The 57,671-nt window shown below is 45.5% G+C and carries 49 protein-coding genes, 7 tRNA genes, 1 other RNA gene and 2 pseudogenes (1 of these 59 running past the window's edge); 25 read left to right on the top strand and 34 right to left on the bottom strand.

The window, feature by feature from the left end; genetic code table 11:
• Positions 1–11 carry the 3' portion of a DUF3297 family protein gene (locus AC6R05_RS11100; protein WP_032549560.1) on the top strand. Its footprint begins 238 nt before the window's first position, so only the last 11 of its 249 coding nucleotides appear in the window; its start codon lies beyond the left edge, outside the window; its stop codon occupies positions 9–11.
• A 44-nt stretch (positions 12–55) separates the two neighbouring features.
• On the opposite strand, the gene AC6R05_RS11095 is transcribed toward AC6R05_RS11100, so the two are convergent.
• The 3 genes from AC6R05_RS11095 to AC6R05_RS11085 all read right to left on the bottom strand — a co-directional run bounded on the left by AC6R05_RS11095 (position 56) and on the right by AC6R05_RS11085 (position 2,023).
• Positions 56–385, bottom strand: coding sequence for an AzlD domain-containing protein (locus AC6R05_RS11095; RefSeq protein WP_032549561.1), 330 nt, complete (start codon positions 383–385; stop codon positions 56–58).
• A complete protein-coding gene (locus AC6R05_RS11090; RefSeq protein WP_032549562.1) occupies positions 382–1,101 on the bottom strand; it encodes an AzlC family ABC transporter permease in 720 nt (239 codons plus the stop codon). Before AC6R05_RS11090 ends, AC6R05_RS11095 begins: the two co-directional genes overlap by 4 nt.
• Before the next feature lie 94 nt (positions 1,102–1,195).
• Positions 1,196–2,023, bottom strand: coding sequence for an AraC family transcriptional regulator (locus tag AC6R05_RS11085; protein WP_032549563.1), 828 nt, complete (start codon positions 2,021–2,023; stop codon positions 1,196–1,198).
• Between the two features lie 302 nt (positions 2,024–2,325).
• Here AC6R05_RS11085 and AC6R05_RS11080 point away from each other — a divergent pair, with 302 nt between their 5' ends.
• Positions 2,326–5,721: an EAL domain-containing protein gene (locus tag AC6R05_RS11080; RefSeq protein WP_500647380.1), complete on the top strand. Its 3,396-nt coding sequence runs from the start codon at positions 2,326–2,328 to the stop codon at positions 5,719–5,721.
• Between the two features lie 77 nt (positions 5,722–5,798).
• Here the strand turns inward: AC6R05_RS11080 and adhP are convergent, their stop codons facing one another.
• On the bottom strand, positions 5,799–6,815 hold the full coding sequence (gene adhP / locus AC6R05_RS11075; RefSeq protein WP_500647379.1) for an alcohol dehydrogenase AdhP: 1,017 nt from the start codon (positions 6,813–6,815) through the stop codon (positions 5,799–5,801).
• A 291-nt stretch (positions 6,816–7,106) separates the two neighbouring features.
• On the opposite strand from adhP, the gene AC6R05_RS11070 reads away from it, so the two are divergent.
• The gene (locus AC6R05_RS11070; RefSeq protein ID WP_500647378.1) at positions 7,107–7,448 is read left to right on the top strand and encodes a hypothetical protein; all 342 of its coding nucleotides are present in this window, start codon (positions 7,107–7,109) and stop codon (positions 7,446–7,448) included.
• 158 nt (positions 7,449–7,606) lie between these two features.
• Positions 7,607–8,368 carry a transporter substrate-binding domain-containing protein gene (locus tag AC6R05_RS11065; RefSeq protein ID WP_500647377.1) on the top strand — a complete coding sequence of 254 codons (762 nt, stop codon included), beginning with the start codon at positions 7,607–7,609 and terminating at the stop codon, positions 8,366–8,368.
• Positions 8,369–8,457: 89 nt separating this feature from the next.
• Here AC6R05_RS11065 and cscK read toward each other — a convergent pair whose 3' ends face one another.
• The 7 genes from cscK to AC6R05_RS11030 all read right to left on the bottom strand — a co-directional run bounded on the left by cscK (position 8,458) and on the right by AC6R05_RS11030 (position 15,635).
• Positions 8,458–9,381, bottom strand: a complete 924-nt coding sequence (cscK, locus tag AC6R05_RS11060; protein WP_500647376.1) for a fructokinase — start codon at positions 9,379–9,381, stop codon at positions 8,458–8,460.
• 30 nt (positions 9,382–9,411) lie between these two features.
• Positions 9,412–10,530, bottom strand: coding sequence for a carbohydrate porin (locus AC6R05_RS11055; protein ID WP_285464027.1), 1,119 nt, complete (start codon positions 10,528–10,530; stop codon positions 9,412–9,414).
• A gap of 80 nt (positions 10,531–10,610) precedes the next feature.
• The gene (locus tag AC6R05_RS11050; protein WP_500647375.1) at positions 10,611–12,047 is read right to left on the bottom strand and encodes a sucrose-6-phosphate hydrolase; all 1,437 of its coding nucleotides are present in this window, start codon (positions 12,045–12,047) and stop codon (positions 10,611–10,613) included.
• Between the two features lie 45 nt (positions 12,048–12,092).
• The gene (locus AC6R05_RS11045) at positions 12,093–13,457 is read right to left on the bottom strand and encodes a PTS transporter subunit EIIC (RefSeq protein WP_500647374.1); all 1,365 of its coding nucleotides are present in this window, start codon (positions 13,455–13,457) and stop codon (positions 12,093–12,095) included.
• A gap of 207 nt (positions 13,458–13,664) precedes the next feature.
• Positions 13,665–14,393: a GntR family transcriptional regulator gene (locus AC6R05_RS11040; protein WP_500647373.1), complete on the bottom strand. Its 729-nt coding sequence runs from the start codon at positions 14,391–14,393 to the stop codon at positions 13,665–13,667.
• A 177-nt stretch (positions 14,394–14,570) separates the two neighbouring features.
• An RNA gene (ffs, locus tag AC6R05_RS11035) (signal recognition particle sRNA small type) lies at positions 14,571–14,667 on the bottom strand.
• Positions 14,668–14,891: 224 nt separating this feature from the next.
• Positions 14,892–15,635 carry a VP0952 family biofilm-associated protein gene (locus tag AC6R05_RS11030; RefSeq protein WP_239842464.1) on the bottom strand — a complete coding sequence of 248 codons (744 nt, stop codon included), beginning with the start codon at positions 15,633–15,635 and terminating at the stop codon, positions 14,892–14,894.
• A gap of 51 nt (positions 15,636–15,686) precedes the next feature.
• Here AC6R05_RS11030 and AC6R05_RS11025 point away from each other — a divergent pair, with 51 nt between their 5' ends.
• Positions 15,687–15,989, top strand: coding sequence for a DNA base-flipping protein (locus tag AC6R05_RS11025; protein WP_032549573.1), 303 nt, complete (start codon positions 15,687–15,689; stop codon positions 15,987–15,989).
• Between the two features lie 46 nt (positions 15,990–16,035).
• Here AC6R05_RS11025 and AC6R05_RS11020 read toward each other — a convergent pair whose 3' ends face one another.
• Complete coding sequence (locus AC6R05_RS11020; protein ID WP_500647372.1) at positions 16,036–16,476, bottom strand: YbaY family lipoprotein; 441 nt, start codon at positions 16,474–16,476, stop codon at positions 16,036–16,038.
• A gap of 167 nt (positions 16,477–16,643) precedes the next feature.
• On the opposite strand from AC6R05_RS11020, the gene tesB reads away from it, so the two are divergent.
• Complete coding sequence (gene tesB / locus AC6R05_RS11015; RefSeq protein WP_500647371.1) at positions 16,644–17,504, top strand: acyl-CoA thioesterase II; 861 nt, start codon at positions 16,644–16,646, stop codon at positions 17,502–17,504.
• Between the two features lie 93 nt (positions 17,505–17,597).
• On the opposite strand, the gene AC6R05_RS11010 is transcribed toward tesB, so the two are convergent.
• Positions 17,598–18,296: a hypothetical protein gene (locus tag AC6R05_RS11010; protein ID WP_500647370.1), complete on the bottom strand. Its 699-nt coding sequence runs from the start codon at positions 18,294–18,296 to the stop codon at positions 17,598–17,600.
• Positions 18,297–18,377: 81 nt separating this feature from the next.
• Positions 18,378–18,833, bottom strand: coding sequence for an Lrp/AsnC family transcriptional regulator (locus tag AC6R05_RS11005; RefSeq protein WP_032549577.1), 456 nt, complete (start codon positions 18,831–18,833; stop codon positions 18,378–18,380).
• 149 nt (positions 18,834–18,982) lie between these two features.
• On the opposite strand from AC6R05_RS11005, the gene AC6R05_RS11000 reads away from it, so the two are divergent.
• A complete protein-coding gene (locus tag AC6R05_RS11000; protein WP_500647369.1) occupies positions 18,983–20,047 on the top strand; it encodes a PLP-dependent cysteine synthase family protein in 1,065 nt (354 codons plus the stop codon).
• 91 nt (positions 20,048–20,138) lie between these two features.
• Here AC6R05_RS11000 and AC6R05_RS10995 read toward each other — a convergent pair whose 3' ends face one another.
• The gene (locus tag AC6R05_RS10995; RefSeq protein ID WP_261903803.1) at positions 20,139–20,459 is read right to left on the bottom strand and encodes a DUF1244 domain-containing protein; all 321 of its coding nucleotides are present in this window, start codon (positions 20,457–20,459) and stop codon (positions 20,139–20,141) included.
• A gap of 401 nt (positions 20,460–20,860) precedes the next feature.
• On the opposite strand from AC6R05_RS10995, the gene elbB reads away from it, so the two are divergent.
• On the top strand, positions 20,861–21,511 hold the full coding sequence (elbB, locus tag AC6R05_RS10990; protein WP_500647368.1) for an isoprenoid biosynthesis glyoxalase ElbB: 651 nt from the start codon (positions 20,861–20,863) through the stop codon (positions 21,509–21,511).
• Between the two features lie 95 nt (positions 21,512–21,606).
• On the opposite strand, the gene vexH is transcribed toward elbB, so the two are convergent.
• Complete coding sequence (gene vexH, locus AC6R05_RS10985; protein ID WP_390519418.1) at positions 21,607–24,720, bottom strand: vibriobactin export RND transporter permease subunit VexH; 3,114 nt, start codon at positions 24,718–24,720, stop codon at positions 21,607–21,609.
• Positions 24,720–25,787: an efflux RND transporter periplasmic adaptor subunit gene (locus AC6R05_RS10980; RefSeq protein ID WP_032549582.1), complete on the bottom strand. Its 1,068-nt coding sequence runs from the start codon at positions 25,785–25,787 to the stop codon at positions 24,720–24,722. The genes vexH and AC6R05_RS10980 overlap by 1 nt, the downstream gene beginning before the upstream one ends.
• Positions 25,788–26,209: 422 nt before the next feature.
• On the opposite strand from AC6R05_RS10980, the gene AC6R05_RS10975 reads away from it, so the two are divergent.
• The 8 genes from AC6R05_RS10975 to AC6R05_RS10940 all read left to right on the top strand — a co-directional run bounded on the left by AC6R05_RS10975 (position 26,210) and on the right by AC6R05_RS10940 (position 28,931).
• A tRNA-Tyr gene (locus AC6R05_RS10975) sits at positions 26,210–26,294 on the top strand.
• Positions 26,295–26,383: 89 nt separating this feature from the next.
• Positions 26,384–26,468 (top strand) — tRNA-Tyr (locus AC6R05_RS10970).
• 89 nt (positions 26,469–26,557) lie between these two features.
• Positions 26,558–26,644, top strand: a tRNA-Tyr gene (locus AC6R05_RS10965).
• A gap of 91 nt (positions 26,645–26,735) precedes the next feature.
• Positions 26,736–26,820, top strand: a tRNA-Tyr gene (locus AC6R05_RS10960).
• Between the two features lie 113 nt (positions 26,821–26,933).
• Positions 26,934–27,018 (top strand) — tRNA-Tyr (locus AC6R05_RS10955).
• A 114-nt stretch (positions 27,019–27,132) separates the two neighbouring features.
• Positions 27,133–27,217: transfer RNA gene (locus AC6R05_RS10950), tRNA-Tyr, on the top strand.
• 113 nt (positions 27,218–27,330) lie between these two features.
• Positions 27,331–27,415, top strand: a tRNA-Tyr gene (locus AC6R05_RS10945).
• A gap of 268 nt (positions 27,416–27,683) precedes the next feature.
• Positions 27,684–28,931 carry a hypothetical protein gene (locus AC6R05_RS10940; protein WP_500647367.1) on the top strand — a complete coding sequence of 416 codons (1,248 nt, stop codon included), beginning with the start codon at positions 27,684–27,686 and terminating at the stop codon, positions 28,929–28,931.
• A gap of 83 nt (positions 28,932–29,014) precedes the next feature.
• Here the strand turns inward: AC6R05_RS10940 and AC6R05_RS10935 are convergent, their stop codons facing one another.
• On the bottom strand, positions 29,015–29,923 hold the full coding sequence (locus tag AC6R05_RS10935; RefSeq protein ID WP_032549584.1) for a Tim44 domain-containing protein: 909 nt from the start codon (positions 29,921–29,923) through the stop codon (positions 29,015–29,017).
• A gap of 196 nt (positions 29,924–30,119) precedes the next feature.
• Between AC6R05_RS10935 and AC6R05_RS10930 the strand changes: the two genes are divergently transcribed.
• The 3 genes from AC6R05_RS10930 to AC6R05_RS10920 all read left to right on the top strand — a co-directional run bounded on the left by AC6R05_RS10930 (position 30,120) and on the right by AC6R05_RS10920 (position 33,704).
• On the top strand, positions 30,120–30,710 hold the full coding sequence (locus AC6R05_RS10930; RefSeq protein WP_500647366.1) for a TetR/AcrR family transcriptional regulator: 591 nt from the start codon (positions 30,120–30,122) through the stop codon (positions 30,708–30,710).
• A gap of 49 nt (positions 30,711–30,759) precedes the next feature.
• A complete protein-coding gene (locus AC6R05_RS10925; RefSeq protein ID WP_500647431.1) occupies positions 30,760–32,634 on the top strand; it encodes an MFS transporter in 1,875 nt (624 codons plus the stop codon).
• 149 nt (positions 32,635–32,783) lie between these two features.
• Entirely contained in the window at positions 32,784–33,704 is a 921-nt protein-coding gene (locus tag AC6R05_RS10920) for a YeiH family protein (RefSeq protein WP_500647365.1), read from the top strand.
• Positions 33,705–33,793: 89 nt separating this feature from the next.
• Here AC6R05_RS10920 and AC6R05_RS10915 read toward each other — a convergent pair whose 3' ends face one another.
• Entirely contained in the window at positions 33,794–33,961 is a 168-nt protein-coding gene (locus AC6R05_RS10915) for a hypothetical protein (RefSeq protein ID WP_191907604.1), read from the bottom strand.
• A 107-nt stretch (positions 33,962–34,068) separates the two neighbouring features.
• Positions 34,069–34,458: pseudogene (locus tag AC6R05_RS10910) on the bottom strand (LysR substrate-binding domain-containing protein); the annotation flags it as partial.
• Here AC6R05_RS10910 and AC6R05_RS10905 point away from each other — a divergent pair.
• Positions 34,454–35,103, top strand: a pseudogene (locus AC6R05_RS10905) (glucose PTS transporter subunit EIIB); the annotation flags it as partial. The pseudogenes AC6R05_RS10910 and AC6R05_RS10905 overlap by 5 nt on opposite strands.
• A 109-nt stretch (positions 35,104–35,212) precedes the next feature.
• On the opposite strand, the gene menE reads toward AC6R05_RS10905, so the two are convergent.
• From menE to AC6R05_RS10875, 6 genes are all read right to left on the bottom strand, one after another.
• The gene (gene menE, locus AC6R05_RS10900) at positions 35,213–36,613 is read right to left on the bottom strand and encodes an o-succinylbenzoate--CoA ligase (RefSeq protein WP_500647364.1); all 1,401 of its coding nucleotides are present in this window, start codon (positions 36,611–36,613) and stop codon (positions 35,213–35,215) included.
• Between the two features lie 74 nt (positions 36,614–36,687).
• The gene (gene menC / locus AC6R05_RS10895; RefSeq protein ID WP_500647363.1) at positions 36,688–37,695 is read right to left on the bottom strand and encodes an o-succinylbenzoate synthase; all 1,008 of its coding nucleotides are present in this window, start codon (positions 37,693–37,695) and stop codon (positions 36,688–36,690) included.
• A gap of 74 nt (positions 37,696–37,769) precedes the next feature.
• On the bottom strand, positions 37,770–38,636 hold the full coding sequence (gene menB, locus AC6R05_RS10890) for a 1,4-dihydroxy-2-naphthoyl-CoA synthase (RefSeq protein ID WP_032549592.1): 867 nt from the start codon (positions 38,634–38,636) through the stop codon (positions 37,770–37,772).
• A gap of 132 nt (positions 38,637–38,768) precedes the next feature.
• A complete protein-coding gene (menH, locus tag AC6R05_RS10885) occupies positions 38,769–39,569 on the bottom strand; it encodes a 2-succinyl-6-hydroxy-2,4-cyclohexadiene-1-carboxylate synthase (RefSeq protein ID WP_500647362.1) in 801 nt (266 codons plus the stop codon).
• A gap of 9 nt (positions 39,570–39,578) precedes the next feature.
• Complete coding sequence (menD, locus tag AC6R05_RS10880) at positions 39,579–41,303, bottom strand: 2-succinyl-5-enolpyruvyl-6-hydroxy-3-cyclohexene-1-carboxylic-acid synthase (RefSeq protein WP_500647430.1); 1,725 nt, start codon at positions 41,301–41,303, stop codon at positions 39,579–39,581.
• 11 nt (positions 41,304–41,314) lie between these two features.
• Positions 41,315–42,622 carry an isochorismate synthase gene (locus tag AC6R05_RS10875; RefSeq protein ID WP_500647361.1) on the bottom strand — a complete coding sequence of 436 codons (1,308 nt, stop codon included), beginning with the start codon at positions 42,620–42,622 and terminating at the stop codon, positions 41,315–41,317.
• Between the two features lie 291 nt (positions 42,623–42,913).
• On the opposite strand from AC6R05_RS10875, the gene AC6R05_RS10870 reads away from it, so the two are divergent.
• The 3 genes from AC6R05_RS10870 (at position 42,914) to AC6R05_RS10860 (ending at position 46,197) form a co-directional block, all read left to right on the top strand.
• Positions 42,914–44,131, top strand: coding sequence for a pyridoxal phosphate-dependent aminotransferase (locus AC6R05_RS10870; RefSeq protein WP_150871535.1), 1,218 nt, complete (start codon positions 42,914–42,916; stop codon positions 44,129–44,131).
• A gap of 92 nt (positions 44,132–44,223) precedes the next feature.
• A complete protein-coding gene (yfbR, locus tag AC6R05_RS10865; protein WP_500647360.1) occupies positions 44,224–44,808 on the top strand; it encodes a 5'-deoxynucleotidase in 585 nt (194 codons plus the stop codon).
• Between the two features lie 45 nt (positions 44,809–44,853).
• Positions 44,854–46,197, top strand: a complete 1,344-nt coding sequence (locus AC6R05_RS10860; RefSeq protein WP_500647359.1) for an anti-phage deoxyguanosine triphosphatase — start codon at positions 44,854–44,856, stop codon at positions 46,195–46,197.
• Positions 46,198–46,222: 25 nt separating this feature from the next.
• Here AC6R05_RS10860 and AC6R05_RS10855 read toward each other — a convergent pair whose 3' ends face one another.
• Entirely contained in the window at positions 46,223–46,840 is a 618-nt protein-coding gene (locus AC6R05_RS10855; protein ID WP_500647358.1) for a tRNA-uridine aminocarboxypropyltransferase, read from the bottom strand.
• 9 nt (positions 46,841–46,849) lie between these two features.
• Between AC6R05_RS10855 and rrtA the strand changes: the two genes are divergently transcribed.
• A complete protein-coding gene (gene rrtA, locus AC6R05_RS10850; protein WP_331440701.1) occupies positions 46,850–47,383 on the top strand; it encodes a rhombosortase in 534 nt (177 codons plus the stop codon).
• A 29-nt stretch (positions 47,384–47,412) separates the two neighbouring features.
• On the opposite strand, the gene AC6R05_RS10845 is transcribed toward rrtA, so the two are convergent.
• The 7 genes from AC6R05_RS10845 to tig all read right to left on the bottom strand — a co-directional run bounded on the left by AC6R05_RS10845 (position 47,413) and on the right by tig (position 56,318).
• On the bottom strand, positions 47,413–47,709 hold the full coding sequence (locus AC6R05_RS10845; protein WP_500647357.1) for a ComEA family DNA-binding protein: 297 nt from the start codon (positions 47,707–47,709) through the stop codon (positions 47,413–47,415).
• Between the two features lie 183 nt (positions 47,710–47,892).
• Positions 47,893–49,758: a peptidylprolyl isomerase gene (gene ppiD / locus AC6R05_RS10840; protein WP_500647356.1), complete on the bottom strand. Its 1,866-nt coding sequence runs from the start codon at positions 49,756–49,758 to the stop codon at positions 47,893–47,895.
• A 216-nt stretch (positions 49,759–49,974) separates the two neighbouring features.
• Positions 49,975–50,247 (bottom strand): HU family DNA-binding protein, encoded by a 273-nt coding sequence (locus AC6R05_RS10835; protein ID WP_004736083.1) that lies wholly within the window; start codon positions 50,245–50,247, stop codon positions 49,975–49,977.
• 192 nt (positions 50,248–50,439) lie between these two features.
• Complete coding sequence (gene lon / locus AC6R05_RS10830) at positions 50,440–52,791, bottom strand: endopeptidase La (RefSeq protein ID WP_032549602.1); 2,352 nt, start codon at positions 52,789–52,791, stop codon at positions 50,440–50,442.
• Between the two features lie 132 nt (positions 52,792–52,923).
• The gene (clpX, locus tag AC6R05_RS10825; RefSeq protein ID WP_032549603.1) at positions 52,924–54,204 is read right to left on the bottom strand and encodes an ATP-dependent protease ATP-binding subunit ClpX; all 1,281 of its coding nucleotides are present in this window, start codon (positions 54,202–54,204) and stop codon (positions 52,924–52,926) included.
• An 83-nt stretch (positions 54,205–54,287) separates the two neighbouring features.
• On the bottom strand, positions 54,288–54,914 hold the full coding sequence (gene clpP, locus AC6R05_RS10820) for an ATP-dependent Clp endopeptidase proteolytic subunit ClpP (RefSeq protein WP_032549604.1): 627 nt from the start codon (positions 54,912–54,914) through the stop codon (positions 54,288–54,290).
• A 105-nt stretch (positions 54,915–55,019) separates the two neighbouring features.
• Positions 55,020–56,318, bottom strand: coding sequence for a trigger factor (tig, locus tag AC6R05_RS10815; protein ID WP_032549605.1), 1,299 nt, complete (start codon positions 56,316–56,318; stop codon positions 55,020–55,022).
• A gap of 628 nt (positions 56,319–56,946) precedes the next feature.
• Between tig and AC6R05_RS10810 the strand changes: the two genes are divergently transcribed.
• Positions 56,947–57,671, top strand: a 725-nt coding sequence (locus AC6R05_RS10810; RefSeq protein WP_500647355.1) for a cache domain-containing protein, incomplete at its 3' end; no start/stop codon positions are given.

The following is a 57,671-nucleotide window of genomic DNA, read 5'->3' as shown; positions in this document are numbered from 1 at the left end:
TCTACAAGTAAGCTGAGAACACAAAAAAACAGGGCTCAAATGAGCCCTGTTTTTATTAGTGGAAAAGATAATCGACTAGCACCAAGTTATACAAAAGAAACACTCCCATGCTGAGCAGGATGGTGACTAACACATTGCCTGTTTTCCAGATCAACAAAAAAGTCACTAGCGCCGCGATTAAGTAAGGGTTTTCTGCACTCACCCATAACTCTTTTTCTGGAGCAAATACGATGGGTCCCCAAATCGCCGTTAATACCGCTGGGCCAGAGTAGCGAAGTAACCTACGAGCTGAGGCGTTCAAACGAAGTGGCACTGCTGGCTCCAGAAACAAATAACGACTCACAAACACAATCGCTGTCATCAACAGTATGGTTAACCAGATCATGATGACTCTCCTTCTGTGATCGAATGACTTGAAACGTTGCCATCTTTGTAACTTTCGCAAAGGAAGCCAGAGAGCATGCCCGCAATTGAAGCCACCATTAACGCCCCTTCGACTTGGTTAACCGTCAACACCACAGACACCAGCAATGACACCAACACGCACACAATCACTGGCATGGTATTAATCAGCGGGAATACTAGCGCAATGAAGGTCGCTGCAACGGCGAAATCCAAACCAATTTCATTCAGAGATGGAATTTGGCTACCTGCGACAATGCCCACAAAGCTAGCCAGATTCCAGAAGAGATAGAACACACCTCCAACGCCTGCCGCGTACCAGCGATTGAACTCTTGCTTGGATTGACCACTACAGATAGCAAACAATTCATCCGTCAGCCAGAAGCCTAACAGTAAACGCCATCGTGTCGGTAAATCACTGATTTTATCGCGCATAGAGACGCTGTATAAAAAGTGACGTGACGTAATGAACAGCGTGGTTAGTAACATGGTGCCTAAGCCAATTCCAGCCTTAAACATACCAGCTGCAACCAACTGCGCTGAACCTGCAAACAAAATTGCTGACATCGCCTGCGCTTGAAGAGGGTCAAGCCCGGCATCTATGGCATACGAGCCCGCCAATATTCCCCATGGAATCACCGCAATACTCAGTGGCATCCCGGCTAACGCCCCTTTCCAAAGCTGAGATTTTCTCGTCATATTGATACTTCCATTTTAAATCTGTTAAACCTTAGGGAACAAATTAGTCAGCCTATGTTATTCGCGATTGTACAAACTTGCTCAATATTAAGCGTTATAACATCTTGATGTACTGGCCTGGTGTGTAGCCATTGGCCTTTTTAAAGTGTCGATGAAAATGGCTCTGGTCGTGAAAACCGCACTCTTGCGCCGTATCCGATATAGAGTGACCACGTTTGAGCAAAGTTCTCGCGAGGCGCAATCGAGACTGGATTTGATAAGCATGAGGCGGTAAGCCAAACTCTTTTTGGAATGAACGAACCAAATGATACGGACTCAGAGCCGCCAGCTTTGAAAGCTCTTCCAAAGAGACATCGGCCTGTGGAAAATCATCGAGAAACTCTTTAACCAACACCAGTTGTCGCTGCGTTTTGCTGTCGAGTTGAGGTTTGAGCGGGCTTTTACCATGACGACTGATAAGCTTAACTAACATGCCGTACATCAAAGTCTCACGCAGTAAGCGATTGTCCGACTCATCAATGGTATTGAAGACCAAACGCAATTGGTTAGCGAGTTCAGGGTCTTCAACCACCGCACGTGGAAAGTATGGCGCGCCGTAGTTTGGCAAATTAAGCTCTTGAGTTATTTTCGCAAGTTGCTCTGGCAGTGGGTACATCGCGCGATATGCCCAGCCCCCCTCTGTAGCCGAGTGCCCGCTATGCACTTCATCGGCATTGACCAAGATAATGGCATCTTGAGGTGCAACGTGATGACCACCCGTGCGATAAAAACGTTGTGCGCCCTGTTCAATCACTCCGAGCGTATACCCTTCATGACTATGGCGAGAGAAATTCTGCTTTTCATATTCTGCGTTCAGGATCTCAAGGCCACCAAGTTCTTCTGTGATCTTGTAATCCGCCTTTTCCTTTTTCGCTTTCTTCATCTCGCCATTCCTCAGGTATCGACATCCTCTCAATCCATCACTCTACTCTATAAGTTAAAGAAGCTTTTGTACAAAATTGCGGTTTTACGTTTCAAATATTCATCGTTTTACTCTTCATGCGACTTAAAAAGAAATCAAAACACCGTCAAAAGCTGCCATAAGCAAAACATGACTCACTTCATAACTATCTATTCGAACTGTGTATGGATAGCTAACGAGATCACGCTCCCAGAGTTGAGAATTTGCCTTTTCCTCACGCAGATAAATAATACAAATAAAAAGATAACAAGGCAGTTAGTATTATGAGTGACTCTCTACAAAAATCGATGGTGGGCTTACAAAATGGACGTCCTACGATAGCGGTTTTAGTGGGCTCTATGACCTCCCACTATCACGAAGGCATCATGCGAGGTGCCGCCCACGTAGCAGAGCAGCATAATTACAACATCATCGGCTTTTGTGGCGGAGTCATTAAGTCGACAGACCATTTAACGCTGGCGCGGGATAAGGTATTTGATCTCGTCAATATGGGGCTAATTTCCGGCGTCATCAGCCCATTCAGCTCTCATATGCGCTTTGTTAATGAAAGAGAAAGTGCTGATTTCATCGGGCAATTCTCTAATGTGCCTATCGTCAATATCGGCAGTAAAATCAGCCCCTACACCAGTATCTCAACCGATTACGAAACCGGCTTTTCAGATCTTTTTGATCATTTTGTCAACGTTCATCATTACCGTAACATTCTCTTGATCCGCGGCCCTGAGCATCACGCTTCTTCTGAGCAGAGAATGCACATATATAGAGCCCAACTAGAAAAATACGACATCCCCTTCGATCCTGATCTTGTGCTCTATTCTGACTTAAAAAAGCGATCTGCCAAGCAGGAGCTTGAATGCTTCTTGTCTGACAAAAATAAACCTATCGATGCCGTAATTACTATCAACGATAACCAAGCATTAGGAGTGGTTGAAGCTTGCCAAGAGTTAGGAATTAGGGTGCCTCAAGACTTAGCGGTTGTTGGTTCAATGGATACTTTAGAGGGCGCATTTTCTGAGCCACCGTTAACCAGCATCAGAGAGCCTTTGTTTGAGTTAGGCCGAGCCGCAGCCATAGAAGTGATTGCACAGATCGAAGGACAGCCTCCCGTTGATGAAGTTAAGATCCCAACATCGTTGGTTATTCGTGAGTCATGCGGCTGTAACACGCAAGAATTTAACCACAACCAAACACACAATAAAGGACTTCTGAATACCGACAAACAAGCTGTCTTCGATGATACCCATGAACACATTGTTCACGTGATCGCACAACATAAGGGCGCAATCAGCAGCGAGCGGGTTCAGTGCGTTCTGGATACTTTTCATCGGGCTTTGGAAAACAATGACTACAGAGATGTGTTGAAGCTTCTAAAACAAACTTTGGACGAGTCATTGGAGTCTGATGATGTTCTGTTTTGGCTAGAAGTTGCGTCGAAATTTCAAATCAATGCATTAAAGTATCTTGAGCTGAGTACCCAACCCGCAAAGTTAACCAAATTCATAGCGGATCTGACGACACTCAAAAACAGGATAGAGCAGACAGCGATTAAGTTTCAGAGCTTTGAAACTGAGTACTATCTCAACTATTTTCGGGCTATCGTCAATAATCTCAACGCTTCTTTCGACCTTGGGACTATCAAAAAGTACGCCATCGACATCTTAAAGCTTTCGGAAATGTACATATCTATTTTCAACGATATCCATGCCGAGACACTCACCGCAACCAATATCATTTCGGTTCGTAACAATCAGCCTGTTCCATCAGATAAAAAGGTGTTTAATGCCAACCATCTGATTCCCAATAATGTCGAGGCTTACCAGCAACGCTACTCTTTGATGGTGTTCCCGCTGTCGTTTGCCAACAAACCGATTGGCTTTATGACCGTCAACCTCAGTAGTCGAAAAGGCACAGCATTTGAAAACTTGCGTGCCATCATCAGTTCCGCACTGAAAAATGAAATACTGATTCAGGATCTAAAGAAAGCGGAAGAGAGATTCAGCGATATCGCCCACAGCACTTCAAATTGGCTTTGGGAAACCAACGTCGACCATCGCTTCACCTATTGCTCGCACTCTTCAAGCGAGATCATCGGCTATCAACCAAGTGACCTTATTGGAAAACGGATTAACCAGTTCAATATTCAAGAAAGCAATAGCTACCTGAACGCAATGCAGGGGGAACAAAATCTGGTCGACGTTGAATGTTGGTTCAAACATCAGGACGGGCGCATCGTCTGTTTACTGGTATCCGCAAAACCCATCACCAAGAACGGAGCTTTCAGCGGTTATCGTGGAGTGTTTGAAGACATTACTGAAAAGCGTCTACAAGAAGAGAAGATTAAAAACCTCGCCTACTCAGATGTGTTGACAGGATTGCCTAATAGAACGTTATTTCAAGACAAGCTAGATGAAACGATTCGTTTCTCTGCTCGGGATAACAAGAAGTTCGCCATCATGTTCATCGACTTGGATCACTTCAAGTACATCAACGACTCAATGGGACATGCGGCTGGCGACCAGCTCCTAATTAAGCTATCTGAGCGTCTCAATCAGTCACTGCGCTCTAGAGATGTATTGGCAAGATTGGGCGGTGATGAGTTCGTCATTATCCTCCCTGATATTCATACCGATCAGGAAGTCATCGACATTGCACAGAGAATATTTGAGAGCTTTAAAACCGAAATTATCGTGTGTGATAAGCCTATTTTCGTCACGCTGAGTTTGGGGATCAGCATCTTTCCAAATGATGGGCACGATGCAGAAACGCTCCTCAAGCGAGGTGACAGCGCGATGTATCAAGCCAAGTCACAAGGAAGGAATGGCTACGCTTTCTATAACAAACAGATTGAACAAAAAAGCATACGCAGAAATACCCATGAAGTGATTCTTCGGGAGGCGATCGCCACACACAGTTTTGTACTTCACTACCAGCCCCAAGTGTCTGTCCAAAGTGGCAAAATCATCGGCTTTGAGGTGTTAGTTAGAATCCAAAACCAAGAGTTGGGTATTGTCCCTCCTAATAATTTTATTCCACTTGCAGAGGAGCTTGGATTAATTGGACAAATTGATGAGTGGGTATTCGAGAACGCTTGTTCGCAATACCATACTTGGCAAACTCAAGGGCTCAATGATGTTCGACTTTCCATAAACCTCTCTGCCATTCAACTGCGCAGCAATGCCGTTTTAACTAAATACATCCATATTATGGAGAAGCACAAAATCAACCCGCGCAACATTCAACTAGAGATCACCGAGAACGCACTGATCGATAATGAGGATGTTGCTCTGGAAGTTCTAACAGGCTTCAAAGTGTATGGTGTAAGTATCGCGTTAGATGATTTCGGTACTGGTTATTCATCCCTAAGCTGTATCAACCTCTACCCTATCGATACAGTGAAGATCGACCGCTCTTTTGTTTCAGATGCAATTGATAACAAAAAGAACCAAGCAATCATCAAGGGCACTAAGCTGATTGCCGATCAACTCAATCTAAACATTGTTGCCGAAGGTGTTGAAACCCTATCTCAGTTCAAAACAATCGCTCAACTGGGGTGTCACGAGATCCAAGGTTATTACTTCTATAAACCTCTGACAGCATTAAACGCGCAATCTGTGCTTGAGCAACAAATCGAGAAAAAGGGAACGATTGAAACTCTCTAGCGAGCCAAGCTGTTGAGCGTAACAAGTACATTGTGCACCTCACGTTCTAGGTTAGGTGCACAACATACAGAGCGAATCTAAGACAATTCCATCACAATACGGCCGGTGATTTCACCTTGCTCCATATCAGCGAAGATGTCATTGATATCCTCTAGCTTCTTGGTTTCGGTGATCGCTTTTACCTTGCCCTCAGCGGCAAATTGAAGGCACTCTTGCAGGTCTTTTCTTGTTCCGACAATGGAGCCAATAATTTTCACACCATTAAGTACCGTGTCAAAAATTGGGATTGGCATCTCTTCTGGCGGCAACCCTACCAGCACACAAGCCCCTCCACGACGTATTGAGCGATAAGCTTCTTCAAAGGCTGGCTTAGATACGGCAGTACACACCACACCGTGCACACCACCTTGGGTAAGTTCAGCGATCACTTGCGAAGGCTTGTCTTTCATAAAGTCGATACAGTGAACTGCACCCAGCTCTTTAGCAAGAGCCAGCTTCTCGTCACCAGTATCAACAGCAATCACATTCATTCCCATCGCCACTGCGTATTGGATAGCCAAATGACCTAGACCACCAGCACCAACAATAGCAACCCACTGACCTGGTTTAACCTCAGTTACTTTGAGCGCTTTATAGGTAGTCACACCTGCACAAAACAGAGGTGCGGCATCCACATAGTTAAGCTCATCTGGCAACTTGACCACATACTCACCATGCGCAAGGCAATATTCCGCGTAACCGCCATCCACTGAGTATCCAGCATTATGTTGGTCTAGACAGAGTGTCTCTTTACCATCTAAACAATAATCACAATGCCCACAAGCACTGTATAACCAAGGCACGCCTACACGGTCGCCGACGTTCAAATGCTTAATCTCACTGCCAACTTCAACAATCTCACCTACACCTTCATGCCCAGGTACCAGTGGCATTTTAGGTTTCACAGGCCAATCACCATGACAAGCATGTAAGTCGGTATGACAAACACCACAAGCGTGCACCTTCACAAGCACATCTCTTGGTTTGATGTTTGGTAACGGAATATCTTTTATCTCTAAAGGCCCTTTAAATTCACTAACAACTGCCGCTTTCATATGATTCTCCATTTTCAAAAAAAAACACATGAGAATAATTATCATTCAATTAGATAAATTTATGTGACAAGGTTTATAACCTGTCAGTAAACTTAAAAAATAAACCCTAAAAATCAATAACTTATTATGTTATAACATCACAAGACAAGGTAGGCATAACTTACCCACAACAACTCATTCATTTAAAACTGGTACTAACCTCTCGTAATAACCTAGCTTTGGGTAAAATTGACAATAAGCCGAAAAATTGCAGACATAATTCATGAAAACCACCTAACATCGACCAAATAAATGAAAGCTGCTATTTCTATTACTCTTCTTGTTCTTTTGACGGGCTGTACTCATAACCAATCAAAAGCGCTGAACGCTAACACCTCTTCAGTCAACGTGTATGCACAGTCGATGTCGAATATGCAGCTGTGTGACACTCTCTATTACGGTCGGCCAAGCAACCAAACGCTCGCAGCAATCGGTGCGGAGTTCAATCGAAGAGGCCTATCTAAAACTTGGTGTGATGCCGAGGCCAATAAGCTCTATCTCACCCAAGCCATTAACTGGCTGGCACAACAAGCCGATAGCGATGATGAACAAACCGAAAGTGACGACTCAGCCGTAATTCTGCCTGCAAATTGATCTCTTTAACCTTCGATACACTCGACCAAATCGCAAAGATAGAAGAGAGCCATTGATTAAAATTTATGCCTTAGTTCACAAGGATATGCATTTGCATTGATAGTTGTTAATGGATCGTTAATGATGCATATCCATATCTAATATAAGGACATAATGAAATGAAGTGGATATTGGTCAGCTTGGTCGCAGTTTTCTCTGTTGTCACTCATGCAAAAGAGTGGAAGCAGATTCGTTTTACAGTGGAAGGCGCTTACCCTCCGTTTAGTTGGACAACTAAAGAAGGTAAGTTAGAAGGCTTTGAAGTCGACCTCGCCAACGCACTGTGCGATGAGCTCCAAGTTAAATGCGTGATATCGAAAACCGATTGGGATGGTATTATCCCTTCTCTGCTTAGTCGCAAAAACGACGCGATTATCGCTGCAATGACCATCACAGAAGAGCGCGAAAAGAAAGTTAACTTCACCATCCCATACGCTAAAGTACCAACTCGCTTCGTGATGGAAAACGGTCGTGAAATTAACATGGAAGACGGCAGCTTAAACGAACTTACGATTGGAGTGCAACGCGCAACTATCGGAGATAAGTACCTTTCAGAAATCTACCCTAACGTCGATATCCGCCGCTACGGTAACTTTGATGAAGCCTTTACTGACTTATTGAATGGACGCCTTGATACAATATTTGGTGGCTCTATGGGCTTAAATACAGGATTCTTAGAAACTGAACAAGGTAAGGACTATCATTTCACAGGACCAAAATTCACCGAAGAGAAATGGTTTGGTCGTGGTATCGGTGTCGCTGTTCGTAAACAAGATGATGATTTAAAACTGCTGATTAACGATGGCATCCAAAGACTGATCGACAACGGTCAGCATGCCAAAATTGCTAGCAAGTACTTCTCGTACAGTATTTACGAATAAAGCAACACTGTGACTCAATAGAACGAAAAAGCCGCTCTCTATGAGCGGCTTTGTGATGAGATAGGCACTTAAATGGCTAACCTAGATCGCTAGCCCACTAGCTCAGTTAACTGCTGCAAAGAAGGCAGTGCCGTCATCGCACCTTTTTGCGTGGTCGCAAGTGCGCCACAGCCATTGCCCCAGTGCACTGCAGCTTCGACCTGAGCCCAAGAGCGCCAGTCAACATTCTGAGACAGCTTGGCTAGCAAGCCACCAACGAATGCATCACCTGCACCTGTTGTATCAATAACTTGCTCAACCTTAGTGCCCTCAATTACTCGACGTTCACCATTGTAAACCGCCAATGCACCACGTGCGCCTAGCGTCACGATAATCAGCTTGTTAGCGGCCGCATTTAACGCGTCCAAACCCGTATCGAGGGTGTCAGTGCCTGTCAGGAACGTCAGCTCCTCTTCAGAAAACTTCACTACGTCTGCCAGATTCACCGCATTCATCACCACTTCTTGGATCTGAGATGGGTCTGCCCATACCTCTTCCCTTAGATTCGGGTCAAAGCTGATAAAGCCGCCTGCTGATTTCATTCGCTTCATCGCTTCAAGCGTTGCGCTGCGTGATGGCTCGTTAGCCAAAGCGATAGAACAGCTGTGCATCCATTGCCCAGATGCAAATGTTGGGATGTCTTCGAAGCTGAAAAATTGGTCTGCGCTTGGCTTAACCATAAAGGTAAAGCTGCGTTCACCATCATCATCTAAGTCGACAATCACTGTAGATGTTCGCTGAGCCTCATCCAGAAGCATGTCATCGGTATTCACCTTCTCATCCGTTAGGGTTTGCTTCATAAAGCGTCCTAGCGGATCTTGCCCAACTCGACCAAAGAAAGCGGTATCACCACCCAATCGAGAGATGGCCACAGCAACGTTTGCTGGTGCGCCACCTGGGCATTTTAAATAACGAGTCTCGCCATCTGGAATCAAATCCACAACAGCATCTCCAGTTACCCAAACCTTGTTCATATCACTTTGCCTCTCGTAACGACATTTAAATTAGAATTCGTAGAACAGACGTACACGAGCACCGAAATCGTCTTCTTCAGCAAAGGCTGATGCGTCCGATTGTTGGTCCAGTTTGTTATCAACCATCGTGTAGTATGTACCTAGAAGAATTGAAAAATCTTGTACTTCAAGTACATCACGGAATGCGTAAGATGCATACCATGTTGATACATTTACGTCGCCTTCAGCCCAAGAAGAAAACTCTTTGTTTTCATACTCATTGATAGCGTGAATGTAGCCTAGACCAAAGTTATTCCAAAGTGCATTAACACCCGCTGTTAGGTTGTTTTCGTCTACAGCATCCATGTAGGCAACGTTCGCATTTACACTCCAATCGCCGCTGGTCCAGTTACCAGTCAAGCCGTAACCCGTACGATCTGAGATATCAACACCGTTCGCCACAATCGCGTCTGAAACTAGGTTGGTTTCCACCGAAGCGGCTACCTTGAAGTCACCCATTTGGTAAGCCACAACCGGGCGAACTAGGAATGAATCTTTAACTGTGTCGATTTGCTCGCCGTGGTATTTACCTTCAATGCCGCCATCAAACAAGTTAGAGCGGTCACCGAGCATTGCGCCGACTTCAACATACAAGTTGCCAAAAGTTTGGCTGTACATGATTTGGCCGTCTGAACCGCGACCACGCGCCTCTTTCGCTTGGTACGTGTAAGCTGCACCGTCTGAATACAGGTCGTTAGCTGTGTCACCTGAGTACTCTAGGAATACATCAAGACCAACAGGGAACATGTCATAAGCTTCAAAGCGACCCGCTTTAATTGCCCAGCCGTCTTTTTTACCAAATTCAAAGTACGCATCATCCAGTGCAATATTGCCCGTGCTCTCAAACAGAGGCTGTGCTTTAACACCCACATAGTGGCCATTGCTCGTGTACTTTTCGCCTGCAAATTCAATTAGAACGCGGCCGTCTTGGTTGAATTCGCTGTCATTATTATCGTGTGATTCACGGTCTTGGTAGTTGAAGTTCAACTCGACGTTACCGCCAACAGAGAAGTTACCTTCTTCCGTATCAACAATGCTGATTCCAGCGTTCGCTGTCATTGCAGCCATTACTGAAGCCGCAGCGAGCGACATTTTTAGTGTATTTTTCATGCTAAACCCTATATTTTGGCAATAAGAGGCCCTCCCCGACGAGGGCCTTGTTTTTTTGTTTTGGAATAATTTATTGGTGGCTAGCGAGTAGCCTGTATCGCAGACATGTAATGCAGTGTGCCCGTCGCATTATCGAGCGTGACCAGAGACAACTCATCAATGAAGATGCGAGAGGTAAACACTGTCTTGCCGTTGTCAGCAAAAATTTCAATCGCTGAGTTATCGATAAAGACGCGAATGGTTTGTGCTTGCTCTAGGCGCTGTGCGTAGCGAACTGTGCCGTATGGCTCCGCGTGTAGATGTGAAACGTGAGAGCGGTCCAGAATCAGCTCATCGCGATCACCTTGGAACACCATCTGCTCACCTTTCTGGTTAGCCAGAGTCAGAGTGAAAGACTCATCTACATTCAGTTCCAACTCAAACGCTCGTGACGTTAATGACACGGGAGTAGAGCCTTCAACATCCACTGAGTTTTGACGCAGCGCTTCAAGCTCTTTCAGTGGTGTCTGAATTAGGTAGCTACCATCAATCGTCAGCTCACGTGGCAGAGTCAGCATGTGTGCCCAGCCATTCTTATCGGTTGGGTAGTCACTTTTTGAGTTACCGAGCCAGCCAATAAGAATACGACGTTGTTGGTCATCCAGATAAGTTTGTGGCGCGTAGAAATCGAAGCCTTTGTCCAATTCACGGTAGCCTTGGTTGTTGAAGACTTTTGACTCAAAATCAATACGTTCACCGACCATGTAAACCACTGAGAAGACGTTCTTAAGATCGTACTTATTATCTGAACTCACGCCTTGAGGTGAGAAGATGTAAACCCCGTTATCATCAGTTTCGTAGTAGTTCGGACACTCCCACATATAGCCAAAGTCTTCGAGGCCCACATCGATGTCACCCATATGGTGGTAATCATCAATGTCGTTACCGTGGTAATAAGCCAGTGTGCCTTTTTCGTTGTGATCTTGAGCACCAATCAACATGTGGTAATCGTTGTCACGACAAACCAGTACTGGGTCACGAATCTCTGCAGTGTAGGCACTCGGATCGAAGTCAACCACGATACCTTTCTTTTCCACGTTACCTTGCTTGTCCATAATCGCGAGAACTTGAGTCGGATGACGTTGGTCATTCTCCTTTTTTAAGTTCGCTGTGTAAAAAATGTACAACAGGTCATCGTGTGGTACACCAACACCGGTATAACAACCATGGTGGTCATAATCTTGGTCTGGGTACATTGCAATACCGCGGTCAGTAAAGTTCACGAAATCTTTGGTCGATACGTGGTACCAGTGCTTCAAACCATGCACTGGGCCAAGCGGGAACCACTGGTAGAAAATGTGGTGCTCGCCATTGAAGTAACTCAAACCATTCGGGTCATTCAACAGGCCGTGCTTTGGTGCAATGTGGTAGCTTGGATAAAACGGGTCAGTTTGTGTTTTGTGTTCAATATCCGCCAAATACTCCTCGCTCACCTCGTGAATTCGGACAAAGCGGTTTTGACGATTAGAAAAATCCATAACAACTCCAAGAAAAAGATATTCACTCAAATAGGTGGTGAAAAATTATTTAGGCTCTTTGTAAAGCAGCTTTGTTAATGCGAAAGCCGAAGCCGCACCCACTAACATAACCATCACATACATTCCTAGACCGCCGCCAAGGTAAAGCAGAACACCCGGTAACATGGTTGCACCCGTACCCGCAGAGCCGATACCTGCAATCGCGCCCAAACAGCCACCTAATGCACCGCCAATACAGCCATACAAGAACGGTTTTACGCGAGGTAGAGTAATCGCGAACATCGCTGGCTCAGTGATACCAAACAGAGCTGGCAACGCTGCACCAAACATACCGGTGCGCTTCACTTTGTCTGTCTGCATCGACATCACCGCCATTGCCGCACCAAACTGGCCTGCGATTGCAGCAGTACCCAATGGGTTGATGTAGTCAAAGCCTGTGTCTGTCACCATTGCGATCGTGATAGGCACTATGGTGTGGTGCATACCTGTTACCGCCATGAATTGAATTGCGCCGCCGTAAATCAAGCCGCCAATGCCGTATGGGATTTGTAAGAAGTAAAGCACGGCTTCGGTAATGAGTTTTTCAATACCAAGTAGGATTGGACCAACGAACACCAAGCCTGCAATCAAAGAGACCAACAACGTAATAAATGGTGTCAGAATCAAATCCAGAACTTCAGGGATGTGTTTGCGTGATGTGCGCTCAACTAAGGCAGCAAACCAACCCATAAATACCGCAGGAAGAATCGAGCTTTGTAAGCCAGTCACCGCAATTTCGAAGCCCATAAATGGAATCATCATCGCTTCGGCGTTACCAAAGGCAACATCCCATTTGCTTGCCAACTGCGGTGCCACCAGCATCAGACCCAAAACAATACCGAGTACTGGGTTACCGCCAAACACTCGCATGGCAGACCATGTCACCAACACTGGAATAAAGATGAAAGCAGTATCAGTTAAAACTTGAGACAACGTATTTAACTGTGGAGACAGTTCTATACCGAAGCCGTTAACCAACAGTCCGCGCAAGCCCATCAGTAAGCCGGTTGCAACCAATGCAGGGATGATGGCAACAAAGATGTCAGAGAAAGTACGTGTTACGGTTTGGAACGTGCTGACTTTGTCTTTGTTCTCTTCAGTTTGTGGGGCTTCTTCAATGGCTTCATTGCCTTTCATGATGGCAAAAACCTTACCCACAAAACCAGTACCTAAGATCACTTGGTGCTGACCATTTTGGAAGAAGTACCCGTGTACACCTTCTGTTGCGCTGAGTCCTTCAGCGTCGACTTGTTCATCGTCCTTGGCCACAACACGCAGTCGTGTTGCACAGTGATTCAGTTGTGCGATATTGCCCTCACCTCCCAGTAAGGCCATAACTCTATTCGCTACAACTTTCGCATCTCGCGCCATAATTTTTGTCTCCAAAGAGTGCAAAGAAATAACAACCTGTATCTAACTTGTATTCATAATAATACAGGTTAGATACAGGTTGTATTTTTCACTGTCGTTTTTTTGTTATTCGTCACACTTGTTATTTATTGGAAATGCATAAGATTGCTTACATTCAAAACCTATAGCTAAAAAAATAGCCCACAAACGTGGGCTATTCGACATTCTCTAAACTCGTGCGGTTATCTCAAAATCATACAAGCTAGATTTATAGTAAACCGTTGAATACTCGTAGATCTTCAGCTCTTCATAGTAGTTTTGTGATTGGTTGATCAAGATAGGATCAAGCTCCCCAACATCCAATAACTTCTGAACATTAGCGTCAGGCAGCGCCGGTAATAACTTTTGTTGCGTCTTGACCATCTCAATACCGTGACGACTCAAATATTCGAACTTCGATCCCTTGAGATCGTCTTTTGTTAGGTTGGGAAGTAGTACTCGTGGGATGTAGAACTCTTCAAATGAGACGACTTGATCGTTAACCAGTCTTAAACGACGAGCAAAATTAACCGGCTCGCCAACAGCGATATTGAGTTTTTTAGCGACAAGCTCATCTGCAGGTTGCACCTCAAAGGCATCGACAATATTGGTCGCTTCTAGACCCGCACCTGCCGCCTCTTGCGCCAAACCAGACATAGATAAGAAGTCATGACGCAGTTTATTGGATTTAACAAAGCTGCCCTTTCCTTTCTCTGAGAAGATGTAACCACCATCATTGAGTTGCTGCAGTGCTTTACGCACCGTTACACGGCTGACTTTCAGCAGATCCACGAGCTGATTTTCAGACGGGAGCTTGCTGCCCGCAGGATAAGTGCCTTTATCAATCTCGCGCTTTAACTCTCCCGCGACTTGAATGTACAAAGGCTGCAAATTTTTTTGCTCAAATAACTCAGTCATAATTCCATAAAAACTAAGGGGGTTCGGTTCATATTACTCAAGCTATCAAGGAATACCAAGCCTACAGAGCGAGAGAAAACAATTTCTAACCAAAGAGATGGGTAATATTTTGAAGAGATTTTGGCGAACACCAGAAAGCAAAAAGCCGCTCGTTAAGAGCGGCTTTTTTAAAGGGTGGGAACCCAGCCACATCCCGGCACACAAGTCACTCGCTGCGGCTGCTTCCTTCCGGACCTGACCGAGTTCACGAGCTATTGTTGCGGGAGGACCAGGCCCCCATAGATTCGTTTTCTAAGAGGCTTGCCTCAAAGAGTGACTGGATTATTAAGCATCCCCGCAACCATTGCAAGCCCTTCCACCCTATTTTTAAACAATTGTGGTCTAAGTGCTTATCCTTTATTCAAACCACAGGCAAATCGCAGGGAAATTGGTCACTTACCTGCGATTAAGGTGAGGCGAACAAGAACGGTCATCGTTGCGAATGTACGATTCACTCGCTTAGATATCGATGTCTTCGTTATCTTCCGTGCGAATGATGTAGTCGGTCATCCATGCCGTACCCAACAAGCAGAGCCAAACCACAAACACAGGGCTTGGTACCTCAATACTCGGTGTAATCACCAAAGCCGCAAAGCCTGCTGTCGGTAATGTCCAGCACAGCAGCTTGTTCCAGCGGAAGGTTTTTAGTTTAGTCATCGCCTCCATTGACGCCATGATGCCCGTCACGCACAAGGCCACCAGTGCCGCATAAGGTAGGTCTGCTATCCAGAGTGGCAATATTAAAAACAATGACCACCAGCTATGTCGGCTGGCCGGTTTGAGATGATTGGCTGCCCACCAGATAACCATAATGGATAGGGTTTGAAGAACGGTTACCCAAGGCGTACCATCAAGCTTGCCTGCAGATTGAGTTACCATAATACCGACTTGCAGCGTCGTGACAATAAGTCCAGACACCACCACTACCGAGAGGCTGCTGCGACGAGAGAATACCACCATCAACAGTGGGAATAGCACCCAAGCGCTGACTGATAAGGTAATTGGCTGCATAGGCAGGGTTAAGCCATAGATGGTCATTGAAGCAAGCAGTGCCAAGCCTGCTACTCCCCCTTGCGGCAAAATCCATAGCGCGGGGATAACCATAGCCAAAACGGGAATGTCGCCGTCACTTAAACTAATTGCTCGGGCACAAACAACCGCTAATAAGGTTGTCACTAAGAACTGAAACGTTGAAAATACCATAGCTCTCTCCTTCTACCGATCCGTGGTATTAATGAACTAGGAATAGTTAGTATGGACCAATTTTTACCCCAAATCTTTGCTGTAATTCACCAAATTCCCTATGGGAAAGTAACAACTTATGGAGACATAGCACGTTTTTCAGGCTTTCCAGGCTATGCGCGTCACGTAGGCAAAGCTTTGGGCAATTTACCAGAGGGAAGTCAGCTCCCTTGGTTTAGGGTCATTAATAGTAAAGGCGAGATTTCGCTAAAAGGCGAGGACTTCGAGCGACAAAAGCGTCATTTAGAAGCGGAAGGCGTTGAAGTGAGTGAGACAGGTAAAATTAAGCTCAGAAAATACAAATGGCAGCCGTAACGCTGCCATTGTTCTTTATTCAGTTCGTTCTCTTAGAGAGCAACAATTAACGCACACCTACTAAACGCAAATCCAATGACTCTGTGCTCTCTGCATCTGTGATTACAGGTGCAATCGTATCTGTTGTGAAACGTAGCTTACTATCAACATGGATACTTGCGCGCACATTGTAGCGATGGTTCGCCTTAATCTGGCTAGCATCGTACTTCAATTCAAAAGCAAATGGGACCTGCTTGCCATCGGTTGTGAATTCTTGAGTTGCCAATACCTTTGAAGGTGCATCAGCCAGTGAGATATCTTCTAGTGTTACCGTTACTAGTGCATTTTCAGGAAGTGCAATGCGCTCTCGGTAACTTACCGTACCGGTTACCATTTTCATGTTTTCTGCGACAACCTGTTGAGGTGCCTCACTTTGTTCAGTGGTTTGGCAGCCAGCTAGGAAGCCAAAAGAGATTAAAGACGTTGCGATTAATAAAGCCTTTTTCATAAGATATTTCTCTCAATGTGTTTGCCGGATATAGCAAAACTGAATGCTAATTATAAGAGAGCTTTCATATTCTGTCTTGAAACCCTATGATTTATTGACAGATATTTGACTGAGTGGCTCGGTTAACCCTTTAACCTGCTCTCATTTTATTAAGAGGTACTCTGGCAATGAGTCAACCATTAAAAGAACTACTAAGTTTACTTCAGCTAGAAAAACTGGAAGAAGGTCTGTTTCGAGGACAGAGTGAAAACCTTGGACTGCCACAAGTTTACGGCGGACAGGTACTTGGCCAAGCGTTGTCTGCTGCGCGCTATACGGTTGAGGAAGATCGCAGTGTCCATTCGTTTCACAGCTACTTTCTGTATCCGGGTGATCCAGAGAAGCCGATTATTTATGATGTAGAGAACTTACGAGACGGGCGCAGCTTCAGCACTCGCCGTGTTAAAGCGATTCAAAATGGTCGTCCTATCTTCTACCTCACCGCTTCATACCATGGTGATGCTGAAGGCTTTGAACACCAAAACACCATGCCAGATATTCCTGGCCCTGAGAACTTTGCTTCTGAGACTGAACTGGCTAGCCACATCGCGGAATTTTTACCAGAGAAGCTACGTAAAGCCTTCTGTGGTGAAAAGCCAATCGAAATGCGCCCTGTAACCGTGGTCAACCCACTCAAACCAAAGAAAACTGAGCCAAAACAATACCTATGGGTACGTGCTAACGGTGAAATGCCAGATAACCACCTGATTCATCAATATCTACTGGCTTACGCTTCTGATTGGGGTTTCTTGGTTACGGCTTTACATCCGCATGAAGTTTCGCTGATGACACCGAACTTCCAAGTCGCCACGATTGACCACTCAATCTGGTTCCACCGCCCATTCAAAATGGATGAGTGGCTGTTGTACGCGATTGAAAGCCCAACCGCGAGCAACACGCGCGGTTTAGTTCGAGGTGAGATCTACAACCAACAAGGTCAGTTGGTGGCAACGGCGGTTCAAGAGGGCGTAATGCGCTTTACTAAGTAGTTCTCGTCAAGCGTAGCCAATATTGTTAAACCAAAACACAAAGGGCTTGAGTACTAATCAAGCCCTTTTCTATGTTCTTAATGGTTCAAATACCTATTCTGCAAGCGGTACTTCTTCTTCACCCTGAACGCGAGTCTTAATCCCATTACCAGCATCGCGAATCAAGTTGATTGGTGACAACACCACCCCTTTCACTGTCCCTTCAACTGCCCCTTGAGTCGCGGTTTGAGCTAACACTTTACTCTTATCCACCAGCTCTGTTGCCTGATTCAAAATCCCTGGAACCTCTTCTCTTAACTGAGCAGATTCTTGCACAACGACAGGGATCACCTGTTCACGATAAGCTTGGCTTTCTGCCAGCACAGGCGGCACCACATCCACTCGGTAACGTGTGACTTCGTTGAGAGTCGGAGGTATCACATCCGTTCTCAATACTTTAATTTCTTTCAATACGGTAGGCACCGTCTCTGTTCTTACATTTTTCACTTCAAGCAGAATAGATGGGATCTTACTGTCCACTGAAGCGACGGTTTGATTAACCTCATCAACGGTTTGACGCACCGCTTCTACAGTCAACAGTACCTCTGGAGCTAGCTCATCAATATGCTCGGCTAACGCAAGAAACTCTTCCACTTTGAGCTCCTTGGTAACAACAGATAGGTCGTCAATCACCTGTGGGTAGGTATCCACCACCTCACCTACCTTATTGGTAAAAGCGAAGATGCTATATCCCAAATAAAAAATCGCCGTCGCCAATAGCAACTGAATGGCCATAGAGATTTTTGCTTGCATAAACGTCCTTATTTTCCTGATTAGTACCTTGAGTTAGCTCATTGATGCCTTGCGTTAACCAAACGACACCCTTTCCATTAATTATAGCGGCAGTGCGGTTGTGTATTTCAAAGGTTCCATTGCAAATGTCGAGGTCACATTAGAGAGGCCATCCACACTGTTCACTAGGCGCTTATAAAACTCATCAAAACACTTCATGTCTCTGACCTGAACTTTGAGCATGTAGTCATATTCGCCAGCCATTCGGTAGAACTCCATCACTTCTGGGAATTCTGAAACCGTGCCGACGAAACGCCCGTACCATTCATGTGAGTGGTCGCTGGTTTTGACCAAAACAAATGCCGTAAAAGATAAATCCAGCTTCTCGGGGTTAAGCAGCGCAACACGTTTTTCTATCACCCCCTCCTCTTCTAAACGCTTGAGGCGCTTCCAACAAGGAGTCGTAGTGAGGTTAACGGCTTCCGCAATATCGTTAAGTGACAGTGTGCTGTCTTGCTGTAGCAGACGCAGTATTTTTTTGTCCGTGGCATCGATCATGTTTTTAATAAAAGCCTATAAAAGAGAAATTTTTTCTACTTAGTCATCAATATGCAGTAAATATAGCAAAGTTTTTCTCTGCGGTTCCCGCTAATTTAGTGACATAGCAAAGATAAAAATGACAACGTCAAATTTCTGGAGATACCCCTATGTGTACTGACCATAAATGGATCAACAACGCCATCCGCAAAATCGAAGCAGACTTTCAACGTTCCGCTGATACTCACCTTATCCAGCTTGATTTACCGAGTGTCGAAGGCATCGATATCTACCTAAAAGATGAAAGTACACACCCTACGGGATCTCTAAAACACCGCTTAGCACGTTCACTTTTCCTATACGCGATTTGTAATGGCTGGGTTGGTCCAGAGACCACTATCATTGAATCTTCATCTGGTAGTACTGCAGTATCAGAGGCGTATTTTGCTCGTTTGCTTGGCCTACCTTTCATTGCTGTTATGCCAAAGTGCACAGCCAAGAAAAAGATTGAGCAGATTGAGTTCTACGGCGGCCAAGCTCACCTCGTTGATCGCTCTGACCAGATTTATGCTGAGTCTCGTCGCCTTGCTGAAGAGCTGAATGGTCACTACATGGATCAATTCACCTATGCAGAGCGTGCAACCGACTGGCGCGGTAACAACAACATCGCCAACTCGATTTTCAACCAGATGCAAATGGAAGATCACCCTATCCCAGCATGGGTCGTGATGAGCCCTGGCACCGGTGGCACATCTGCAACCATTGGTCGTTTCATCCGCTACCAACAACATGAAACACAACTGTGTGTGGTAGACCCTGAGAACTCGGTGTTCCACGACTTCTTTAAGACAGGCAATGTAGACCTCACTGGCGACAAAGGCAGTAAGATTGAAGGCATTGGCCGCCCACGCGTGGAGCCAAGCTTCATCACAGGTGTAATTGATGAGATGCGTACTATTCCAGATGCAGCAAGTATTGCGACAACGCACTGGTTATCTGAACTGCTTGGCCGTAAAGTCGGCGCTTCAACAGGTACAAATATGTATGGCGTATTACAGCTAGCAAGCGAGATGAAAGCACGTGGCGAGAAAGGCTCTATCGTGACTCTGTTGTGTGATAGCGGTGAACGTTACCTAGACACATACTTTGATGACGAGTGGGTTCGTGAAAACATCGGTGATATTGAGCCGTTCGCGGAAAAACTCAAAGTGTTTAACCAAACCGGCGAGCTGTAAACACTCGTTTGTTTAAACAATACCGAAAGGATTAAAACAAAAAGCGGCATGAAAAGGTTCATGCCGCTTTTTTAATATGGGGTCGAGTTGTTTACTCAGGCTTTTGCTTCGCTTCGAACGCGGCTAGCTGCTCTGGTGTCGCTTTCGGTTGGTGGTTCTGTTTCCACTCATCATAAGTCATTCCGTATACGCGCTCACGAGCATCATCGATATCGATGTCTAGACCTTGTTGCTCTGCCTCGGCTTTGTACCACTTACTGAAACAGTTACGGCAGAAACCCGCAAGAATCATTAGATCAATGTTCTGAACATCTTTGTTGTCATCTAGATGTGCCAACAAACGACGAAAAGTCGCCGCATCCAGCTTGTCTTGTTCTTCTTGAGACAGATTTTTATATTTGAATTCAGCCACTTTACATTCCTTATTCTGTTCTATTTGTATTGAGCTCTGTTGTTATACAAAAAAAGTGTCAAGCGCGCCAGGCACAAGTCGTGCTTTTTCGTTGTGTATTAGAAAGTAAACGTCATCCCTTAAATATGCTTAGTATCCTAACCATTATGGCTGGTTTATCTTGCAGAGTAATCTTAAGAAATGTGCGGTATTTGGTATCAGAACATAGGTCAACAAATCACAAACAACCGCTTGATTTGCTGATGAAAAATGCTGAATCTAAAACTAATGATACGGTTCTACCTCGAAACCAAGACGACAAAATAACATTAACAGTTCAACGCTAAGGCTCTGAGTTAAAGATGTTCAAGCCACTAAAACGTTGAACACCATTACACGACCATCAAACCTTAGGGACTACCATGAAAAAAATCGCTGTGATTTTAAGTGGCTGCGGTGTATTTGACGGAGCCGAGATCCACGAAGCGGTATTAACGCTGCACGCTATTGAAAAAGAAGGGGCGACATGGCACTGCTTTGCTCCTAATATCGACCAGTTACATGTGGTCAATCACCTTACCGGCGAGGTAACGGAAGAGTCACGCAACGTACTGGTCGAGTCGGCGCGAATTGCTCGCGGCAATGTTCAAGATGTGAAACAACTCGTTGCTCAAGACTTTGATGCTTTGATTGTGCCGGGCGGTTTTGGCGCAGCGAAGAACTTAACCACCTTTGCCGTTGCTCAAACAGATTGCCAAATCAATGAAGATGTTAAGAACGCATGCCTTTCTTTTGCACAAACGAAGAAGCCGGCTGGCTACATGTGTATTGCGCCAGTGATCATTCCAATGGTTTACGCTTCTCAAGCAAAAGGCACAATCGGTAACGATGAAGGAACCGCTAGCGCATTCCAGCAGTTAGGTGGCGTGCACCAAGAGTGCCCTGTGGATGATATTGTTATCGATGGCCAGCACAACATTGTCTCTACACCTGCTTATATGTTGGCTGGCTCTATTTCAGAAGCCAACTCTGGTATCGAGCGTTTGGTAAAAGAGGTTGTCGGGAGAGCGTAACGACTAGCTGATTCACTCCTATATTGTTCCAAGCATTAAAAAAGCTCGACTTCAATTCAGAAGCCGAGCTTTTTAATATTCAGTCCAAAGACAATCTACCCGTGTGAGGTACGACCTACCGTATCGTGACTCAACGCTTTATTCAGTTCAGACTCAACGTGACCTGGAGCTCTTGTCGCACCTGAGATCAGACGATACATCGCTGGAATAACGAACAGAGTTACCAGTGTCGCAAAGCCCATACCGAAGAAGATAACTGTACCTACCGCGACGCGGCTCTCGTAACCCGCACCGGTTGATGTAATCAGCGGAATAGCACCTGCCAGAGTGGTAAACGCTGTCATCATGATTGGACGCAGACGACGCGCAGACGCATCCACAATCGCTTTTTCAAACTCAATGCCACGATCACGCAGTTGGTTGGCAAACTCAACGATCAAGATGCCATTCTTAGTTACCATACCGATCAACATGATCATGCCGATCTGACTGTAGACGTTCAGACCTTGGCTCATCAGCACCAAACCTAAGAAACCACCGAAGATCCCCATAGGTACAGTGAACATCACCACCAACGGGTTGATGAAACTTTCAAACTGCGCCGCTAGCACGAGGTAAGCAACCAACATCGCTAAAGCAAATACCACTAGAATGCTCGATTGGTTCTCTTTGAAGTCTTTAGACTCGCCAGAGTAGCTCACCGAGATATCACCTGGCAGCATCTCAATCGCCTGCTCATCAAGGAAATCAAGGGCTTCACCTAGAGTATAGCCATCCATTAAGTTCGCCTTAATGGTGATCGACTTCTGCTTGTTGTAGTGAGACAAACGAATGGACGATGCAACTTCTTCAATCTTAGTTAGTGTATCTAGCGTGACTAGCTCACCAGACTGGGTTCTCATGTAAATCTGGCTGAGATCATTGGCGTTGTTGAAGCTGTTCTCATCACCACGCAGGTAGACATCGTACTCTTCACCACGCTCTACAAAAGTGGTTTCACTCTTACCACCTAGCATAATCTCTAGCGTGTCTGAGATATCTGAAACACTCACACCAAGCTCAGCAGCGCGTTGCTTGTCGACAGTTACCAACAGCTCAGGCGTCTTCTCTGAGTAGTCGATATCGGCACCTTCCATCATTGGCGAGTCTTCAGCCGCTTGCTTGAGGATCTCAGCCCATTTTTGCAGTTCAGGGTAATCCGAACCACCAAGAACAAACTGAACAGGTTCGCTCGAACCGCCGCGGAAACCCGGCATGAATGGGAAAATACGAACATCCGGAATTCCCGTCAGCGCTTTTCTCACTTGACCTAGCGCTTCTTGAGCGGTCGCTTCACGCTCATTCCAGTCTTCTAGAATCATGATCACGAAGCCAGTTTGGTCACCTGCATTACCGCCGAATGCTGGCGACTGTAAGCTGAACGACTTCAAGAACCCTTGACCTAGTAGCGGCATCAAACGCTCTTCAACCAGATCCATGTTGGCGGACATGCGGTTATAACTGGTTGCATCTGCACCACGAACAAACGCGAAGATCACACCTCGGTCTTCTTGTGGTGTTAGTTGTGCTGGCACTTGTTGCATTAAGCCGTAGCTGCCGCCCAGACATGCAATAATGATGATTGGTGCGGCCAAACGCCACGCCAGAGCACGACGCAAAACGCTGCGATAGCCTTTCTCTAGCTTGCCGAAAACGCGCTCAACGAAGTGATTGAAACGATTCGGTTTCACGTTAGCTTTTAAGATCTTACTGCCCAGTACTGGCGTCAGTGTTAAAGCAACTAACGAAGAGAAGATCACCGACATTGCTAATAGCACTGAGAATTCAGTGAACAGCAGGCCAACCATGCCATCCATAAAGGAGATAGGTAGGAATACCATCACCAGTACTAGCGTTGTTGCAACAACGGCAAAACCAACTTCGCGCGTACCTTTATAGGCAGCAAGCAGTGGCGATTCACCACGTTCGATGTGGTGGAAAATATTCTCGACTACAACGATAGCGTCATCCACTACCAGACCAATCGATAGAATTAGCGCCATCAAAGTGATCAAGTTAATCGAGAATCCAAAATAGTACGCTGCAATAAATGAAGATATTAGAGATACAGGCACCGTTACTGCAGGAATCAAAGTGGCACGTGCTTGGCCGATAAACACGTATAAAACCAAGATAACCAAGCCACCTGTGATAAACAGGGTGCTGTACACCTCTGTAATTGAGCGGTCAATGAAGACAGTTGAGTCGTAGTCAATCGCTAAGCGCGTACCGTCAGGTAAGAACTTTTGAATGTTCTCTACTTCTTTGTGAACAAGGTCAGCCACTTCTAGCGGGTTCGCATCCGATTGCGGCACAATACCCATGCTCACGTTGACGATACCGTCACTCTTAAAGGTCGAGTTTTCATTCTCTGCGCCAATATAGACATCAGCAACGTCTTTTAGGTAGATCGGAGAGTTGTCCGATGCACGCTTAACAACTAGATACTCGAAGTCTTCCGCTTGGGTATAAGAACGTGCAGTACGAACCGACATTACGATCGCATCGTTACGTACCTCACCGCCCGGGCTCTCAATGTTCTCGTTGCGTAGTGCAGTAGTAATGTCCGTTGCCGTCACACCACGCCCCGCCATCAACTCAGGCTTGAGTTTGACGTACATAACCTTATATAGGCCACCCGAGATATCAACCGAGCTAACACCTGAAATCAAACTGAACCTATCGATAAGCACACGCTCGGTGTAGTCCGTCAGTTGAGTTCGGTCCATTTCAGTGGAGCTAAGGTTTATGTATAATGAAGCTTCACCGCTACCATTGTTCTTATAAACAATCGGATCGTCCGCTTCATCAGGCAAAGAGCGTTGCGCACGGGCTACCGCATCACGAACATCACTAACACCAGTATTAAGGTCATAGCCGAGTTCAAAAGTAATAGTGATACGTGAAGAGCCGTTTCGAGTCGTCGACTCGATCTCATCTATCCCACTAATACCAGATAGCTGATCCTCTAGATTGGAGGTAATCTGGCTTTCAATGATGGTCGCAGAAGCGCCTTCATACCGAGTACTAATAGAAACAACTGGGCTCTCGATATCTGGCATTTCTCGTACGGCAAGTTTGCTGAACGAAACGATACCAAACACCACTAACAGCAAACTGAGAACCAGCGCTGCTACTGGTCTTTTTACTGAAACATCAGATAACAGCATTAGTTAGATTCCTCTTGCTGAGGTTGACGCTTCGCTGATGTTGTTACACCAAGCTCTTGTACCTGAACGCCATCGCGCATGTTCACAATGCCTTGGACCACGATCTTCTCACCAATATTGATGCCTTTTTCGATAACCACTTCGTTACCAATACGAGCACCTAGGAATACTTCCGTACGCGTCGCTTTGTTATCTTCGCCGACGACATAAACGTAACGTTTAGTGCCTGAGTATTGCAGAGCCTGCACAGGGATAATCGGCGCTTCAACGGGTGGGAAGTCCATCTCAGCTGAAACGAGCATACCCGGCTTTAGATAGTCGTTCGGGTTATCGAAGTGAATACGAACACGCAGGTTCAGTGTTTCTGTGTTAATGCGTGAGTCGATACCCACGACAGTGCCTGAGAATTCAGTATCGCCCCATGCGCTTGTGCGTGCTGTTACTGTCATACCTTTTGAAAGCATCGCTAGGTAACGCTCTGGAACCTGAAGATCTAACTGCATCACAGATAAGTCATCCAGTGTCACCAATTCAGTACCTGAACTAACGAGTTTGCCGCGGCTAAAGTCAATAAAACCCACGGTGCCAGAGAATGGTGCTGAAATATGAAGATCTTTTAGGTTGGCATTTGCTGCTGCTAGTCTCGCAAGTGCAATCTCTACACTGGTTTTCTGCGCATCGATTTCAGTTTGTGTGATAGCGTTTCTTTTTACTAAGCGCTCAAACTCGGCCAATTTACGACGTTCGTCTTTTAGATACGCTTTTGCTTCTGCCACCGCCGCTTTGGCTTTGTCGTCATCCAGTTGAACCAATAGCTGGTCTTTCTTAACTTCTTGGTTAGCTTTGACATGAATAGAGTCAACTTTGCCAGAGATCTCAGAAGAGATGATCACTGATTGCTCAGCTTCTAGCTTACCAACCAGTGAAAGTGACTGGTTAACTTGATGAATATCGACCTGCTCAGTAACGACAGTCACTGAGCTTGGCCCCATGCGCTTAGCAACTACGGCTGGAGACGCCAAGATGATAGATAAGCTAAGTAGAGATAAAATGGATTTATGTGTCATAACGATAGTCTGTAAGTTAGATTCGAGATCTCTATAAAGTAATTAACCGTATTCTATCAACTGATAGCAACGAATAACGTCAAGAAGTGTAAATGTCGCTAAATTATGCTGACATTCGGTAAAATATCGCGAGTCCAGCCAACTTTAATGGTCGACTAAATACAATTACTTTCGGCATTTACGGTAATTACGCACTCTATAATTTAGGACAGCAATACGGTACAGCCAGAACATATGTTCACTTACCGAGCAAAACGCGCACTTTTCGCTATCTTTGCCCAAAAAGGCAGCATTCAACACAAAACCATAAGAAAAACTCTTTACAGGTTAAACGTGTTTGCTATGATGCGCTCCGCACTTGAGAGATGCGTTGGGAAAAACATTTCTTAAGCCTATCCACTAAGAGATAGGAAAACACCCCTGGAGGGGTTCCCGAGTGGCCAAAGGGAGCAGACTGTAAATCTGCCGGCTCCGCCTTCGATGGTTCGAATCCGTCCCCCTCCACCATATTCTTCTTAGCTCATTAGAGATAAGAAAACCTCAATTGAATCGTTGGGAAAACTTCAATTGAGCCTATTTTAGATAGGAAACACCCTGGAGGGGTTCCCGAGTGGCCAAAGGGAGCAGACTGTAAATCTGCCGGCTCCGCCTTCGATGGTTCGAATCCGTCCCCCTCCACCATATTCTTCTTAGCTCATTAGAGATAAGAAAACCTCAATTGAATCGTTGGGAAAACTTCAATTGAGCCTATTTTAGATAGGAAACACCCTGGAGGGGTTCCCGAGTGGCCAAAAAGGGAGCAGACTGTAAATCTGCCGGCTCCGCCTTCGATGGTTCGAATCCGTCCCCCTCCACCATATTCTTCTTAACTCTTTAAGAGATAAGAAAACCTCAATTGAATCGTTGGGAAAACTTCAATTGAGCCTATGTCAGATAGGAAAATACCCTGGAGGGGTTCCCGAGTGGCCAAAGGGAGCAGACTGTAAATCTGCCGGCACTGCCTTCGATGGTTCGAATCCGTCCCCCTCCACCATATTCTTCTTAACTCTTTAGAGATAAGAAAACCTCGATTGAATCGTTGGGAAAACTTCAATTGAGCCTATGTTTTAATTGCTTTTAGCTTTTAAAGACTGGGGAAAACACCCTGGAGGGGTTCCCGAGTGGCCAAAGGGAGCAGACTGTAAATCTGCCGGCTCCGCCTTCGATGGTTCGAATCCGTCCCCCTCCACCATATTCTTCTTAGCTCAATAAGAGATAAGAAAACCTCGATTGAATCGTTGGGAAAACTTCAATTGAGCCTATGTTTTAATTGCTTTTAGCTTTTAAAGACTGGGGAAAATACCCTGGAGGGGTTCCCGAGTGGCCAAAGGGAGCAGACTGTAAATCTGCCGGCTCCGCCTTCGATGGTTCGAATCCGTCCCCCTCCACCATATTCTTCTTAACTCTTTAGAGATAAGAAAACCTCGATTAAATCGTTGGGAAAACTTCAATTGAGCCTATGTTTTAATTGCTTTTAGCTTTTAAAGACTGGGGAAAAAAACCTGGAGGGGTTCCCGAGTGGCCAAAGGGAGCAGACTGTAAATCTGCCGGCTCCGCCTTCGATGGTTCGAATCCGTCCCCCTCCACCATATTCTCTTAAGAGATCGAAAAGCCAACTCACTGAGTTGGCTTTTTTTGTATCTGACCATACTCATATCGCCGTAGATTTGGCTCATACTTTGTAGACCTACAAAACTTGATGCATTCAATACTTCTAATTTTTCTTCCATTCGATATGCGCGAACCTTGTTAATCGATTGATACATATCAATATTTTATAAAACAACAAGCATAAAGTCCCCTTGCGAATACTAATTAAAAAGCACAATGTCTTTTAGGCTAAGCAAGGAAAGAAACATGAGTAATCACAATTGGATGATGGTGAGTCTGTGTCTTATCGGATTAACAGCGTGTGGCGGTGGAGGCTCGAGCTCTCCTTCTACTCCGGTATCATCTGCTATTTCTACCAATCAATATCTACCTGCGCAGAATGGTGCAGCTTGGACTTACAGCGACGATAACACAGGACAAAGCTATAAAGTCACGAGTTCTCCAGTCACGGTAAACACCGACGGCGGTGAAACATTCTCGCTCAACTGGCCACACAGCGGGTTCAGGCAATCCTTTGAATATAAAGATCAGAGGCTTTATCTAGATGGCCTCACCTTTAATAAAGTCATGGTGAATGGCACCCGTTACACAGCTCAATTTGATATCTCCACAGCTCCCTTTCTTCTACTCCCGGCTTATGCGGAATTAGGCGAACGGTCAGACGCAGGCTACAGCGAAGCGACTACAACAATCACGCCCGACCCGGGGCCCGCTTATACTAGCGTGTTACCAATCTGGAAAAACCACGGAATTGAGACCGTTGTGACTCAACATGGCTCTTATGAGGCAGTACATATTGAGTTTGTTTTAGCGTTTGATGTTACGGTCTACTCTCCAACATACGGTGCAATTAATCTTGACCAAATCTCATTGAGGCAAGAACTTTGGTTTACGCCGAGTATCGGTATCATCAAAATCAAGGACACCAGTGCTTCAGTTACCAATCCAACCGAACTCACACTCGATGGCTTCAATCGTTTTAGAGACGAAGATGACGAAGTCACAGCAACACTGCCAGCAGCCATTGAGATTGACGAACAAAGCCCTTGGAAAAACTTACACAGTGCCTTTGGTGTTGATGCCTTTTACGGTACTTGGCAAGAAAGTGCCAACACCTGTTCACCAGGTCCAACAGATGATTCTCGCTATCAACTTACGTTGTCTGAGCAAAGTTACACATTAACCAAAGTCACCTACCAAAATGGCGACTGTGGTGTTGAGGGAACAAACGTATTTAAAACAGAGTCCGTTAAAAGAGGTGGTTATACGTTTATTGATGATGGGCAACAATCAGATTCGGTATCACTTAAGCTCAGTGTTCAGTCTGAAACTCTACGCGAACAACTTCCTGATGGTCCTTGGGGTGAATACTACGATGGTACCAGTGGCGTTGAAGAGATCATCAGTCTCAAAAAGACTGCCGATGACCAGCTAAAATTTGAGATCTATGACTGGGGAAGTATGCACAACCATACGTTGAACTATACCCCTTAGCTTCACAGATGATTTACCACCAATAAAAAAGAGCCCTTGCCATAACAGCAAGGGCTCTTAATCTAATCACGAAACTGGATTAATTAGCCTTGGATACCAACGATCAACCAAGGTGCATTTGGCGCAGTAAGGTCGCGCTCTAAGTGCCAGATGTCCGTAATATCTTCTTCGATACCTTCAACTGAGTCACGGTAGCGACCGCTGAATTGAAGACTCAATTGCGCCTTGCTGCCGTCATGGTCAGCACGAACAATTTCCGCATCTACGTACATTACGTCTGTATGTTGCTCACCTTCAAGCTTGTTGCGCTCTGCTTTTAGGTCTTCAAACAGACTTGGAGATACATATTCTTCAATCGTGTTCAGTTCATTGTGATTCCAAGCGCCTTGTAGGGTACGGTAGTGCTCACGAGAACCGTTAATGAATGCGGCTTGATCAAAACCCGGTGGGTAGTTATGAGGAACATCGCTTTGTGCGCCAAAACCAAAACCGCCAGCTGTGCCTTGTGATTGAGGTTGTGCTTGTTCAAAGTTATGAACGTTTGGCTGCTGTTGTGGTTGCTCAAACTTGTTCTGACCCATACCACCAAATGCAGGCTGTTGGCCGCGTTGCTGATTCATTGAGCCCTGCTTAGCACCCAACATGCCACGTAGGAATTTAAATGCTAGGAACGCAATCAGACCCATGATCAGGATATCCATGAACTGGATACCTTCAAAAGCGCCACCAAAGAATGCCGCTAACAGGCCACCAGCCAGTAGGCCGCCTAATAGACCACCCATTAGACCTTTTTTACTAGAGCCAGCCGCATTTGTCTTGCCAGCTTGGTCTTGCTTAATCGAGTTTGTGTTTTGCTGTTGTTGTTTAGGAGCGGGAGCCGTTTTGAAACTTTTACCAAATGACTTACCACCACCAAACTTTTTCGCTTCTGCGATTGGTGTCACCGCGACTGATACCATCATAATCGCGATTAGTGAGAAAAATCGTTTCATTCTTATCCTTTATAGGTTTCGTTATCTTTCGACTCTTTAATCATACTCGTTAACAATGAACAATGAAATATTCACAGCCGCTACACATGTATCATAATATTGCTGAGATTAATTTAACCCTTGTAGAGTAAAGCATTGACGCCTACTAGAGCGGGCGACTAAAATATTGAACGTTGTTCATTAATAGAAGTTCACCATGGCCAGAAGAAACGATCACACGCGCGAGCAATTAGTTCAGCTCACACTCGACACAGTTACTCAATTTTTAGAAGAACACTCATATCACGAGTTGAGCCTTCGAAAAATCGCGAACATGATTGGATATGTGCCAAGTACCCTTGTTAATGTATTCGGCAACTACAACCTGCTTCTTCTGCACGTTGTTGCTAAAACACTTGATGAACTGTCTGCTGAAGCGGCCGTGGCAGTTGAGCAATCAAGCAACCCACAAGATGCACTGTTTAACCTAGCTTACTGTTATCACGACTTTGCTCTTAAGCATCCAAACCGTTGGCAATTGGTGTTCGAACACAACATGAATGGTGAAAACCTACCTCAGTGGCAATCGAACCGTATCGATAAAATGACGGGTATGCTTGAGCAACTGTTACTTGCTATTGCCCCGCATCACACTGAAAAAGAAGTACTGAAAGCAAGCCGAGTATTATGGTCTGGCGTGCACGGTATTACGCTGCTGAGCGTCGATGACAAGTTCTTCGCTTCCGAGCCAATTGATGGTAAAGACCTGATTAATAACTTATTATCAAATTACTTAACCAATTGGTAGACCATTACAGTGGCAAATGAATAAGGTCGCAAATGAACAAGGTTCGTATATGAAGAGCAGCAGCCAATCTTCGCTGTTAACGCAACAAAGGTTCCTACCCTATTTTATTACCCAGTTTCTAGGGGCCTTTAACGACAATATCTTCAAGAATGTGTTGCTGCTGTTTGTCGCTTTCGCTAGCGTCGACACATTACCCATCTCTAGCAACCTTTTCATTAACCTGGCTGCTGGTCTGTTTATACTGCCATTCTTCCTGTTTTCTGCACTGGCAGGCGTACTCGCGGACAAATATGAAAAGTCATGGTTCATTCGTAAGGTTAAGCTGCTCGAAATCGTGATTATGTCGTTAGGTGCGATTGGCTTTATCTACGAAAGCTACGGCATTCTTTTGCTCTTACTGTTCCTTATGGGAACTCAGAGTGCTTTCTTCGGGCCAGTGAAATACGCACTATTGCCTCAACAACTTGAACCTAAAGAGCTTGTCTCCGGTAACGCTTTGGTCGAAACCGGCACCTTCCTGGCGATTCTTATTGGTACTTTAGGCGCAGGGATTATTGCCTCTCATGAGAGTGCAAAGATCGTAGCCTCGGTGTGTATCGTTCTATTCGCTGTAATGGGTTATGGCGCGAGCTGCTTTATCCCAAATGCGCCAAGCAATGCGCCAGACATGAAAATCAAATGGCGACCAATTGCTCTAACGCGCCAAACACTAAAGATTGCTAAAAAAGACCGTCCGACTTTCCAAGCGCTGATGGCCATCAGTTGGTTCTGGTTCTTAGGCGCAGCGTACTTAACCCAATTCCCTAACTTTACCAAGATTCATTTGAACGGTACCGAGAGCGCGGTGGCTTTCTTGCTAGCACTGTTCTCTGTTGGTATCGCTATCGGTTCATTAGCTTGTGACAAGCTCTCTAATCACCGTATTGAGATTGGTATCGTTCCTATGGGAAGCTTGGGTATTTCCTTGTTTGGATTGCTGATGGCTCTTTCAGTCCCAGAGAATTTGCCTCAATTCGAATCCTTTGATCAATTTATTGTTCACTCTGATCTCTGGCCACTGTTTGCATACCTACTGCTTCTTGGTATTTCCGGTGGTATTTTCATCGTTCCGCTGTACGCCTTAATGCAGTTCAGAGCTGAACCAAACGAACGAGCTCAAGTAATTGCAGGGCTAAACATTTACAACTCTCTGTTTATGGTTGGCAGCGCAGTACTCGGTATCATCTGTTTAAGCCTGCTTGAAATGGACATTGTTGACCTGTTCATTCTATTGGCCGCAATGAATACGCTCGTGGTTCTGTACCTCTTCTATCAAGTGCCTATTTACGCATTCAGATTTTTCACTTGGGTTGTAACTCATACCATGTATCGAGTGAAGCATAAGAATCTACATCACTTGCCTGAAAAAGGCGGGGCGTTGATTATTTGTAACCACGTAAGCTATATGGATGCACTACTACTGAGTGCGGTTTGCCCTCGTTTGATTCGATTTGTAATGGAAGAGGACTACGCTAAGCTGCCGCCTATTCGCCGATTCTTAAAACGCGCTGGGGTAATTCCGATTTCAGCGACCAATCGACGCTCAATCCGCAATGCTTTCAACGAGGTCGAGCAAGCTCTGCATGATGGACACATTGTCTGCATCTTCCCTGAAGGGCGTTTAACGTCTGATGGTGAGGTGGGTGAGTTCATGCGCGGTATGGAGCTGATCATCAAGCGTTCTCCTGTTCCAGTCATCCCAATGGCATTGAAAGGCCTTTGGGGTAGCTATTTCAGCCGCTACAAAGGTCGAGCTTGTAAAGGCCTACCAACTCGATTTTGGACCAAACTTGAGATTGAAGCAGGCGACGCTATCGATCCAAAACAAGCTTCATGCGATGTACTGCATCAGAAAGTCGTCGAACTGCGCGGTGATTTTCGCTAGATAACACGTCTCACAACCGCGAGCACCATGGCAAACGAACAAACGTTCAGTTTTTCTAAACGTTTGTTCAGTTCATTTAGACTTACTTATCGACTGTTTAAACGTATAGTGCTCTCTAACTTAACTTAATAATAAAAACTGACACCATCATGAGCTTCAACAAAAGCATCCCTTTTTACCTTGCGGCCCTTTTCTGCCTAACACCTTGGGTAAGCTCCCCGACAGCACTTGTTATCGGCTTTCTGCTCGCAAGTTTAGGCTTGGTTCCAGCTAACCTTGAAGTCGGTAAAATTACTAAGAAGCTGCTCGCCTACTCTATCGTTGGCTTGGGCTTCGGGATTCAATTTGAGAAAGCGTTGTCAGTAACTGGCGATGGTATTGGACTTATTGTTACCACCATCATCGGCACACTAATGATTGGTTGGTTCTTAGCAAAACGCATGGGATTAGACCGCACGACGGGTTACTTAATCTCTTCCGGTACCGCGATTTGCGGTGGTAGTGCCATTGCCGCGGTCGCTCCTGCGATTAAAGCGGATGACGAGCAAATTGGTCTAGCTCTGGCTACTGTGTTCGTATTGAACTCAATTGCGCTGTTTATCTTCCCAATGATTGGTCACGCACTAGAGCTTAGCCAACACACCTTTGGTACATGGGCGGCAATCGCAATTCACGATACCTCATCTGTGGTGGGTGCAGCATCGGCTTATGGTGAAGAGGCTTTAACAACCGCAACAACGCTTAAATTGGCAAGAGCCCTATGGATCATTCCAATTGCGTTAGTCAGTGCGATGATCTTTAAAAGTGACCAAAAGAAGATCACCATTCCCTACTTCATTTTCTTCTACTGCGCAGCTATCGCCGTGAGTGACCTACTGCCGCAATTTGAAATGGTCTACCAAGGAATCTTTGATATTTCCAAGCGCGCTTTGGTGGTTTGTTTATTCCTAATTGGGTGTGGTATCTCTGTTGAAAAGCTCAAAGCAGCCGGGCCTAAGCCATTGATGTTTGGTATCACGATGTGGGTATTGATCTCTGTTGGATCGTTAAGTTGGCTGTTATTCGCTTAATTTAAAAACGCCTTATGCCAAAACGCCTTAATCCAAAAAGAAAAACCCTCACCAATGCAATCACAGTGGTGAGGGTTCTTTGTATCTGGTTACTGCTCTTGTACTGAGGTATTGGCTTGACTCTCTTGTTTCTTCATCATAACTAGCACAACCACCAAGATAAATGCGGTGAACTCAGCCAGAGATCGAGTCAGTCCGTGTGAGGTCACTGCCTGTCCAATTTGCAGCAGTACCGCAAAGATCAGCGCTATTTTCATAACCGAAGCCTTATTCACTAGTCCCTTAGAATTAGGCTTTATTATGATGGATAGTTATAAAGATAATAAATTCTGTTTTGAACTATTTTATCTCCAAATCAACTAACCTAGCTCAGTTGCTCCTGTAACCATCGAATAAATGTCCTGACTTTAGGGCGCTTTTCAGTCCCTAGCGGACAAATCAGTTCATAGCTTTTATTCGTTTCCATACTTGGATAAGGCGTAATGAGCTCACCAGTTTCTATGTACTGCTTAACGAAGTGATAGCGTCCCATCGCCACTCCAATATTGTGTAGAGCACTCCTCACTCCCATATCGCGGTGACTGACACAATAGAACTGTTCAAACAGATTTACGTCCAGTTGATGATGCTTTATCCAACGCTGCCAAACATCAGAACCCAATGCATGAATAAAGTTAATCCTGTGTAAGGACTCTAAACCATCTTCAAAAATGTCATTTTCCGCCGCATAACTCGGAGTGCAGACGGGGATGTACCACTGCTCTGATGCGAAAAACAAAAACCAAGTATTCGCAATCACGCTTGCAGCGGCAATGGCATCATTCTTTACCGGTATTACAGAGCCACTGGAATTCAGCTTCATGTTCTTAGCACCAGTACTGTTCTTGATTCACGCTGTGTTAACAGGCTTATCACTGTACATTGCGGTAAGCATGGAGTGGATAGCAGGCTTTGGATTCTCGGCAGGTTTTGTTGACCTAGTACTATCGAGCCAAAACCCACTAGCGACTAACTGGTACATGTAATTGGTTCAAGGTGTGGTGTTCTTCGCGCTTTACTACAGCATCTTCCGCTTTGCGATTATCAAGTTCAATCTGCGCACTCCAGGTCGTGGTGAAGAGATGGAATCAGAGGATAAAAGTGAATCTCCGGAAGCATTGGTTAACCTAACCCAGAACTACATCGAAGCGATTGGTGGTGCAGATAATATTCTTGAAGTGGACAACTGTATCACTCGCCTCCGCCTGACAGTAAAAGACTCGTCAGTAGCAGATAGCGAAGCCTTGAAAAAGCTTGGGCGGCTGGCGTAGTTCCGGTGGGCAAAGGTGGACTACAAGTCATCATTGGTCTAGGAAAAGTCGATAAAGTGGCGGAGCAAATGAAGAAGGCACTTGCTTAATCTAAACAGATACCTTCTTTAACAAGAACTAAGAATTTGTGATGGCTTCACCTCCATCACAACCCCCTGAAGCGCAATTATGACTAGTCACCGTGTATTGCGCTTCGTTTTATTGATGCCTAGCTTCCTTAAGCCAGCGTGCAAGGTCAGCTCTTGAAACTTTAATACCTTGTTGATCTAGCACTGGCATACGATGATACTCGATCGGCAATTTGAATTTCTCTAAACGCCCCACCAGCTTTTCGCAGAACCAGTCCTTGGTAGGTAGCTCAACACAATCAACAATGGCGACAGGGCGAAAACCAAACTCACGGTCCTCTACAGGTACAACAATCGCTTGATTGATACCCGACAGTTTACTCAAGGCTTGCTCTATCTCTTCACAGTGAATGTTCTCGCCACCTGAGATAAATTGGTTATCTGCACGACCAATAATCAACAGCTGATCATCGACCCATTGCCCTAGGTCTTTGCTATTAAACCAACCTGTTTCATCAACCAAAGGCGTTAGATTCCCCTGATAGTAGTAGCCGCTAGCTAGCGTCTCTCCAGCGATGTAGATTCTGCCATCGTCGACTTTTAAACGCCGTTGAGGAAGCACAAAGCCTGTTGTATTGCTCTCATCAACAGGTTTAGCCGTCACCGTCGATGCTGCTTCCGTCATGCCATAACCCAGCCAGGTTTTAATACCACGCTGGTTGGCTTCTTGAGCCAATTGATTTGGAATATGGCTACCACCGAGCAGCACATGACTCAATGAAAGTGGACACTCACTATCAAGCAAACGCCTAAGCTGAGTCGCTACCAGCGATGCATGTGTACAGCCATCAATATCTTGATCTAGACCTTGATTACCCACTTTAAGCGTCGCGCCAGCCACCAGCCAGCGATAAAAAATGGCTAAACCCGAGACGTGGTACATGGGTAGGCTGAGCAGCCAAGTATCATCAGAACCAAACTTAAAATGCTCTAACAACCCTGTAGCCGAAGCAATGTGTTGCTTAGCCGTGTGTGCCACCGCCTTTGGGTTGCCAGTAGAACCGGATGTAAACACGATGGAGGCAAGATCATTCGTTTCACCCGAAGATTGTTTCAGTGGGCGTGGTGTAAAGCCTAAAACCTCTTCTAAGCTTGGGAGCCGGATGAGCTTTGCATCGACATTCAACGCTTCGCCACACTCACCTGTGATTGCAACGAAACGCTCTTTCCCATCTGAATAAAGGGTCTCTAGCTTTTGTTCCAGTTTCTTCGACGGCTGAGGCATCGTCATCGCAACCAAAACACCAAGATTAAGAGAAGCGAGATAAGCGAGCACTAACTCACTGCTGTTTTTGCCAACAATGGTGAGTACGTCACCTTTGGAAAGACCTTGCGTAATTAAGTAGGCGCTATAGCGTTGGACTAACGCATCGAGCTCGCGCCAATTTAGCGTGTGTGATGGGGTGATTAACGCACGGCTGTCTGGTGAAGCACTCGCCCACTGTTGCCATAATGAATTGGTAAAGGTCACAAGCGTACCTAATGCTGAAAGAGTAAGCTCACCACAACGTGATGAGCTGCACTGATGTGAATACTACAAGAGCGTTAAGACTGCCAAATCAACTGCTGGTTTTCTAACGTCTCTAGTGGTAAATCGCAGTTTGGCCAAGCGACTTCAAGTTGGGATTGGAGCAGACCAATAGTGTCTAACCCCGGCACTTCCTCTGGCAAGTATTGATGGGCCAAACGAGCAATCTGAGTCAGACCAAGGCTAGTTTCAATGCTAGAGCTAAGAACCGGCTTAATACCCAGTTGTTTCGCTCGCTCAATAATTGCAACGCAGCGTTCTACTGAACCAATCAGTGTTGGTTTAATCACCACCGCTTTAGCACCTGTGAGATCGCTAAGATTGAAATCTGGTCGCTTCACTGCATCTTGCAGGGTTTCATCCCACGCAATCGCGACACCGTTATCAATTGCAAACGCTAGACTATCCTCCGGCTGCTGACACGGCTCTTCGATAAAGCTAATACGCTGGCGCAGCGAAGGGGAGATATATTTAATGAACTGCTTGGCTTTTTCTGGTTTCCAAGCGCGATTGGCATCCAGTCTCAAGCTTAGGTCTGGAATTGACTCTAGGAAAAGACTGACTAGCATCCCATCGCGAATCGCTTCATAAAGGCCCACCTTCACTTTAGCGACCTTCTCACCTTCCATCTCATTGAGTACAGGAATGAGTTCATCAGGGTCTCCTGTACACAGAGGGGCAGCACGGTAATTGCCCTGCTCTCCCAACTCACCTTCAAGCTCCATCATTGCCATCGACAAGCCAAATGCAACCGAAGGGTAAAGCTCTTCATAAGGCGTCAAAGGCTTGTTGTGGCTCCATAACTCCAACTGTTCTTGAAGTTGAATACCCGCTTGCTCGGTATTCTCTAAGCTAAAGCCAGGTAGAGGAGAAACCTCACCTAGCGCTCGCTTGCCGTCTTGCTCAAGCTCGATAACGTAACCTGTACGTTGACTCAGCTTGTTATCACGCAGAACCACACCGCTATCCATAGGTAATTGATAACGATAGAGTTTAGCTGTGCGTGTAGAATTCATTGTGTTCATAAGTCTTCCTAGTGAACAAAGCATCAAAAACACAAAGAGCCGCATTGTGCGACTCAGTGTGGTAGTAGATTCGATTATGGGTTACGCGGGAACTTGTCGAAATCGGGGCGACGTTTCTCGTTAAATGCGTTTCGACCCTCTTGGCCTTCTTCTGTCATGTAGAACATCATGGTCGCATTACCCGCTAGTTCTTGCAGACCGGCTTGACCATCACAGTCAGCGTTCAGTGCTGCTTTTAGGCATCGTAGAGCCATCGGGCTGTGTTGTAGAACCTCACGACACCAACGTACTGTCTCTTTCTCTAAATCCTCTACAGGAACGACTGTGTTCACCAAGCCCATATCTACAGCTTCTTGTGCATCGTAGAAACGACATAGGAACCAGATTTCGCGCGCTTTCTTCTGACCAACGATACGCGCCATGTAAGATGCGCCCCAACCACCGTCAAATGAACCCACTTTCGGGCCTGTTTGACCGAACTGAGCATTTTCAGCAGCAATTGTAAGGTCACACATCATGTGCAGTACGTGACCGCCACCAACAGCCCAACCAGAAACAGCTGCAATGACAGGCTTAGGACAAGTACGGATCTGACGTTGGAAGTCCAGAACGTTCAAGTGGTGCGTACCAGAATCATCTTGGTAGCCGCCGTAGTCACCGCGAATGCTTTGGTCGCCGCCAGAACAGAATGCTTTTTCACCGAGTCCGGTAAGAATAATCACGCCAACTTTCTCGTCGTAACGAGCGTCAGCCAGAGCGTTAATCATCTCTTTTACAGTTTGTGGACGAAACGCATTGTGGACTTGAGGACGCGCAATCGTAATCTTTGCAATACCGTCGTCTGACTTGTGGTATTGGATATCTTCGTATTGACTGCCTACATCGCTCCAATTTACTGCTGCGTATAGTTCTTCTTCGGTGATGCCTACTGTTTTCGCCATGGTGGTTCCCATTGTTATATTCATGATCACAGCCGATATTCGGCGGTGTCGCAATCTCTGTTTATATCAATTGCTAGATATGTCGAGTGCTGTTTACATCAAGCGTTTTTACGTAATGCGTTGAGTGCGAGTTCAATCATGCTTGCTAATGCATTGGATGATCAAATTCGAAAATAGTTCAGGCTGTTCAAAATGGACATTATGCCCAGCGTGATCGACCTGACTACATTCAAAGCCGCTACTCTCCGCCAATTCAATGAATTTACGATCTTTTTTACCACAAATGTAATGCAGCTGATGCTCACAAGATTTCAATGTGGCACGTAAATCCGGTTGCTTAGCCAGTGATGTAGATAACAACATATTTGCTACGGATACTCCAAGGTTACCACTACGCTTTATCACTAAAGTTTGTCTTTGCTCATGATTTAGTGAAGAAAAGACACTTTGCTGATACCAATCGTCTAAAACATCTTCAATTGATTGCTGTGCAAAGCGTACCGCCCATTGAGTGTCATGCACTAGGCGCTGTGCTCTTGCGTCATCACAGTCGAGTCCGAAGTTGCCTCCTTCTACCATGACTTTCACCAAATTAAGCGCTTCAAACTTACCACTGGTTACTCCATACATCGCTAAGCGGCCACCCAGTGAGTAACCAATCAAAACAATAGGATAGTCATCAGGTAACTGATATTGCTGAAACTGAAATAGAACGTTTTGGACGATTTTCTCGCAGCAGTGATCAAAACCAATAGGATCAACAAAACAGCTCTTACCGTGCCCCGGCAGATCGATACACAAGCGCGGGTATTCAGACAGATATGAGTGACATGCACTCCAATCCTCTCCGCTTCCAAGTAGACCATGCAAGAACACAAGCAAAGGTTTCTCTGATGAGGTTTGCTCAGCGGGGTAGTAAGTGGAGAAAAGCATGTCGACTCCTTAGGCTTGCGCCTCTTTTAACATTGAATTGAACTGCTTCAACAAGTGAGAGGCTTGTTCTGGAGGTGTTTTTACTTCAACCAGTAGTGTGCCCTCGCCCTGCTCAAAGTGTGAATCAATGACATCTTGATACTGAGTTAGGGTTTCAGGGGCGACATATTGCAATCGAAACTGAGCAGTTGCATGCTCAAAACTGTACCCATGAGGCATTTGGTAGAGAGACTGTTTCTGCTGCTGAGGAACAGGGAGCAAGTCAAAAATCGCACCACCGTCGTTATTCGTCACCACGATAACCATAGGTGTCTGTGACTCACTAAGCAGTGCTAGTGAATTCAAATCGTATAGAAGCGACGTGTCACCGATTAACATCATCATAGGCTGCTGACGCGCTTCGAGTACGCCCGCTGCAGTAGCAACTAGGCCATCAATGCCTGATGCGCCTCGGTTACTATAAACTGAGCTATTCGGAACTGCTGACAACATATCGACCAGTCTCACCATTAGGCTGTTTCCAACAAACAGCCCTCGCTCTTTAAGTCTAGCCGACAAATCGACCGCAATACTGAGCTCGGTTAATTGGTCATCATTCATCAACTGTGCACGAGACAGTTGAGTGATGCTTTGTGACGCGGACTTCAAACTATCTGCCCACCCCGCACTCTGCGCATGCACACTTGGTAATGATTGACTGGCGAGCCATGATGCCGGCTGAGAAACGATATGTGTCTGAGGCAGATGATCTTGATTGATACAATGACTATCAGGGGATATCACAAGATACTGCTCTGGCGAAAAGTGTTTAGCTTGTTGCTTAATCCAGTGATTTAAACGCTTAGACACAATGCGCTCACCAAACTGCACGATACAATCACAATCATTTAATTGCTGAGCGAATTCAGGAATTTGAAGCCAAAGATCGTAGTGCTGCCAATCGCTCGCAACGCCAGATTGAGCATCACAAAACACAGGCCAACCTAGCGACTGTGCGAACTGTTTGGCTGCCTGTGCCTCTTCCAGCGCCAAAGAACCAATCACAACCACCCCACGACGCTGAAAATAGTCACTCGACGAGATGTTGGGACTGACTGCGTTTAAACTGTATGTCTTGGAGGTATATGGCTTATCACTCTCCTTCCATGCAGCAATTGAAGAGAGGTACTCATGATAAATTTCTGAATTCTCGTTGGAATAAAGCGGCTCTGGGTATGGACAATTAATGTGAACAGGGCCGCCATGAGCACTTTGTCGTGCTAAAACGTCATCGAGAGAGCTTAACAACCAGTTCAATGATACTTGGGTTGTTGGACTTGGCAGGTTAAGTGCGCCTTCAACATGCTGCGAAAAAATCCCTAATTGCTGAATAGCTTGGTTCGCGCCACAGTTAACTAATTCAACAGGTCTATCCGAGGTCAAAAGAATCAGAGACTCACGAGTTAATCCCGCTTCAACCACTGCCGGTAAAAGGTTGGCAACCGCGGTGCCAGACGTCACAATCACCGCGACTTTGCTTTTGGTTGCCTTAGCTAAGCCTAAAGCGAAAAAGCCTAAACCACGCTCATCAAAATGCGTATGAATGGTGAGTTTATTATTGGCTTCTGCCTCAAGAGTCAAAGGCGTTGAACGTGAGCCCGGTGCAATACAAACGTGCTCGACACCGCTGCGTGCTAACTCTTCAAGCAGTGTCGATGACCAGACTCGATTTAATACCGCTTGGTCATGCTTCAATGATGGTGAACTCATGATGCCACACCCAGTGGTGGGTGCTCAGAGATAAGACTTAGCAGAGTCGACATTTTCTTATTCAACTCTTGCCACTCATGCTCAGCGACCGATCCTGGCACGATCCCCGCCCCTGCGAACAACTGAACTTGATCGCCAACGATCAATGCACTGCGAATCGCCACACAGAATTCAGCGCGTTGGTGACTAATGAAGCCAACCGAACCTGCGTACCAACCTCGAGCAAAGGGCTCGTGTCTCAGAATAAAGTCCATTGCCTCTTTGCGAGGCAAACCTGCAACAGCTGCGGTTGGTTGCAGTGTGCCGAGTAGTTGCACACCGTTTACGCCAGCATGTAACTGCGCATGAATATGCCGTTTTAGATGTTGAACCTTGCGAAGGCGGACCAATCGAGCCTCTTTCTCGACGTTCACAGAGTGAGAATACGCCGTTAAGCGATCAATAATGTCGTCGACAACATATTGATTTTCATTGAGGTTCTTCTGGTCTTGAGTCAGCCAGTTGGCGAGCTCCATATCAGACGATGCATTCTTGCCGCGCCCAATCGTGCCCGCGAGTGCTTCCGTATCTAGCTCAGTACCGTGGCGACTGTAAAGTCTTTCTGGCGTTGAGCCGATAAAGCTATGCTTGGAGTCCAGCACCAACATGAAATGAAAACTGTTATGATTTTTTTGATAGCTCGCCTTTAATAGCTGAGCTGCACAAATCGGCTCATCCAAATGCACGGTCGTTTTACGCGCAAGCACCACTTTTTTGAAATCGTTATTGTCGATACCAGTGAGTACTTTCTCAACTAAACCATTCCACTCTGGTTGCTCTGGAAGGTGGTCAATATGTTCAATATGCGCACTCAACGGGGCCAATATTGCGGCATCAACAGACAGCTTTTTCAGCGCATTGATTGAGGCAGCGCGATCGGGTGTCAAATTGACGGCTAAAGACCATTTGTCATCAAATCGAATTAGCTCTACCTGCGGCAGGAAAAAAAACGATTCCATACAGCGTCGATTCTTCTCTGTGTGTCCATCGAAAGATCGACCACCCCAGATGCGTTGATCGTCTCCAAGAATCGCGTAAGCCGGTGCAGGGTCAGAAAAGGTATGGATTTGTCCTAACGCAACAACCTCTTCTCGAGTGTCTCGAGATTGCCAGTAGAACTTGGGGAACAGCGGTTGAGCATGAAGCCATTCAATAAATGCAAACGGTGGTTTTTGCTTAAGAACTTCAACACAACGAACTTCGCCAGCTTGTGCATTTTGAACTCGCTCAATCAAAGCGCAGATGGTTTGTTGGAAATGTGACAAATCGACCTCGTTCACATCTAATTTATTATTATATTAGTTTGATACTTTATGGGTAGCACCTACTTAGATCAAGAATGTATAAAATCTTTTCAGTATTCCTGTGATTTTAAGCGTTTCGTCCCTCAGTTTACCCAAGCTCGGTCCGAGTTTACGAAATCCCTCACTACCACTCTTAGACAGCCACTGGCTAAAGGTTATTCGGAATTAACCGATTGTTCAGATTTTTATTCTATCAAACGTCAATTTAGGGTACTTTAATAAAGTATTTAAATAATTTTCAGGAAATCGGCAATGCAAAATATCGGGATGTCGTCAAAACTCAACAGTGTATGCTATGAGATCAGAGGGCCAGTACTAAAACATGCTAAGCGAATGGAAGAAGAAGGACATAAAATCCTAAAGCTAAATATTGGTAATCCCGCCCCGTTTGGTTTTGACGCCCCAGATGAAATCCTAGTTGACGTAATTCGTAACCTGCCGACATCTCAAGGTTACTGCGATTCAAAAGGGATCTACTCTGCCCGTAAAGCCGTGGTGCAGCACTATCAAAAGAAAGGTCTGCGTAACCTAGATGTAGAAGATGTCTACATCGGCAACGGTGCTTCTGAGCTTATCGTAATGTCGATGCAAGCTCTGCTAAATAATGGCGATGAAATCTTAGTTCCCGCTCCTGACTACCCGTTGTGGACAGCCTCTGTTGCACTATCTGGTGGTAAAGCCGTTCACTACATGTGTGATGAAGAGAACGACTGGTACCCGAACCTCGATGACATGGTCGCTAAGATCACGCCAAAGACTCGTGGTATCGTTCTTATCAACCCGAATAACCCAACGGGTGCGGTTTACAGCCGTGACTTTTTGCTAAAAGTGGTCGAAATTGCCCGTGAGCACAAACTGATGATCTTCGCCGATGAGATCTACGATAAAGTGCTTTACGACGGTGCCGTGCACACTTCTATTGCTACTCTAGCAGAAGACGTGTTGATGGTGACATTTAACGGCCTATCAAAGGCGTACCGCGTTTGTGGTTTCCGTGGCGGTTGGATGTTCCTAACGGGCCCTAAACATTTAGCTAAGGGCTATGTTGAAGGTCTCGAAATGCTTGCCTCGATGCGTTTGTGTGCCAACGTACCAATGCAGCATGCTATTCAAACGGCACTAGGCGGCTATCAGAGTATCAACGAGCTTATCCTGCCAGGCGGCCGCTTGCTTGAGCAGCGCGACCGAGCCTGGGAACTGATCAACAAGATTCCAGGTGTGTCTTGTGTGAAACCAAAAGGGGCGATGTACCTGTTCCCGAAAATCGACACTGAGATGTACAACATCAAAGACGACCAAAAGTTTGTGCTCGATTTCTTGAAGCAAGAGAAGGTACTACTCGTACAAGGTACTGGCTTCAACTGGCCGAAACCGGACCACTTCCGTATCGTGACACTGCCGCATATCGAAGACTTAGAAACAGCTATTGGCCGACTTGAACGCTTCTTGTCGACCTACAGCCAAGAATAATCTTAGATTACAAGGCTTTAAATTAGTCTAGATCACTTCTATTCTTAAAGGGCTCCTACTTGGAGCCTTTTGTCATTTCAGGGAGGAAGTCTATGACCCAAAGCCATTTCTTTGCTCATCTTGCCCGCATGAAGCTCATTCAACGCTGGCCTTTAATGCGTTCCGTTTCCACCGAAAATATCTCTGAGCACTCCCTACAAGTTGCCTTCGTCGCTCATGCATTAGCAGTGATTAAAAACAAGAAGTTTGATGGGAACCTTAACCCTGAACATATTGCGTTGCTCGGTATGTATCACGATACCAGTGAAGTACTAACAGGGGATTTGCCAACGCCGGTCAAATATTACAACCCAGATATTGCAAACGAGTACAAAAAGATTGAGGCCGCTGCCGAGCAACGCTTGCTCTCTATGCTCCCAGAAGAGTTCCGAGAAGACTTCGCCCCTTTCCTTATTTCCGGTGAGGCCAGTAAGGAAGAGCAAAACATCGTCAAACAAGCCGACACTATCTGTGCTTACCTAAAATGCTTAGAGGAGCTAAGCGCAGGAAATCATGAATTTGAACAAGCCAAGCGCCGCTTAGAAGAAACCCTTTCACAGCGAGCCAGTCCAGAGATGGACTACTTTTTAACGACTTTTGCCCCTAGCTTCGAATTATCGCTAGACGAAATCAGTTAGCTAGGTATAAGTTGTGATAATAACTCTAAACCAATAGGTGCTCATTTGACGCTTTCAAACTCACCTACTCTATTGCTTGCCGAGCAATGGAAAGCACGCAACGACGATGAACACAAGATTCGCCGAGATGACCACAGAAGCCCATTTCAACGAGATCGCGCTCGTGTGCTTCACTCTGCGGCATTTAGACGCCTGCAAGCCAAAACCCAGGTCCACGGCACCGCAATCAACGATTTCCACCGTACTCGCCTGACTCACTCCTTAGAAGCAGCTCAGTTGGGAACCGGGATCGTCGCCCAACTTAAAAAGAAGCAGCCTGAGTTTCGAGAACTGCTGCCATCGGATAGCTTAATTGACTCTTTGTGTCTTGCTCATGATATCGGTCATCCACCTTATGGCCATGGTGGTGAAGTGGCGCTCAACTATATGATGCGTGATCATGGCGGCTTTGAGGGTAATGCTCAAACCTTCCGTATTGTGACTCAGTTGGAACCCTACACTGAGCACCACGGCATGAATCTATCAAGGCGTACTCTTCTTGGTTTGATCAAGTACCCATCGCTGATCAGCAAGGTAAAAGCCATCTCAATGCCAGAGCCAGTTAAACACCAAAGACAACTGCGAGCCAAAGATTGGATGCCAGCTAAAGGTATTTACGACCACGATAAAGCGCTGTTTGAGTGGGTACTGGCTCCCTTGTCTGAACATGACCAAGCTCTTATTCAACAACCAAGAAAATCTCACGTCGAGCCATTTGAACACAATAAGACCAAGTACAAATCTCTCGACTGTTCCATTATGGAGTTAGCAGACGACATCGCCTATGGCGTACATGATTTGGAAGATGCGATCGTGTTGGGTTCAGTGACCAAAGCCCAGTGGATGGAATCAGCTTACCCGCAACTGTTGGAAGCCAACGATCCTTGGGTCACACGCCACCTCGATTCAATTACTGAAATGTTGTTCTCAGGTGAGCAATACCGTCGTAAAGATGCAATTGGCGGCATTGTTAACGCGTTACTTACCAGCATCTCCATCAGGTCAGTAGATGCGAGTTTTGAAAACCCTCTGCTCTCCCATAATGCCTACCTAGAGCCGAGTATGGATTCAACCCTAGATAAGCTGAAGCACTTTGTGAGTGAGTTTGTGATTCAGGTACCTGAAGTTCAAGTCATCGAATACAAGGGACAGCAGATCATCATGGACATGTTTGAAGCCTTCAGTGCCGACCCTGAGCGCTTGTTACCACTGACAATTAAAAAGCAGTGGCAAAGCCACACTGAAGAGTGTCGTAAAATGAGGGTTATCGCTGATTACATCTCATCTATGACCGATGACCTCGCTCAAAAAATGCATCAACAGCTGTTCTCGGCACATACCGAGTTCTAACGAGCTAGATTTCGCTGAGACGCAGCTAACTTAAGTAATTTTTCTCAAATACGCCTGGTGGCATTTGGTCGATTTGAAACTGAATCATTTGATCAAATGCTGCAAGCAACGGGTCAAAATCACGATGAGGTTGCAGCAAGCTCAGTAAGTGGTAACCCGCCTCTACGGTAGATAGGCTGTTTTCACTCGGCGCTTTGCGAATCCGATAATTCCCTTTCAGATCTTTTGGTAAATGAAGAGTATCTAGCTGCTGTAAGTTGCTGGAGACTTGCCACATCTTGAACGCTTTCTTCCACGTCCCATCGAGCAAGATGATTCTCAGCTTTTGCTCCTCAGAACCATTCAAGCTAGACGCAGACAACTGCTCCACAGACAGCGAACTCTCATCTGGGTACAAGATTGCATGTTGATAGTGGTGGTCGTTCAACAGATGATTAAGAGCGTCATGGTCAGAGAAGTCTTCGCCAATGAAAGTCACGCTATTTTCCAACGACAGGGATAAAATACGTGCGGTCCCCATCGGTCTGTGCTCTTCTGATGGGTGCTGAAGAATGATAAGCTCAACGTCCGATTCAAGTGGAGTGATCCACTGACAAATACACGCTTTCAAAGCCTTACGGCACTGGGGGCAATAACGAGACATGGATTTACGGTGTACCCTGCTTTAGTTTTTACTTCACTGATGTGTGTGCTATTCCAATTTGACCCGATTCAAGCTTGGGTCGTTTGGGATCACAATGCAATCGCCAATGGACAATGGTGGCGAATCGTAACAGGAAACTTTTCCCATACCAACCTTTCACACTTAGCAATGAACCTTGCTGGGTTATGGGTGATCTGTTTTGTGTTTCAACCAAGCCGAGTCCGACTCCTAGTCTACCTGTTCATCATCAGCCTATTTACCGGAACAGGGCTTCTAGCGACAGATATACAAAGTTATGTCGGTTTGTCTGGAACGCTGCACGGTCTGTTTGGTGTATTCGCTCTGACAGAGGCGCTGACAGGCCGACGCTCAAGTTGGTTACTGGTTGCGGGGCTAGTTGCGAAAGTCGCATGGGAGCAGTTTGTGGGACCTTCTACTACAACTGGTGCATTGATCAATGCCCGTGTTGCGATTGAAGCTCATCTAATTGGGGCATTAGGTGGTTTTCTGTTGGCTTGGATTAAGGTAAAACGAAGAATATGAAGGGTTCTACCCCTTCATATTTAGCTCTATTACAGCTCAATTCTCTTTCGGTTCTTCTCAACGGTTGCTGCACCGATGCCTTTTACATTCGCTAAGTCGTCAGGCTTTTGAAATGCACCATTCTGGTCGCGATACTGCACAATCTCCTGCGCTTTTTTGTCTCCAATACCAACTAACAAAGCCGACAACTCTTCCGCAGTGGCCGTGTTGATATTTACCGTTACCTCTATCCCTTCATAAAGTTCTGCTTTAGACGGGCTATCTGCCCAAACTGAAGTACTAAAGGCAAGCATAAGAGACACTAAAAGAGTGTATAGACTTTTCATTTTCTTTCCGTTCCATGTTGTGAAAACTGAACGTTACTCTTTGAAAACCGACTACCGTAGTTTATTAAGGCAAAAATAAAGCGGGTCACCTAAGTGACCCGCTTTGAGTTACAACTGATTTTCATTGTCGTGTAGGCTGACTCGCAAACCTACTCTTCAAGCTATCTTTTACCGAGCTTGCTATTACTGACCTTGACCTACAATGTAGTATTCAACGTCAGCGTTCTTACGAAGTACGTTAAGAACGTTAGTTAGATCTTGCTGGTTACCAACTCGCTCTAGCTGCGCACCGATTTGAGTGCTGTAAGCTGGGTTGATATCTGCAGTAACCTTAGATAGCTCAACAACCACAATGTTACCGTTTTGGTCTTTCGCTTGACCAAATACTGGTTGATCCGCTTCTGGCTTAGCAAAAGCAAACACAGAGCTTGCTAGTGGTGAGCTACGGTCAATTGTTTCAAGTTCGCTGAACGTCAGGTTGTTTTCCGCTAGTACTGCTTCGTTACCCGCTTTTAGTTCATTCACTAGTGATACACCTAGCTCAATTGCTTGTTGTTCCGCTTTAACAGCAGACAGTGCAGCAACAACTTGGTCTTGTACTTCTTCTAGTGGAAGTACAGTTTCGTCACGAGTCTCTTCAACGCGAACCACGATAACGTGTTCAGGCGCTACTTCGATAACTTCTGAGTTTAGGCCATCTTCTTTCACTTCTGGGCTCAGAATCGCTTGCATCACAGCTGGCGTCTTCAGTAGCTCAGGAGCGTCGATTTGAGAAACGAAGTCCGTTGTCTGGATCTTAGCGTTAATCGCCTCTGCAGAGTCGTCTAGTGAGTCTGGGTACTCAAACGCAACCTTCTCTAGTTCAGTTTGTAGTTCGTAGAATTGGTCTACGGCTTCCTGATCCAATAGCTCTTGCTTGATTTCAGCCGCTACTTCAGAGAAAGGCTGTGCTTTAGAAGCTTGCAGTTCGTCTAGCTTGATGATGTGGTAACCAAATTCAGACTTAACTAGGCCTGTTGTGTCACCCACGTTCTCTAGAGCGAAAGCCGCATCTTCAAACGCTGGGTCCATTACATCACGCTCAATCCAACCTAAGTCACCACCAAGATCAGCACTGCCAAAGTCATCAGATTTCTCTTCTGCTAGTGCAGCAAAGTCAGCACCTGCGTTTAGCTCGTCAAGAATAGCTTGCGCTTTTGCTTCATCGTCACCTTGAACAAGGATGTGACTTACTTTGCGTTGCTCTTCAGTTGAGTACTTGTCTAGGTGCTCTTGGTAGTACTGCTCAGCTTGCTCATCAGACACCTGGATTTGACCTTTCAGCGCTTCTGCAGAAAGCTCAATGTAAGACACCTTCGCTTGCTCTGGACGAGTGTAAGCTAGTGGGTTTTGCTGATAGTACTCTGAAATCTCTTCTTCTGTTAGCTCAACGCTTTTCGCAAGTTCAGCAACAGATAGCGTCACTGTGCGGATATCACGTGTTTGAGCAATCAGTTTGCTTTGAGTATCGATCTCGCCTTGAAGAACAAACTCACTACCTTGTAGCGCTGTCACCAGTTGGTTACGCATTAGGTCACGACGCATGTATTCCGCAAAGCTTTCAGGGCCAAAGCCAGCACGACGAAGTGCCGCTTGGTAAACTTCTTGATCGAATTGACCCGCAGTTTGGAACTGAGGCATCTCTAGAATCATCGTACGGATTTGCGAATCGCTGATGCGTAGGCCTAGAGATTCAGCTTGCTGCTCAAGCAGTACATCGTTGATCATGCGATCAAGTACTGATTTACGGAAAGACTCTACGTATGCAGGGTCTGCAAGCATTTGAGAGAAGTAATCGCCAAGTTGTGATTGCATACGATTACGCTCGTTTTGGTAAGCTTGTTCGAACTCACCACGACCGATTTCGGTATTGCCAACTTTCGCTGCAGCGTTGTTACCGCCACCTGTGATGTAGCTACCTACACCTGCGAATACGAATGACAGGATAATCAACCCAAGGATAATTTTTACCGCGATGCTATTCACGCCTTCGCGTAATCGATCCATCATAATTTAAGTGCTCTCCGGATATGAAGCATGGGCTTCAACATAAAAATCTTATTCACGCGATATTATCAGAAAAAGAAATGCGCATCAGTAGGATGCGCATAATTTAAATTAGTTCAATGTGCTTTGCACAATAACTGTTTAAGAATGAAACATCATTTTTCAAACAGCTAACGCATCTTGCTACCTTGGCTTAACGAGCGCCTAGGTACCGCAATATTAGTTACATGCGTCTTTTAGTGCTTTACCAGCTTTAAAGCCAGGTACTTTTGCTTCTGCAATTTGGATTTCTTCACCAGTCTTAGGGTTACGACCTGTGCGAGCTGCACGAGTACGAACACTGAAAGTACCAAAACCAACAAGTGCTACTTGGTCACCTGATTGAAGTGTTGTGCCAACTGCTTCGATGAATGCGTCTAGAGCGCGGCCAGCTGAAGCTTTAGAGATATCTGCGTTTTCTGCGATTGATTCTACTAGTTGTGTTTTATTCACTGTGTTTCCCCTCTTTGTCATCTGCGACTAATTTAGGATGACGGTACGTTCCATTTTGGTTTTAATTTAGCCGAAAGCCTTATTGCAAAAGGGCTTGCGGCTTTAGTCAATTAACTTAGCGCCCAAAAAAAACGCTGACAAGCCTTTTTAGACTCATCAGCGTAATTCTTTACTTATTTTTGCTGCGCATCACTATTTTTCAGCGACAAACTCGACCCCAGACGGATCTCGTTCTAGTGCAACTTTCAATACTTCATCAATCCACTGAACAGGAATGACTTCTAAATCAGCGATTACGTTGTCTGGAATCTCCTCCAAATCACGCTCGTTGTCTTTTGGAATCAGTACTGTTTTGATGCCACCACGGTGTGCTGCAAGCAGTTTTTCTTTCAAGCCACCGATAGGGAGAACTTCACCACGAAGTGTGATTTCACCTGTCATACCTACTTCAGCTTTTACAGGGTTACCTGTCAGACTAGAAACAAGTGCAGTACACATTGCGATACCCGCACTTGGGCCATCTTTTGGTGTTGCACCTTCCGGTACGTGAACGTGGATATCACGCTTCTCGTAGAAATCCGAGTTAATACCCAGTTTTTCAGCACGAGAGCGAACTACGGTCATCGCAGCTTGAATCGACTCTTTCATCACATCACCAAGAGAACCGGTTTGCGTTAGCTTACCTTTACCTGGCATTGCTTCAGTTTCGATCGTTAATAGATCACCACCAACTTGAGTCCACGCTAGGCCTGTTACTTGACCAATGCGGTTGCTCTCGTCAGCTTTACCGAAGTCATGACGTTGAACACCTAGGTACTCTTTTAGGTTGTCCATAGTCACTGTTACAGACTTAAGATCGCTATCTAGAAGGATGTTCTTAACCGCTTTACGGCAGATCTTAGAAATCTCACGCTCTAGGCTACGTACACCCGCTTCACGTGTGTAGTAACGAATAATACCGATGATTGCAGAATCTTCGATAGTGATCTCGTTTGCCTTAAGACCGTTGCGTTTCACTTGCTTATCAACAAGGTGACGCTTAGCGATGTTTAACTTCTCGTCTTCTGTGTAACCAGATAGACGGATCACTTCCATACGGTCCAGTAGTGGGCCAGGAATGTCCATCGAGTTAGACGTCGCGACGAACATTACGTCAGACAGATCGTAATCAACTTCTAGGTAGTGATCGTTAAACGCGTTGTTTTGCTCTGGGTCGAGTACTTCTAGCAGTGCTGAAGATGGGTCACCGCGCATATCAGAAGACATCTTATCGATCTCATCCAATAGGAACAGTGGGTTCTTAACACCAACTTTAGACATCTTCTGGATTAGCTTACCTGGAAGAGAGCCGATGTACGTACGACGGTGACCACGAATCTCTGCTTCATCACGCACGCCGCCTAGCGCCATACGCGTATACTTACGACCTGTAGCAGCCGCGATAGATCGACCTAGCGAGGTTTTACCAACACCAGGAGGACCAACAAGACAAAGGATTGGGCCTTTCAGCTTGTTGATACGGTTCTGTACCGCCAAGTACTCAAGAATACGTTCTTTAACACGCTCTAGACCGTAGTGGTCTTCGTTTAAGATCTCTTCTGCTTTCGCTAGATTCTTCTTAACTTTAGAACGCTTCGCCCAAGGCACGCCAACCATCCAATCAATGTAGCTACGAACGACTGTTGCTTCTGCCGACATTGGCGACATCATCTTCAGCTTTTGCAGCTCTTGCTCGGTTTTTTCACGCGCTTCTTGAGGCATTTTCGACTCTTCGATCTTCTTCTTCAGAGTCTCGAATTCGTCTGGAGCATCGTCCATCTCGCCTAGTTCTTTCTGAATCGCTTTCATCTGCTCATTCAGGTAGTACTCACGCTGAGATTTTTCCATCTGCTTCTTAACACGACCACGGATGCGTTTTTCTACCTGCAGGATATCAATTTCTGATTCCATTTGGCCCATCAGGAACTCTAGACGCTCAGTCACATCTAGAATCTCTAGTACGTGCTGTTTGTCTACCAGTTTAAGTGGCATGTGTGCTGCGATGGTATCCGCTAGACGAGCGGCTTCATCAATCCCATTCAGAGACGTTAGTACCTCTGGCGGAATCTTTTTGTTTAGCTTAATAAAGCCTTCGAATTGATTGATCGCGCTGCGAACAACCACTTCTTGTTCTTTTTCGTCAAGTTCTGAGGTGACAACGTATTCTGCATCTGCAAGGAAGAATTCACTTTCTTTGAATTGGTGAATTTTCGCACGCTGCTGACCTTCAACAAGCACTTTAACTGTGCCGTCAGGTAGCTTTAAAAGCTGAAGAATCGTAGCAACGGTACCTACTTCGAATAGGTCGTCGATTGAAGGCTCATCAGTATCCGCTTCTTTCTGCGCCACTAGTAGCACTTGTTTGTTAGCTTCCATTGCCGATTCTAGGCAAGTAATCGATTTTTCACGACCAACAAACAGTGGGATAACCATGTGTGGGTAAACCACTACATCACGTAGAGGCAGCACGGGGATCTCGATACGCTCGGAACGTTCCAAGTTCATATATTTCTCTCTTCCGCTTTAACTTATAAAGCAGTATATGGGGCTTAAACGACTGGATTCAATGGAAGAATAAAAAAAAGGAGGTAATTGCTTACCTCCTTTTGGAATTTGAGTCACTAGTCTAAAAAAGACCTACTCTGCTACTGCCGCTTGGTTCTCTGAATTGCTGTAGATTAGAAGAGGTTCAGACTCTCCGTTAATCACAGACTCATCAATTACAACCTTGCTCACATCAGTAGATGATGGCAGTTCGTACATTGTTTCTAGTAGCACACCTTCTAAGATAGAACGTAGACCACGAGCACCTGTTTTACGGCTCATTGCTTTCTTAGCAATTGCGCGCAGTGCGTCTTCACGGAACTCAAGCTCAGTGTCTTCTAGCTCGAATAACGCAGCATACTGTTTAGTCAGTGCGTTCTTCGGCTCACAAAGAATTTGAATCAGTGCTTCTTCGTCTAGCTCTGTCAGTGTGGTTGTCACCGGTAGACGACCAATGAATTCTGGAATTAGACCGTACTTCACTAGATCTTCAGGTTCAACTTGAGTGAATAGCTCACCGATTGTTTTGGTTTCATCTTTTGAACGCACTTCTGCGCCAAAGCCGATACCAGAACCTGTTTCTACACGTTGTTCAATCACTTTATCTAGGCCGGCAAATGCACCGCCACAGATAAATAGGATCTTAGATGTATCCACTTGCAAGAACTCTTGCTGTGGATGCTTACGACCACCTTGAGGCGGTACTGAAGCGACTGTGCCTTCTACAAGTTTTAGAAGTGCTTGCTGTACACCTTCACCAGACACGTCACGCGTGATTGATGGGTTTTCAGCTTTACGAGAAATCTTGTCGATCTCATCGATGTAAACAATGCCGCGTTCCGCTTTCGCTACGTCGTAATCACATTTCTGTAGCAGTTTCTGAATGATGTTTTCTACATCTTCACCCACGTAACCCGCTTCGGTTAGTGTGGTTGCATCTGCCATAGTAAATGGAACGTCTAGGAAACGAGCCAATGTTTCAGCAAGTAGTGTTTTACCACTACCAGTAGGACCGATAAGAAGAATGTTACTCTTACCTAGCTCTACGCCTTCAGCTGTTGTATCACCATTACGTAAACGCTTGTAGTGGTTATATACTGCAACTGCTAGCACTTTCTTCGCGTACTCTTGACCGATTACATAGTCATCAAGGTGCTCTCGAATCTCACGAGGCGTTGGTAACGCTTCAGATTCTTTCTTTGGAAGAACATCTTTAATTTCTTCACGAATAATGTCGTTACAAAGGTCGACACATTCGTCACAAATGTAAACAGAAGGGCCTGCGATTAACTTGCGAACTTCGTGCTGGCTTTTGCCACAGAAAGAGCAGTAAAGCAGTTTACCGCTACCACCCTCTTTGCTTTTATCTGTCATTCGCTAACCTCTTAGCCTTTACTCTCTATGATTTGAGTGTATATCAATTTGCATCAATTTGCGTTAAACAATTGCCTGTGCAATTACTCACCGCGATGATTCAGAACTGAATCCACCAAACCGTACTCTACAGCTTGTTCTGCAGACATGAAGTTGTCACGATCAGTGTCACGCTCAACGATTTCTAGAGGCTGGCCTGTGTGCTCTGCCAATAGTTTGTTTAGCTTCTGTTTGATCGTTAGGATCTCTTGCGCGTGGATTTGAATATCAGACGCTTGGCCTTGGAAGCCGCCAAGTGGCTGGTGAATCATTACACGAGAATTTGGAAGCACATGACGCTTACCTGGCTCACCACCAGCAAGTAAGAATGCACCCATCGAGCAAGCTTGACCCATACATACTGTGCTCACGTTTGGCTTAATGAACTGCATTGTGTCGTAGATAGACATACCCGCAGTTACGCTGCCACCAGGTGAGTTGATGTATAGATAGATATCTTTGTCTGGGTTTTCTGATTCCAAGAAAAGCAGTTGAGCCACGACAAGATTTGCCATGTGGTCTTCCACTTGACCGGTTAAGAAAATGATTCGTTCTTTTAAAAGACGAGAATAAATATCGTAAGAACGTTCACCACGGGAAGTTTGTTCAACCACCATTGGAACTAGTGCGTCCATAATCGATGGCATTGTATTTTTTTCTTGGTAGCTCATATTCTTATGTCCCTAAAATAAATGGCCCGAATGATTAAATCATACGGACCATTGTTAGCAGAATTGTCGACCGTACGTCAACCTTCTACGTCAGATATTACTATATTAAGCAGGTTGCTGATTCATTAGCTCGTTGAAGCTAACTTCTTTCTCAGAAACTTGAGCTTTAGCGATGATTGCATCAATAGCTTGCTCCTCTAGAGCAACGTTGCGCATGTTGTTCATCATTTGCTCGTTTTGCTCGTAGTAAGCAATAACTTCAGATGGATCTTCGTATGCAGTAGCCATCTCTTCGATGATTGCTTTTACTTTCTCATCGTCAGCTTTTAGCTCTTCAGACTTGATTACTTCACCAAGTAGAAGGCCAACAACTACGCGACGTTTAGCTTGCTCTTCGAACAGCTCACGTGGAAGTTGGTCAGCAGCTTCAGTGTTGCCACCGAAACGTTGAGCAGCTTGTTGACGTAGAGTACCGATCTCTTGGTCGATTAGTGCAGCTGGAACGTCGATGTCGTTTTCTTTAACTAGACCGTCGATAGCTTGCTCTTTGATGCGGTTCTTAACAGCTTGCTTAAGCTCACGCTCCATGTTCTTACGAACTTCAGCTTTAAGACCTTCAACGCCGTCAGTAGCGCCGAACTTAGCAACGAATTCTTCGTTTAGTTCTGGAAGTTCACGAGCTTCAACTTTGTTTACTTTGATTGCAAACTTAGCTGCTTTACCTTTTAGGTTTTCAGCGTGGTAATCTTCTGGGAAGTTTACGTCAATTTCGAATTCCATGCCTTTAGTTTTGCCAACGATACCGTCTTCAAAACCAGGGATCATGCGACCAGCACCCATCTCTAGTGGGAAGTTCTCAGCTTTACCGCCTTCGAACTCTTCACCGTCGATAGAACCAACGAAATCGATAGTTGCACGAGAACCTTCTTCTACAGCTGCATCAACTTCAGTCCAAGTTGCTTGTTGCTTACGTAGAGTTTCGATCATCTCTTCAACGTCAGCTTCTTTAACTTCTACTGCTGGTTTCTCAACAGAGATGTTCTCAAGACCTTTCAGCTCAACTTCTGGGTAAACTTCAAAAGTTGCGTTGAATACTAGATCTTCGCCTTCTTTGTTTTCTACTGGTGCGAAAGTTGGTGCGCCAGCTGGGTTGATCTTCTCTTTAACGATCGCTTCGATGAAGTGGCGTTGCATTACTTCGCCCATCACGTCTTGACGTACTGCTTTGCCGTACATTTTAGCAACCATCTTCATTGGCACTTTGCCTTTACGGAAACCATCGAAACGACGGTTTTTCGCGATGTTGCGTAGTTCAGCTGTAACTGCATCTTCTATGTTAGCAGCAGGAACAGTAATATTAAGACGGCGCTCTAGGCCTTCTAGCGTTTCAACAGTAACTTGCATTATATAAAACCTCAAAACTGGCTCAGATAATCTGAGCATATGAGCCGTAACGTGCATTCCTTGGGAACGCGTGTTGTTGGCTGCATCCTTGTGTAGTGCTCTATCCGAACACCTAATTTAAAATTGAGCATTGATGCCTGAGTGATCATTCAATCAAACACCAGACTAATCAGCGATATCTTTTTTCTATGTTCTTCAGCGAAGTTCATAGCCTGTTTTACAACAAGGAAAGGTATCTCCGATTAGCCTCAGGACAGAAATTTTAGACGCGACATTCTAGCGATCTGTTTAATCTCTGTCGAGCCAATCACCTCAGCTTGATGATGAATGCTCTAAATTCGTCCGCCTGAGAGGGGCATATTCAATCAAAACACCACTCGACACATCGGAAATGGGGACAATAGCGGCTTTTTCAAGGGAATCGAGGGCTTTTTTTCCGAAAAAGCTTAAAAAGAGATCTTGCTCTTGTTTTACCCCTCAGAGTCGATAACTTTTTCAACAATCTGCGTTACAAAGCCTTAACCTATAACTATCTGTCAGCCCTCATTTTTTGAACTTTTTATGACACTTTGAGCGTTTCAGGCACATGACACGCTTTTCTACACCGTAATACACAGCGAGATCTCTTATGTTTCAACCTTCCCGCCTCCCCATTTTGCTGCTCATCACTTATGGGTTGCTGATGATTCTCGGCGGTCACTGGGTGTGGAAAATAAGTCATCAAAGCTTGCTCGAAGATCACCAATCAAAGCTTGACCGTTTCTCGGTACATATCGCCAGTCAACTGGATAAATTCGCCCATATTCCAGAACTGCTTTCTAAAGACAAAGAGTTGATCGATGCGCTACATGCTCCTGATAACTCTGCACAGATAGAGCTAACCAATCGCTATCTGGCACATGTGAATCAGGTAATACAAGCCTCTGACACTTATTTGCTCGACCATATCGGTACCACGATTGCGGCCAGCAACTGGAATCAAAGCCACTCATTTGTTGGTCGTAACTTTGCTTTTCGTCCCTATTTTCAGCACGCTTTTAGTGGCAAAGAGAATCAGTATTTCGCTCTAGGATCGACTTCTGGAAAACGCGGTTATTACTACTCTTACCCTGTCTCCTATGCGGCCGAAATCATCGGTGTGATTGTCGTAAAAATGGACCTCTCACTGATTGAAGCAAGCTGGAAAGGCAAACAGAGTTACTTCGTTGCTGATGACAAAGACCATGTGGTGTTTATGTCGAGTAACCCCGACTGGCTATTTAAAAGCTTGCAGCCATTGAACGATGAACGTAAACGTGAGATCCAAGAGGGAAGACAGTTTCTTGATACCAACATTGAGAGCCTGAATTTCAA

The organism is Vibrio sp. R11-SG3-ISO9 (assembly GCF_059834255.1).
Note: the sequence above shows the minus strand (reverse complement) of the source record. Positions and strands in the feature narration are given on the sequence as shown.

Coding starts and splice junctions, on each gene's coding strand:
- AC6R05_RS11095 (WP_032549561.1), bottom strand. CDS start 385: ATGATCTGGTTAACCATACTGTTGATGACAGCGATTGTGTTTGTGAGT.
- AC6R05_RS11090 (WP_032549562.1), bottom strand. CDS start 1,101: ATGACGAGAAAATCTCAGCTTTGGAAAGGGGCGTTAGCCGGGATGCCA.
- AC6R05_RS11085 (WP_032549563.1), bottom strand. CDS start 2,023: ATGAAGAAAGCGAAAAAGGAAAAGGCGGATTACAAGATCACAGAAGAA.
- AC6R05_RS11080 (WP_500647380.1), top strand. CDS start 2,326: ATGAGTGACTCTCTACAAAAATCGATGGTGGGCTTACAAAATGGACGT.
- adhP (WP_500647379.1), bottom strand. CDS start 6,815: ATGAAAGCGGCAGTTGTTAGTGAATTTAAAGGGCCTTTAGAGATAAAA.
- AC6R05_RS11070 (WP_500647378.1), top strand. CDS start 7,107: ATGAAAGCTGCTATTTCTATTACTCTTCTTGTTCTTTTGACGGGCTGT.
- AC6R05_RS11065 (WP_500647377.1), top strand. CDS start 7,607: ATGAAGTGGATATTGGTCAGCTTGGTCGCAGTTTTCTCTGTTGTCACT.
- cscK (WP_500647376.1), bottom strand. CDS start 9,381: ATGAACAAGGTTTGGGTAACTGGAGATGCTGTTGTGGATTTGATTCCA.
- AC6R05_RS11055 (WP_285464027.1), bottom strand. CDS start 10,530: ATGAAAAATACACTAAAAATGTCGCTCGCTGCGGCTTCAGTAATGGCT.
- AC6R05_RS11050 (WP_500647375.1), bottom strand. CDS start 12,047: ATGGATTTTTCTAATCGTCAAAACCGCTTTGTCCGAATTCACGAGGTG.
- AC6R05_RS11045 (WP_500647374.1), bottom strand. CDS start 13,457: ATGGCGCGAGATGCGAAAGTTGTAGCGAATAGAGTTATGGCCTTACTG.
- AC6R05_RS11040 (WP_500647373.1), bottom strand. CDS start 14,393: ATGACTGAGTTATTTGAGCAAAAAAATTTGCAGCCTTTGTACATTCAA.
- AC6R05_RS11030 (WP_239842464.1), bottom strand. CDS start 15,635: ATGGTATTTTCAACGTTTCAGTTCTTAGTGACAACCTTATTAGCGGTT.
- AC6R05_RS11025 (WP_032549573.1), top strand. CDS start 15,687: ATGGACCAATTTTTACCCCAAATCTTTGCTGTAATTCACCAAATTCCC.
- AC6R05_RS11020 (WP_500647372.1), bottom strand. CDS start 16,476: ATGAAAAAGGCTTTATTAATCGCAACGTCTTTAATCTCTTTTGGCTTC.
- tesB (WP_500647371.1), top strand. CDS start 16,644: ATGAGTCAACCATTAAAAGAACTACTAAGTTTACTTCAGCTAGAAAAA.
- AC6R05_RS11010 (WP_500647370.1), bottom strand. CDS start 18,296: ATGCAAGCAAAAATCTCTATGGCCATTCAGTTGCTATTGGCGACGGCG.
- AC6R05_RS11005 (WP_032549577.1), bottom strand. CDS start 18,833: ATGATCGATGCCACGGACAAAAAAATACTGCGTCTGCTACAGCAAGAC.
- AC6R05_RS11000 (WP_500647369.1), top strand. CDS start 18,983: ATGTGTACTGACCATAAATGGATCAACAACGCCATCCGCAAAATCGAA.
- elbB (WP_500647368.1), top strand. CDS start 20,861: ATGAAAAAAATCGCTGTGATTTTAAGTGGCTGCGGTGTATTTGACGGA.
- vexH (WP_390519418.1), bottom strand. CDS start 24,720: ATGCTGTTATCTGATGTTTCAGTAAAAAGACCAGTAGCAGCGCTGGTT.
- AC6R05_RS10980 (WP_032549582.1), bottom strand. CDS start 25,787: ATGACACATAAATCCATTTTATCTCTACTTAGCTTATCTATCATCTTG.
- AC6R05_RS10940 (WP_500647367.1), top strand. CDS start 27,684: ATGAGTAATCACAATTGGATGATGGTGAGTCTGTGTCTTATCGGATTA.
- AC6R05_RS10935 (WP_032549584.1), bottom strand. CDS start 29,923: ATGAAACGATTTTTCTCACTAATCGCGATTATGATGGTATCAGTCGCG.
- AC6R05_RS10930 (WP_500647366.1), top strand. CDS start 30,120: ATGGCCAGAAGAAACGATCACACGCGCGAGCAATTAGTTCAGCTCACA.
- AC6R05_RS10925 (WP_500647431.1), top strand. CDS start 30,760: ATGAAGAGCAGCAGCCAATCTTCGCTGTTAACGCAACAAAGGTTCCTA.
- AC6R05_RS10920 (WP_500647365.1), top strand. CDS start 32,784: ATGAGCTTCAACAAAAGCATCCCTTTTTACCTTGCGGCCCTTTTCTGC.
- AC6R05_RS10915 (WP_191907604.1), bottom strand. CDS start 33,961: ATGAAAATAGCGCTGATCTTTGCGGTACTGCTGCAAATTGGACAGGCA.
- menC (WP_500647363.1), bottom strand. CDS start 37,695: ATGAACACAATGAATTCTACACGCACAGCTAAACTCTATCGTTATCAA.
- menB (WP_032549592.1), bottom strand. CDS start 38,636: ATGGCGAAAACAGTAGGCATCACCGAAGAAGAACTATACGCAGCAGTA.
- menH (WP_500647362.1), bottom strand. CDS start 39,569: ATGCTTTTCTCCACTTACTACCCCGCTGAGCAAACCTCATCAGAGAAA.
- AC6R05_RS10870 (WP_150871535.1), top strand. CDS start 42,914: ATGCAAAATATCGGGATGTCGTCAAAACTCAACAGTGTATGCTATGAG.
- yfbR (WP_500647360.1), top strand. CDS start 44,224: ATGACCCAAAGCCATTTCTTTGCTCATCTTGCCCGCATGAAGCTCATT.
- AC6R05_RS10855 (WP_500647358.1), bottom strand. CDS start 46,840: ATGTCTCGTTATTGCCCCCAGTGCCGTAAGGCTTTGAAAGCGTGTATT.
- AC6R05_RS10845 (WP_500647357.1), bottom strand. CDS start 47,709: ATGAAAAGTCTATACACTCTTTTAGTGTCTCTTATGCTTGCCTTTAGT.
- ppiD (WP_500647356.1), bottom strand. CDS start 49,758: ATGATGGATCGATTACGCGAAGGCGTGAATAGCATCGCGGTAAAAATT.
- lon (WP_032549602.1), bottom strand. CDS start 52,791: ATGAACTTGGAACGTTCCGAGCGTATCGAGATCCCCGTGCTGCCTCTA.
- clpX (WP_032549603.1), bottom strand. CDS start 54,204: ATGACAGATAAAAGCAAAGAGGGTGGTAGCGGTAAACTGCTTTACTGC.
- clpP (WP_032549604.1), bottom strand. CDS start 54,914: ATGAGCTACCAAGAAAAAAATACAATGCCATCGATTATGGACGCACTA.
- tig (WP_032549605.1), bottom strand. CDS start 56,318: ATGCAAGTTACTGTTGAAACGCTAGAAGGCCTAGAGCGCCGTCTTAAT.